Source organism: Robertmurraya dakarensis (assembly GCF_900156875.1).
GTDB classification, from domain to species: domain Bacteria; phylum Bacillota; class Bacilli; order Bacillales; family Cytobacillaceae; genus Robertmurraya; species Robertmurraya dakarensis.
In genome coordinates this window covers 1,282,139-1,339,809 of record NZ_LT707408.1, presented here as the reverse complement: position 1 = coordinate 1,339,809, position 57,671 = coordinate 1,282,139, and the positions used below count along the sequence as shown (strand labels likewise).

Annotated in this window: 63 protein-coding genes (2 of these 63 running past the window's edge); all 63 read right to left on the bottom strand. The window is 37.9% G+C overall.

All coding sequences use genetic code 11. The features are described 5' to 3' along the window. Positions 1–15: the start of a UMP kinase gene (gene pyrH / locus CZ487_RS07760; protein ID WP_077211550.1), read on the bottom strand. It extends 711 nt beyond the left edge of the window; the window shows 15 of its 726 coding nt (coding positions 1–15); it begins with the start codon at positions 13–15; the stop codon falls past the left edge of the window. Between the two features lie 171 nt (positions 16–186). Further along, positions 187–1,068, bottom strand: coding sequence for a translation elongation factor Ts (gene tsf, locus CZ487_RS07755; protein ID WP_077211549.1), 882 nt, complete (start codon positions 1,066–1,068; stop codon positions 187–189). Positions 1,069–1,335: 267 nt separating this feature from the next. Then, the gene (gene rpsB, locus CZ487_RS07750) at positions 1,336–2,037 is read right to left on the bottom strand and encodes a 30S ribosomal protein S2 (RefSeq protein WP_077211548.1); all 702 of its coding nucleotides are present in this window, start codon (positions 2,035–2,037) and stop codon (positions 1,336–1,338) included. 147 nt (positions 2,038–2,184) lie between these two features. Further along, positions 2,185–2,832 (bottom strand): hypothetical protein, encoded by a 648-nt coding sequence (locus CZ487_RS07745; protein ID WP_077211547.1) that lies wholly within the window; start codon positions 2,830–2,832, stop codon positions 2,185–2,187. A gap of 9 nt (positions 2,833–2,841) precedes the next feature. Continuing rightward, on the bottom strand, positions 2,842–3,132 hold the full coding sequence (locus CZ487_RS07740) for a hypothetical protein (protein WP_237562815.1): 291 nt from the start codon (positions 3,130–3,132) through the stop codon (positions 2,842–2,844). Positions 3,133–3,175: 43 nt separating this feature from the next. Then, a complete protein-coding gene (locus CZ487_RS07735) occupies positions 3,176–4,531 on the bottom strand; it encodes a DUF342 domain-containing protein (RefSeq protein WP_084783147.1) in 1,356 nt (451 codons plus the stop codon). Positions 4,532–4,571: 40 nt separating this feature from the next. Then, the gene (locus CZ487_RS07730) at positions 4,572–5,336 is read right to left on the bottom strand and encodes a FliA/WhiG family RNA polymerase sigma factor (RefSeq protein ID WP_077211544.1); all 765 of its coding nucleotides are present in this window, start codon (positions 5,334–5,336) and stop codon (positions 4,572–4,574) included. A 214-nt stretch (positions 5,337–5,550) separates the two neighbouring features. Then, complete coding sequence (locus CZ487_RS07725) at positions 5,551–6,048, bottom strand: chemotaxis protein CheD (protein WP_077211543.1); 498 nt, start codon at positions 6,046–6,048, stop codon at positions 5,551–5,553. Further along, positions 6,041–6,682: a chemotaxis protein CheC gene (locus tag CZ487_RS07720; protein ID WP_077211901.1), complete on the bottom strand. Its 642-nt coding sequence runs from the start codon at positions 6,680–6,682 to the stop codon at positions 6,041–6,043. The genes CZ487_RS07725 and CZ487_RS07720 overlap by 8 nt, the downstream gene beginning before the upstream one ends. Before the next feature lie 4 nt (positions 6,683–6,686). Next, complete coding sequence (locus tag CZ487_RS07715; protein WP_077211542.1) at positions 6,687–7,157, bottom strand: chemotaxis protein CheW; 471 nt, start codon at positions 7,155–7,157, stop codon at positions 6,687–6,689. Between the two features lie 54 nt (positions 7,158–7,211). Beyond that, the gene (locus tag CZ487_RS07710) at positions 7,212–9,266 is read right to left on the bottom strand and encodes a chemotaxis protein CheA (RefSeq protein WP_077211541.1); all 2,055 of its coding nucleotides are present in this window, start codon (positions 9,264–9,266) and stop codon (positions 7,212–7,214) included. Positions 9,267–9,283: 17 nt separating this feature from the next. Next, a complete protein-coding gene (locus CZ487_RS07705; RefSeq protein ID WP_077211540.1) occupies positions 9,284–10,366 on the bottom strand; it encodes a protein-glutamate methylesterase/protein-glutamine glutaminase in 1,083 nt (360 codons plus the stop codon). A gap of 8 nt (positions 10,367–10,374) precedes the next feature. After that, the gene (locus CZ487_RS07700) at positions 10,375–11,241 is read right to left on the bottom strand and encodes a MinD/ParA family protein (protein WP_077211539.1); all 867 of its coding nucleotides are present in this window, start codon (positions 11,239–11,241) and stop codon (positions 10,375–10,377) included. Next, entirely contained in the window at positions 11,238–12,401 is a 1,164-nt protein-coding gene (gene flhF, locus CZ487_RS07695; protein WP_077211538.1) for a flagellar biosynthesis GTPase FlhF, read from the bottom strand. The genes CZ487_RS07700 and flhF overlap by 4 nt, the downstream gene beginning before the upstream one ends. Beyond that, positions 12,398–14,434 (bottom strand): flagellar biosynthesis protein FlhA, encoded by a 2,037-nt coding sequence (flhA, locus tag CZ487_RS07690; RefSeq protein WP_077211537.1) that lies wholly within the window; start codon positions 14,432–14,434, stop codon positions 12,398–12,400. Before flhA ends, flhF begins: the two co-directional genes overlap by 4 nt. A 56-nt stretch (positions 14,435–14,490) precedes the next feature. Beyond that, positions 14,491–15,573, bottom strand: a complete 1,083-nt coding sequence (gene flhB, locus CZ487_RS07685) for a flagellar biosynthesis protein FlhB (RefSeq protein WP_077211536.1) — start codon at positions 15,571–15,573, stop codon at positions 14,491–14,493. Continuing rightward, a complete protein-coding gene (gene fliR / locus CZ487_RS07680; protein WP_077211535.1) occupies positions 15,574–16,350 on the bottom strand; it encodes a flagellar biosynthetic protein FliR in 777 nt (258 codons plus the stop codon). Positions 16,351–16,354: 4 nt separating this feature from the next. Continuing rightward, on the bottom strand, positions 16,355–16,624 hold the full coding sequence (fliQ, locus tag CZ487_RS07675; RefSeq protein ID WP_077211534.1) for a flagellar biosynthesis protein FliQ: 270 nt from the start codon (positions 16,622–16,624) through the stop codon (positions 16,355–16,357). Positions 16,625–16,638: 14 nt separating this feature from the next. Further along, complete coding sequence (gene fliP, locus CZ487_RS07670) at positions 16,639–17,304, bottom strand: flagellar type III secretion system pore protein FliP (protein ID WP_077211533.1); 666 nt, start codon at positions 17,302–17,304, stop codon at positions 16,639–16,641. Further along, positions 17,301–17,981: a flagellar biosynthetic protein FliO gene (locus CZ487_RS07665; RefSeq protein WP_237562814.1), complete on the bottom strand. Its 681-nt coding sequence runs from the start codon at positions 17,979–17,981 to the stop codon at positions 17,301–17,303. The genes fliP and CZ487_RS07665 overlap by 4 nt, the downstream gene beginning before the upstream one ends. Before the next feature lie 72 nt (positions 17,982–18,053). Continuing rightward, on the bottom strand, positions 18,054–18,416 hold the full coding sequence (locus CZ487_RS07660) for a response regulator (protein ID WP_077211532.1): 363 nt from the start codon (positions 18,414–18,416) through the stop codon (positions 18,054–18,056). A gap of 19 nt (positions 18,417–18,435) precedes the next feature. After that, the gene (fliY, locus tag CZ487_RS07655; protein ID WP_077211531.1) at positions 18,436–19,746 is read right to left on the bottom strand and encodes a flagellar motor switch phosphatase FliY; all 1,311 of its coding nucleotides are present in this window, start codon (positions 19,744–19,746) and stop codon (positions 18,436–18,438) included. Continuing rightward, positions 19,736–20,734: a flagellar motor switch protein FliM gene (gene fliM / locus CZ487_RS07650; protein ID WP_077211530.1), complete on the bottom strand. Its 999-nt coding sequence runs from the start codon at positions 20,732–20,734 to the stop codon at positions 19,736–19,738. The genes fliY and fliM overlap by 11 nt, the downstream gene beginning before the upstream one ends. Before the next feature lie 44 nt (positions 20,735–20,778). After that, positions 20,779–21,204 carry a flagellar basal body-associated protein FliL gene (fliL, locus tag CZ487_RS07645; protein ID WP_077211529.1) on the bottom strand — a complete coding sequence of 142 codons (426 nt, stop codon included), beginning with the start codon at positions 21,202–21,204 and terminating at the stop codon, positions 20,779–20,781. Continuing rightward, the gene (locus tag CZ487_RS07640) at positions 21,194–21,412 is read right to left on the bottom strand and encodes a flagellar FlbD family protein (RefSeq protein WP_077211528.1); all 219 of its coding nucleotides are present in this window, start codon (positions 21,410–21,412) and stop codon (positions 21,194–21,196) included. Before CZ487_RS07640 ends, fliL begins: the two co-directional genes overlap by 11 nt. A gap of 52 nt (positions 21,413–21,464) precedes the next feature. Then, positions 21,465–22,301, bottom strand: coding sequence for a flagellar basal body rod protein FlgG (gene flgG / locus CZ487_RS07635; RefSeq protein ID WP_077211527.1), 837 nt, complete (start codon positions 22,299–22,301; stop codon positions 21,465–21,467). A gap of 80 nt (positions 22,302–22,381) precedes the next feature. Further along, entirely contained in the window at positions 22,382–22,765 is a 384-nt protein-coding gene (locus CZ487_RS07630; protein WP_077211526.1) for a TIGR02530 family flagellar biosynthesis protein, read from the bottom strand. 54 nt (positions 22,766–22,819) lie between these two features. Beyond that, complete coding sequence (flgD, locus tag CZ487_RS07625) at positions 22,820–23,281, bottom strand: flagellar hook assembly protein FlgD (RefSeq protein ID WP_077211525.1); 462 nt, start codon at positions 23,279–23,281, stop codon at positions 22,820–22,822. Between the two features lie 9 nt (positions 23,282–23,290). After that, positions 23,291–24,676, bottom strand: a complete 1,386-nt coding sequence (locus tag CZ487_RS07620; RefSeq protein WP_077211524.1) for a flagellar hook-length control protein FliK — start codon at positions 24,674–24,676, stop codon at positions 23,291–23,293. 34 nt (positions 24,677–24,710) lie between these two features. Beyond that, a complete protein-coding gene (locus CZ487_RS07615) occupies positions 24,711–25,307 on the bottom strand; it encodes a MotE family protein (RefSeq protein WP_077211523.1) in 597 nt (198 codons plus the stop codon). 8 nt (positions 25,308–25,315) lie between these two features. Continuing rightward, positions 25,316–25,759 carry a flagellar export protein FliJ gene (gene fliJ, locus CZ487_RS07610; RefSeq protein WP_077211522.1) on the bottom strand — a complete coding sequence of 148 codons (444 nt, stop codon included), beginning with the start codon at positions 25,757–25,759 and terminating at the stop codon, positions 25,316–25,318. A gap of 61 nt (positions 25,760–25,820) precedes the next feature. Further along, complete coding sequence (gene fliI / locus CZ487_RS07605) at positions 25,821–27,131, bottom strand: flagellar protein export ATPase FliI (RefSeq protein WP_077211521.1); 1,311 nt, start codon at positions 27,129–27,131, stop codon at positions 25,821–25,823. Between the two features lies 1 nt (position 27,132). Continuing rightward, the gene (gene fliH, locus CZ487_RS07600) at positions 27,133–27,912 is read right to left on the bottom strand and encodes a flagellar assembly protein FliH (RefSeq protein WP_337189733.1); all 780 of its coding nucleotides are present in this window, start codon (positions 27,910–27,912) and stop codon (positions 27,133–27,135) included. Further along, positions 27,896–28,912 (bottom strand): flagellar motor switch protein FliG, encoded by a 1,017-nt coding sequence (fliG, locus tag CZ487_RS07595; RefSeq protein ID WP_077211519.1) that lies wholly within the window; start codon positions 28,910–28,912, stop codon positions 27,896–27,898. Before fliG ends, fliH begins: the two co-directional genes overlap by 17 nt. Before the next feature lie 12 nt (positions 28,913–28,924). Further along, positions 28,925–30,529, bottom strand: coding sequence for a flagellar basal-body MS-ring/collar protein FliF (gene fliF, locus CZ487_RS07590; protein ID WP_077211518.1), 1,605 nt, complete (start codon positions 30,527–30,529; stop codon positions 28,925–28,927). A gap of 50 nt (positions 30,530–30,579) precedes the next feature. After that, complete coding sequence (fliE, locus tag CZ487_RS07585) at positions 30,580–30,894, bottom strand: flagellar hook-basal body complex protein FliE (RefSeq protein ID WP_077211517.1); 315 nt, start codon at positions 30,892–30,894, stop codon at positions 30,580–30,582. Positions 30,895–30,909: 15 nt separating this feature from the next. Continuing rightward, on the bottom strand, positions 30,910–31,359 hold the full coding sequence (flgC, locus tag CZ487_RS07580) for a flagellar basal body rod protein FlgC (protein ID WP_202617794.1): 450 nt from the start codon (positions 31,357–31,359) through the stop codon (positions 30,910–30,912). Between the two features lie 2 nt (positions 31,360–31,361). Further along, complete coding sequence (gene flgB, locus CZ487_RS07575; protein ID WP_077211516.1) at positions 31,362–31,757, bottom strand: flagellar basal body rod protein FlgB; 396 nt, start codon at positions 31,755–31,757, stop codon at positions 31,362–31,364. Between the two features lie 445 nt (positions 31,758–32,202). Next, positions 32,203–32,982: a GTP-sensing pleiotropic transcriptional regulator CodY gene (codY, locus tag CZ487_RS07570; RefSeq protein WP_077211515.1), complete on the bottom strand. Its 780-nt coding sequence runs from the start codon at positions 32,980–32,982 to the stop codon at positions 32,203–32,205. A 100-nt stretch (positions 32,983–33,082) separates the two neighbouring features. Continuing rightward, positions 33,083–34,489, bottom strand: a complete 1,407-nt coding sequence (hslU, locus tag CZ487_RS07565; RefSeq protein WP_077211514.1) for an HslU--HslV peptidase ATPase subunit — start codon at positions 34,487–34,489, stop codon at positions 33,083–33,085. A gap of 12 nt (positions 34,490–34,501) precedes the next feature. Next, on the bottom strand, positions 34,502–35,044 hold the full coding sequence (gene hslV, locus CZ487_RS07560; RefSeq protein WP_077211513.1) for an ATP-dependent protease subunit HslV: 543 nt from the start codon (positions 35,042–35,044) through the stop codon (positions 34,502–34,504). 21 nt (positions 35,045–35,065) lie between these two features. Further along, positions 35,066–35,959, bottom strand: coding sequence for a tyrosine recombinase XerC (xerC, locus tag CZ487_RS07555; protein ID WP_077211898.1), 894 nt, complete (start codon positions 35,957–35,959; stop codon positions 35,066–35,068). 152 nt (positions 35,960–36,111) lie between these two features. Beyond that, on the bottom strand, positions 36,112–37,419 hold the full coding sequence (gene trmFO, locus CZ487_RS07550) for an FADH(2)-oxidizing methylenetetrahydrofolate--tRNA-(uracil(54)-C(5))-methyltransferase TrmFO (RefSeq protein WP_077211512.1): 1,308 nt from the start codon (positions 37,417–37,419) through the stop codon (positions 36,112–36,114). A gap of 176 nt (positions 37,420–37,595) precedes the next feature. After that, the gene (topA, locus tag CZ487_RS07545; protein ID WP_077211511.1) at positions 37,596–39,674 is read right to left on the bottom strand and encodes a type I DNA topoisomerase; all 2,079 of its coding nucleotides are present in this window, start codon (positions 39,672–39,674) and stop codon (positions 37,596–37,598) included. 324 nt (positions 39,675–39,998) lie between these two features. Then, positions 39,999–40,859 (bottom strand): DNA-processing protein DprA, encoded by an 861-nt coding sequence (gene dprA / locus CZ487_RS07540; RefSeq protein WP_077211510.1) that lies wholly within the window; start codon positions 40,857–40,859, stop codon positions 39,999–40,001. 143 nt (positions 40,860–41,002) lie between these two features. Beyond that, entirely contained in the window at positions 41,003–41,905 is a 903-nt protein-coding gene (gene sucD, locus CZ487_RS07535; protein WP_077211509.1) for a succinate--CoA ligase subunit alpha, read from the bottom strand. 31 nt (positions 41,906–41,936) lie between these two features. Further along, a complete protein-coding gene (sucC, locus tag CZ487_RS07530) occupies positions 41,937–43,097 on the bottom strand; it encodes an ADP-forming succinate--CoA ligase subunit beta (protein ID WP_077211508.1) in 1,161 nt (386 codons plus the stop codon). Positions 43,098–43,342: 245 nt separating this feature from the next. Next, positions 43,343–43,627 carry an EscU/YscU/HrcU family type III secretion system export apparatus switch protein gene (locus CZ487_RS07525; protein WP_077211507.1) on the bottom strand — a complete coding sequence of 95 codons (285 nt, stop codon included), beginning with the start codon at positions 43,625–43,627 and terminating at the stop codon, positions 43,343–43,345. Then, complete coding sequence (locus tag CZ487_RS07520) at positions 43,624–44,970, bottom strand: hypothetical protein (protein WP_077211506.1); 1,347 nt, start codon at positions 44,968–44,970, stop codon at positions 43,624–43,626. Before CZ487_RS07520 ends, CZ487_RS07525 begins: the two co-directional genes overlap by 4 nt. 34 nt (positions 44,971–45,004) lie before the next feature. Then, positions 45,005–45,808: a ribonuclease HII gene (locus CZ487_RS07515; protein WP_077211505.1), complete on the bottom strand. Its 804-nt coding sequence runs from the start codon at positions 45,806–45,808 to the stop codon at positions 45,005–45,007. 115 nt (positions 45,809–45,923) lie between these two features. Further along, the gene (gene ylqF / locus CZ487_RS07510; RefSeq protein WP_077211504.1) at positions 45,924–46,778 is read right to left on the bottom strand and encodes a ribosome biogenesis GTPase YlqF; all 855 of its coding nucleotides are present in this window, start codon (positions 46,776–46,778) and stop codon (positions 45,924–45,926) included. A 34-nt stretch (positions 46,779–46,812) separates the two neighbouring features. Continuing rightward, entirely contained in the window at positions 46,813–47,364 is a 552-nt protein-coding gene (lepB, locus tag CZ487_RS07505) for a signal peptidase I (protein WP_077211503.1), read from the bottom strand. A gap of 307 nt (positions 47,365–47,671) precedes the next feature. Next, positions 47,672–48,016: a 50S ribosomal protein L19 gene (rplS, locus tag CZ487_RS07500; RefSeq protein ID WP_077211502.1), complete on the bottom strand. Its 345-nt coding sequence runs from the start codon at positions 48,014–48,016 to the stop codon at positions 47,672–47,674. A gap of 146 nt (positions 48,017–48,162) precedes the next feature. Then, positions 48,163–48,903 carry a tRNA (guanosine(37)-N1)-methyltransferase TrmD gene (gene trmD / locus CZ487_RS07495; RefSeq protein WP_202617818.1) on the bottom strand — a complete coding sequence of 247 codons (741 nt, stop codon included), beginning with the start codon at positions 48,901–48,903 and terminating at the stop codon, positions 48,163–48,165. Next, entirely contained in the window at positions 48,903–49,421 is a 519-nt protein-coding gene (rimM, locus tag CZ487_RS07490; RefSeq protein WP_077211500.1) for a ribosome maturation factor RimM, read from the bottom strand. Before rimM ends, trmD begins: the two co-directional genes overlap by 1 nt. A gap of 5 nt (positions 49,422–49,426) precedes the next feature. Next, positions 49,427–49,819, bottom strand: a complete 393-nt coding sequence (locus CZ487_RS07485; protein WP_077211499.1) for a YlqD family protein — start codon at positions 49,817–49,819, stop codon at positions 49,427–49,429. Positions 49,820–49,930: 111 nt separating this feature from the next. Then, on the bottom strand, positions 49,931–50,161 hold the full coding sequence (locus CZ487_RS07480; protein ID WP_077211498.1) for a KH domain-containing protein: 231 nt from the start codon (positions 50,159–50,161) through the stop codon (positions 49,931–49,933). 18 nt (positions 50,162–50,179) lie between these two features. Then, on the bottom strand, positions 50,180–50,452 hold the full coding sequence (rpsP, locus tag CZ487_RS07475; RefSeq protein ID WP_077211497.1) for a 30S ribosomal protein S16: 273 nt from the start codon (positions 50,450–50,452) through the stop codon (positions 50,180–50,182). 104 nt (positions 50,453–50,556) lie between these two features. Further along, entirely contained in the window at positions 50,557–51,912 is a 1,356-nt protein-coding gene (gene ffh / locus CZ487_RS07470; RefSeq protein WP_077211496.1) for a signal recognition particle protein, read from the bottom strand. 14 nt (positions 51,913–51,926) lie between these two features. Beyond that, entirely contained in the window at positions 51,927–52,259 is a 333-nt protein-coding gene (locus tag CZ487_RS07465; protein ID WP_077211495.1) for a putative DNA-binding protein, read from the bottom strand. A gap of 235 nt (positions 52,260–52,494) precedes the next feature. Then, the gene (gene ftsY / locus CZ487_RS07460; protein WP_077211494.1) at positions 52,495–53,493 is read right to left on the bottom strand and encodes a signal recognition particle-docking protein FtsY; all 999 of its coding nucleotides are present in this window, start codon (positions 53,491–53,493) and stop codon (positions 52,495–52,497) included. Positions 53,494–53,569: 76 nt separating this feature from the next. Next, positions 53,570–57,139 (bottom strand): chromosome segregation protein SMC, encoded by a 3,570-nt coding sequence (smc, locus tag CZ487_RS07455; protein WP_077211493.1) that lies wholly within the window; start codon positions 57,137–57,139, stop codon positions 53,570–53,572. A 129-nt stretch (positions 57,140–57,268) separates the two neighbouring features. Continuing rightward, positions 57,269–57,671, bottom strand: partial view of a ribonuclease III gene (gene rnc, locus CZ487_RS07450; protein ID WP_077211492.1) — the 3' portion only. It continues 335 nt past the right edge of the window; only the last 403 of its 738 coding nucleotides appear in the window; its start codon lies off the right edge, out of view — the gene reads right to left on this strand; it ends in the stop codon at positions 57,269–57,271.

Below are 57,671 nucleotides of genomic sequence, written 5' to 3'. Positions count from 1 at the left end.
TTTAGGACTGCTCATCGGAACCTCCATATGTATATTTCAGATATAAGGAAAACTTCCTTTTTCTATGAGAATTTTAACATGTTCTCGTACGATTATTAAGATTATTTTTTAAAAATAGGGAACACAATGTGTTCCCTATATAATCCGCTAAACGGATATCAGTTATAGAAATCTAGATCGTCATCATTATTTTTTAACTTGACTCATAACTTCCTCAGCGAAATTATCTTCACGCTTTTCGATTCCTTCTCCTACTTCATAACGAACGAATTCACGAATTTTTCCGCCTTTAGATTGAACAAATTGTCCTACCTTTTGATCAGGGTTCTTAACGAAAGCTTGGTCATTTACACATACATCTTCAAAGTATTTGCTAAGACGGCCTTCTACCATTTTAGCAACAATATTTTCAGGCTTGCCTTCGTTTAATGCTTGTTGAGTAAGAACTTGACGTTCGCGTTCTACTTCTTCTGCAGAAACCTCGTCACGTGATACATACTTTGGATTTAAAGCAGCAATATGCATGGATACATCTTTAGCTGCATCTTCATCTGTTGTACCTTCAAGTACAGAAAGCACCCCAATACGGCCACCCATGTGCAGATATGCACCAAAAGCATCGTTATCGGATTTTGTTTTAACTTCGAAACGACGAAGTGTAAGTTTTTCACCAATTTTTGCTACGGCAGCATTAATATACGCTTCAACAGTTGCTCCGTTATCCATTGTTTGTCCATTAGCTTCTTCTACAGATGCTGGTTTTTTTGCTAGAAGGTGCTCTGCAAGCTCTTTAACAAGCGTTTGGAATCCTTCATTTTTAGCAACAAAATCAGTTTCAGAGTTCACTTCTAGAATTACTGCTTCGTTTCCTTCAACTTTAATTGCAGTTAAACCTTCAGCAGCAATACGATCGCCCTTTTTAGCAGCTTTTGCGATACCTTTTTCACGTAGGTAATCGATTGCTTTTTCCATATCACCGTCAACTTCTTGAAGTGCCTTTTTGCAGTCCATCATACCTGCGCCTGTTTTTTCACGTAGTTCTTTAACCATTTGTGCAGTAATTGCCATAATAAGAAATCCTCCTTTGATCTATGTACTATTATTTTTGGCAAGACTAGTAAAAACTAATCTATTATGGGACATTATTCTTTAAAAAAAGGTGATAAAGGGTAAAGCCCTCTAATCACCTTCATTCATTCTTTGAACAAGAGCTGTCTAGCTCCAGCGCCTAGCCCCTCGAGTCACAAGCCAATCCTCCCAAAAAGGTAAAGAACACCTTTCCGGGAGGCTCGTCTTGTGCTAGTCGGGTCTGATCAAGGCGCTTCCGCTTTTCGATTAAGCTGTTGTAACTTCTTCCCCTTGTTTTGCTTCAAGGATTGCGTCAGCCATTTTACCAGTTAATAATTTAACGGCACGAATAGCATCGTCATTTGCAGGGATTACAACGTCGATTTCATCTGGGTCACAGTTTGTATCAACAATACCTACGATCGGGATATTCAATTTATGTGCTTCAGCAACCGCAATACGTTCTTTACGAGGGTCGATGATAAACAATGCATCTGGAAGCTGCTTCATGTCCTTAATACCGCCTAAGAACTTTTCAAGACGTTCTTGCTCTTTTCTTAATTGAACAACTTCTTTTTTAGGAAGTACTTCAAAAGTACCGTCTTCAGCCATTCTTTCGATATCTTTTAAACGTGCAATACGCTTTTGGATTGTTTCAAAGTTAGTTAAAGTACCGCCTAACCAACGTTGGTTAACGTAGTACATACCTGAACGTTCAGCTTCTTCTTTAACTGAATCCTGAGCTTGTTTCTTTGTACCAACAAAAAGAACTGTACCGCCATTAGCAGCTAATTCTTTTACCCAGTTATACGCTTCTTCAACCTTCTTAACTGTTTTTTGAAGGTCAATGATATAGATACCGTTACGCTCCGTGAAGATATACTTCTTCATTTTTGGGTTCCAACGGCGAGTTTGGTGTCCAAAATGTACACCAGCTTCAAGCAATTGCTTCATAGAAATTACTGACATGTTATTTCCTCCTAATGGTTTTGTTTTCCTCCGTTCATTTCATTTTTAGACAAAAACTGTTACATTAACAGCACCATTTGTCCAAATCCACGAACGTGTGTATTAACACCATTTGTAAATATAGCATATGTATGAATTCTTATCAAGTTATTCTTGATCATTTTGTCCAAATTTGAGTAAAAGCTCGATTTCTGTCTTCCCTTTATTTAACTTTTTAGCAATATCTGACACCGCATGCCCCTGATTTCTTAATCTTAATGCCTCATTTAACGTTGTAGTGGAATTGTTGTCATTATGTCCCTCTTTATTTATAGGCTGGTGCTCTTCTAGTTCTGTTTTCAAGTCCTTTTCCGGTGTAATAGGAAGATCATCAATTTTTTCTTCATGCTGCTTATATGTATTTCTATACGCCTGAACTACTTGAAAAACATTTCCCCTTGGATAGATATGGTTATCTTCATGTCCCGCTGTATCTTCGGCTTTAGATTCAAAGCTGATATTTTCTGTTAAAGTTTCGTTCTCCTTGCTATCTTCCGATTCTTGACTAGCATCCTTTTTTGGAAGGTTATTTGCTGCACTATTCGATTGAACTTTTTTTACATTTTTAATAAACTGCTCGTTTTCTTCCTTCATTTCAATAAGATAAGCAGAAATAATTTCTTCCATCTCATTAATAAGCTGAGCTTGTTTTTTCTCTACTTCAAATAATTTGTTCTGACGTAAATAAAGAATGACAATACATAGGAATGCAATAATATTTAAAGTGAGACTTATAAATAGTAAAAAATTCGTCATACAATCCCTCTATCCACTAAAATCCATACGGGTCCCTTTGTATGGATGTGATACTTTAGTTTTTTCCTTATTTCGCTTTTTATTTTCTTGCTGATGATCATCGTTTCGTCCTTCCTTGTGGAATTGTGCACGATCTTTTTGTTCTTGCTTACTAACCGTTTTCGCCTTTTTCTCATCTTCTTTTTTACCAGTTTGTGCTGCCATATCATGATGAAGCTGACCTCGCTGCTGCAGCTGCTCTTGTAATTTTCCAGCATCCTGTGTTCGCGGAAGTGCTACTTGCATTTCTATTGATTTCAAGCTCAAAACCTCATCACTTCCTTATATAATATACAACCGCTGTCTACCCAATTGATTCAAACATAATTTCTCCGTCTTCGATATAAAACTTTACATACGTATGAACTCTTTGAATAACCCTTGACTGTTTTCCAAAATGAAGGACTGTATTAGGATGGATTTTCTCATATATAAAAAGGGATGCACTTTTACTCCGTTCTTTTTCATGCTTCACCTCTAAAAGTTGCTGCTGCAGCCGTTTTAACTGAAGGGTAAGCTGTTCTTTCGTAGCTCTTTGTTTTACGAGCACTTCTTTTTCCTGTAATGACACCTGAGCTTTTTGCTGCATGCCTTTGAGAAGTATTTGCTCTATTTGCGCTAATTTTTTGATATTTTCAGACACCTTTTCTGACTCTTGGATCAGCTCTATTTCTTGTTGTTCCATGGCTGGGTTGTATCCCATTGTTAACTCTGTTTTTGTATATAAGTGGTTCCCAATCTCCTTTACATGAATATCCTTACCGGAAAAGATTTGTCCTCCAATTATAGGTCCATTTTTACAGATTATTGCCCCCCCTGCCTCTACCTTACTATGCAATAGAGAGGAATGAATGATTATATCTTCAACAGCCTGTACGTCTGCTTGATTTAAGTAATTTGCTTGTATCGTTCCGCCTGCACTAACATGACCTCGATTGCCTCCAGTGATTCCACCAGAAACTAGTATATTTCCGTTTGCTATTAATTGGGCCCCTTCAACTAATCCATAAATCCTAATGTCGCCGCCGGCTTCGATCACATACCCTGTTGGGACATCCCCTCTAATAACGACATTCCCGATAAAATGGACATTCCCCGTTTTTAGATCTAGGTCACCCGTAACTTCGAACACTGGATTAACCGATATACTTCTTGTCGTTATGCTTACCTGCCCATCTATTGAAGCGATAAATTGATTATCCAGTTTGATCACGTTCTTTCCCGCTCTAACCTTCAATGGCTTTCCCTTTCGAGGCAGCAATGTCTGTCCAGTGACAGTTGTCCCGTTTGTACCGTATGTCTCTGGTACAATCCTGGCTATTATCTGTCCTTTCTTAACAGACGGAATATCAAGTATATGGCGGAAATTGACTTCTTTCTTTTTATTCTTTTTCTCACTTGGATACTCTGCCACTAAATAGGCATCTTCTCCTTGCTGCGGCGGTAATCCTTCTGCAACTATAATAGGATAATCCATTTTTATAGGATTAACGGAGATTTCGTGAAGCAGCTGATGGTTGATACCAAAATGGATATTTTCTTCCTTTAGAAAAGCTTCCAGTTCATTTGCCGTGATGCCCTCTTTAAATGGACCAATAATTTCTAAAGATGCAGATAACAAATCCTTTGAAACCTTCACTCTAAACGGCACTTCCATCATATTCCTCCTAACAAAGCGTGCTAATACTTCCACGAAGTGCTTATATGAGTTTATTTAATGCTTGCCTAAGCTTAAATATAGCTTTTGAATGAATTTGGGAAATTCTCGAAGTAGAAAGTTCTAATACTTGACCAATCTCAGTCAGAGTTAATTCTTCTTTATAAAATAAACTTAATACAAGCTGCTCTTTTTCATTTAGGCTATTGATCGACTCTGACATTTCTTTTATTAATTCATCCTTCAAAATTTTCTCTTCAGGCACTTCAGCTTTTGGATCTTTTATTGTAAAAGAGCTAGAATCTTTCTCATCTTGATCGTTACTATGCTCATCAATAGACAAGATACTCGCAAAAAAGTGTTCATTCATTGTTGTACATACTTCCTCTTCCGTCATTTGCACTTCGTCTGCAATGTGCTTCGCTGTAACGGTACCCATATGCTTTTGCTCCAACATTTCTGCGGCCGCTTCTATTTTCTTAGCCTTTTCCCTCGTACTGCGCGATAACCAATCTTCCTTTCGCAGCCCATCGATAATGGCCCCTCGGATCCTAAATGAGGCATATGTATCAAATTTTAACTCTCTAGAAGGATCAAATTTTTCTAATGCATCAAATAGCCCCATTAATCCTAGACTGTGAAGCTCGTCCCTTGAAACGTTTTTTGGAAGGCCGACCGATACTCTTTGAACATGATAACTAACAAGAGGCATATACTTTTTAACCAATAAGTTTCCTGCATCTCCATCACGTGAAGAAACCCATTTTGACCATATTAATTGTTCCTCATTCGTTGATGTTTGTACCATCGTAACCTCCTAAAAACATCCGCAAATTTCTTTATGTTTATTATAGCAAATATTTGCCTTGTTCATTTTATAAAGAGTGCGGGAATTATTATTAAAAACATTATTGGAATTCCACAGAAAGAATATTGTTATATTGTTAGTAAATGAGCTGAAAAAATCAGCCTTAGACAGAGGCTGATTGATTCTATTTTCCAACTATTAATTTCCATTCATTCTATAACTCCGAAATTCCTTTGTTTACCGTCCGAATTTTTAAGATGCATGTCTTTGGATTAAATTCAATGGTCCTTCCGCTGTTTCCACCAACATCCTCACCTAAAATGGGAATTTTTAGTGAGGCTAGTTCATGTTTAACCGCCTCCACATTCCTCGGACCAATCCTCATTAAATCGCTTGAGTTAGCAAATTGAAACATTTGGGCACCGCCCGCGATTTTTGCTTTTAAAGCATAAGTTCTTGAACCATTTTGAATCAATTGATTTACTAGTTCTTTAACAGCAGTATCTGCAAATTTTGCAATATTCAATAATCCGCCCTTCGCTAATGAAGAATCAGGTAACATGATATGGGCTAAACCTGCAAGTTCCTTTACTTGATCATAAATAACCACACCAACACAGGAACCTAGGCCTGAGGTTCTAATTAGATCAGGAGCCTTTACCATGTTCATATCGGCAATCCCTACTTTTATCACCTGAGCACATTCATTCATAGCTGCTTACCCCTAATGACCGAAAGATAATTTCAAATGAATCTGGATCAGGCAGCAGAAAAAAGTGTCCTTTCACGCTCTCCGTTGGATGATGATCATCCTCATTAAGTGCTGTGTCTATCACAATAGCATAATCGCTAACCTGCGAAAATTCTATTAACCCGAAACTGATTAGAGCTCCAACCATATCAATACTTAATGCTGGAACGGATGGGTACAAATCAAGTTTGGTAAAATCCGAAAGCGAAGATAAATACGACCCAGATAAAATATTACCGAGCTCCTGCAGTGCAGACAGAGCCATCTCATCATATGGAGGGTTATCCAATGATAGACTTGAATCCCCCAACATTTGTTGGATAAACCTGCTAGCTTGCTGTAAAGAAAGGATAAAGAACATACTTCCTGGTGCATCACCCTCAATACGTAAGAACACACTAGCAACAACATTATCAGGGCCCCCAGCAAGCTCCATCATTTCATTAAAGGAAACAATCCTTACATCAGGAACCTTCATATCAACCTTTTTATTTAAAAGTGATGAAAGTGCAGTCGCTGCATTACCTGCACCAATATTCCCTATTTCTTTTAATACATCAAGGTGAATCGATGTAAATTGATCAAGGAAGTTCATAGGATCATCCTTCATTTCCATAATTCACTTTTAACTCATGGGGATTCAATACTTTCTTTAAGTCAAGCAAGATAAGAAGTCTTCTATCTAATTTAACAACACCACTTATATACTCTGCTTCCTTTACACCAACTACATCTGGCTGCGGTTCGATCGAATTCACATTCACATCAATAACATCATTAGCTGTATCAACAATCAAACCTACTTCTAGATCATCGAAGCCCGCTATAATTACTCTTGTACTATCTGTATACGGCTCTTCTTCAAGGTCAAAACGCCTGCGCAAATCTATGATCGGGGTGACAACACCCCTTAAATTGATGACCCCTTTAACATATGGAGCTACACCGGGCACTCTCGTAATATGCAATACTTTTTCAATTGAGTTGACCTGATGAACTGGAATAGCGTATTCTTTTTCTTTTAACTGAAAAACAATTAACTTCATATCGTCAGTTAAAGTCTCTGTCATAATGACCACTCCTACCTAAGCTTGGAATCTATAACATTGCATTTTTCTATACTGCTACTTAATCAAAGCATTGCAATCAACAATCAGAGCGACTTGGCCATCACCAAGAATGGTAGCACCCGAAATAGCAAATACATTTGTTAAATAGTTACCAAGAGACTTCAGTACAACCTCCTGTTGACCAATAAATGAATCAACTACTAATCCAGCCATTTTATCCCCTTTTCTTACAATCACCACTGAATAGAAATGGTCCTCTGTTTCTTGGCATGGAACTTCAAAAATATCTTTTAAGAATAACAATGGTACTACTTTACCTCTAAAATCAATGACTCTTTGGTTATGTGCATTTAAGATATCTTCCTTTTTGACGATAGCTGTTTCAATAATAGATGAAAGGGGTATAGCAAATTTTTCCTTTTCTATTTCTACCAGCATGACGGAAATAATGGATAGCGTTAGTGGCAATTGAATAGAAAAAATGGAACCTTTCCCTAATTTAGAATCTATGGTCACCGAACCACCCAAAGATTCGATTGTATTTTTTACAACATCCAGACCTACACCGCGGCCGGAAATGTCAGATATTTTTTCAGCTGTGGAAAAACCAGAGGCTAAAATTAGTTCGTATACTTCCTTATCCGTAAGAGCAGCAGCTGTTTGTTCATTAACGATTCCATTCTTAAGCGCTTTCGTTAATACCTTATCTTTATTTATTCCAGCGCCGTCATCTTCGATTTCAATGAACACATGATTCCCACTGTGGTAAGCCTTTAAGACAACTGTTCCTTCTTCACTCTTGCCATTTGCCTTTCTTACTTCAGGGGTTTCTACACCATGGTCAAGAGCATTTCGGATGAGGTGTACAAGAGGATCCCCTATTTCATCTATGACGGTTCTATCCAGTTCTGTGTCAGCACCTATAATTTCTAGATTAATCTTTTTACCAAGATCGCGAGCAAGTTGTCTAACCATTCTAGGGAAACGATTAAAAACAGTTTCGACAGGAACCATTCGCATATTTAAGATAATATTTTGTAAATCTCCTGTAATCCTTGACATTTTTTCAACAGTTTCATGAAGTTCTTGATTTTTCAACTCATTGGAGATTTGCTCTAGTCTGCCACGATCAATAACGAGCTCTTCGAATAAGTTTAGTAAAATATCCAATCTTTCAATATTCACCCGAATCGTCTTATTCACTTGTTGTTTAGCTGGTGACGCTTGTTTCTTTTTCTGTGTTTGTTCAGGAAGATATGTATCCTCTTTTTGACCTTTTTTAGGTTCTTCTTCTACTAAGGTACCAGACGAAACTTGACTTTCCCGATCAATCTCTAATATAACAGGATGGATTTCAACTGAGTCCACTTCCGATACTTTCATAACCTTCAACTTAATATCATCAAGTTGATCTTTTGAAACAATGGTCACAGTAAACTCTTGATCAAACTGTTCTTCTTCAAGCTGATCAACTGGCGGATTGGACTTAATGACTTCACCAATTTTTTCAAGTACTTCAAAAACCATATATACTCGTGCAGCTTTGAGCAAGCAGTCTTCTCTTAACGAAACCGTAATTTCAAACACTTCAAACCCTTGTTCCTTTGACTGTTGTATGACGGTAGATTCAAACTCGTCATACTCAATTTTCGAGGTAATTATTGTCCCTAGATCCACTTCAGCAACAGCAGCTGCCACTTCAGCCTTTGAAGACAATTGAGCAGTGGTTTCACCTTTTTCAATTTGTTTCAGCTTCGATACAACTTCAGAAACATCTCGTTTCCCATCACCGCCATCAGCAATTGATAATACCATGGCTTCTAAATCATCTACAGCTAAGAAAACAATATCAAGTAAATCAGGTGTTACATGAAGCTTATTATTTCGAATCGCATCTAGGACATTTTCCATTTGATGAGTTAAACTTGCTAAGTCCTCATACCCCATTGTTGCTGACATCCCTTTTAAAGTATGTGCAGAACGAAAAATGTCATTTACAATACTCATATCTTCTGGATTTTTCTCGAGATCCAGCAAGCGCTCATTACAGCTTTGCAAATGTTCCTTACTTTCTTCAATAAAAACCTCTAAATATTGGTTCACATCCATGTTTCTGCCTCCTTCGGCTAAACATATTTCAAGATTGTTTCTGCAATGTTTTCGACATTTTGAACTTCATCTACCAGCTTTGTTGCAACGGCTGCTTTTGGCATCCCATAAACAATGGATGTTTCTTGCGATTCTGCAATAGCCGTTACAGGTCCGCATTTTTTTAACTCTTGAAGTCCTTTTGTACCATCCATCCCCATCCCAGTCATGATTACTGCTATCTTTTGATAATCTCTCAATCTGCTAATAGACTCAAACATGACATCCACAGAGGGTCTATGACCATTTCTAGGAGGAGTCGTAGCGTCAAGTTGAATCGTTAAGTTTGTCCCTAATTCCTTTATTTTCAAATGCATGCCCCCTGGTGCAATATAAACGGTTCCTTTATTGACCGTCTCGCCATCCACCGCTTCTTTAACATTCACGTCAGAAATAGAGTTCAATCTGTTTGCAAGACTTTTAGTAAAACCAGCTGGCATATGCTGTACGACTAGTACAGGCGCATTAAAATCTTTAGGCAGCTTTCCGATAACCTGCTGCAGAGCCCTAGGTCCTCCAGTCGAGGTTCCAATACAAACTATTTTTTTTGCAGAGGAATTCCCTGTTACATCTATCGGCCTCTCTCGTTCTATTTTACTATAATTCGCCGTTACATTAGTAGTGCTTTTTGCATAGTTATTTATCATTAACTGATGCATTTTTACCTTGCTCGCTGAAATGACTTTTTGAATAAGTTCTTCTTTTATCTTATGAAGATCCAAAGAAATAGCACCTGATGGCTTCGCTACAAAGTCCACGGCGCCGTATGAACATGCTAATATGGTATTCTCTGCACCATTTTGAGTTGTACTAGACAACATCACGATAGGTAATGGGGTGGTTCTCATGATGTATCGCAGAGCTTCTAATCCATTTAATATAGGCATTTCAATATCCATTGTAACAACATCAGGTTTTAATTCTTGGATTTTCTTGATAGCATCTTCCCCATTTCTTGCTGTACCAATGACTTCGATTGATTGATTTTCTGACAGGAAGTCGTGTAAAAGCTTTCTCATAAATGCGGAATCATCAACGATTAGTACTTTAATCCTTTCCATCTAAAGCACTACCTTTCAAACAGAAATCGCTTTAACTTTGTAACAAAATGAAAAGCGTTAGTGGCTGGCATTTCCTTTAATAGCTGGGTTTCGTACCGTTCTGTTATTCTAATTATTGCTTTTGAAGCATCTGAACGTACATCCTTCAAAATAAAAGGAGTTTGTGAGGTTACGGCTTTTAGGATTGACCGATCATCAGGGATCACTCCTAATGCGTTAAGATCTCTTCCTAGAAACCTTTTGGAAACTTCTTTTAATCGTTTATAAGTATTTATCCCATCTCGATCATCCAGGACCCGATTTACGACGATCAAAAAAGGGATATCCTGATTTTGAATATGAATATGCTTCATCATAGAATAAGCATCCGTGATAGAGGTTGGTTCTGGGGTCGTTACAACGATAATTTCATCTACAGATAAAATGAAGGAAAGTGATTCTTTCGTAACTCCCGCTCCCATATCAAATATAATATATTGGTAGTTATCCATGATGGATGAAAGCTCGTCAGAAAAGCTGCTGAACGTATCATCATCTATTGTTATCAAACGTTCCAGGCCTGATCCGCCTGCAATATAGTGGAGCTGTTCAGGCCCCTCACTAATAAGGTTACTGAGTGTTTCCTTTCCATCAAAAAAGTCAGAGATTGAACACTTCGCTTGATTTCCTAAAAGAATATCGATATTTCCCATACCGATATCCATATCAAACAGCAGCACTTTATGTCCCCGCTTAGACAAAGAAATAGCAAAATTTAAAGAAAAATTCGATTTCCCCACTCCGCCTTTACCACTCACAACTGCAATTGACTTTGAGTTTTGACGATTAGATTTTATTTGCAGCCTTTTTCTTAACGCCTCAGCTTGGTCTTTCATAGTTTTTCAACCCCGAGAACTAAATTCACAATTTTTTCAGCTGAAGCAGCAATTCTATCATCAGGGACATCTTGCCCGTTTGTAATATATGCAGCTCCTATTTGATATTTATTGATCATATTATACATAGAACCATAATTAGACGTTTCATCTATTTTTGTGAAAATAAATTGGTCTATAGCAATTTGCGAAAATTGTTGATAAATTTCTTCCATGTCTTTTTGCTTTGCTGCTAATGACAACACTAAGAAAGTCTCCATCTCTCGGTTATAATCGACCACTTTTCTTAAGTCTTCAACATACTGCCGATTTCGAAAATTTCTCCCTGCAGTATCAATCAGTACTACATCCATTGCAGAGAACTTTTCACATGCCTTTTGAAAATCTGCTAAATCATAGCAAACCTCTAATGGAATGGATAGTATTTTTGCATATGTCTTAAGCTGTTCAATTGCAGCGATTCGGTAAGTGTCAGTCGTAATAAACGCCACTTTTTTATTAAATTTTAAAATACAGTCCGCAGCAATTTTTGCTAGCGTTGTTGTTTTTCCGACACCTGTTGGACCCACAACATTGACGTATTTTTTAGAAAAAGTAATTTCTCCAAATTTTAAATTGGAGATACTTGAAACCATAAAGTCTTTGCACCACGAAAGTACTTCCTGGTCTGAAGAATTCGATCCTTCTAGGTACCATTTTTCTAATAAAGAAGCTGAAAGCTTTTCTCTTAGCTCTCCATCGATTTCTTGTTCTATTAACATGTGGTTAACCCTCTCAATCGGCTCAGGATAAGGAACTAAGCCTTGATTCGCCGAGGACAACCCTGCAATCATTCGTTTCATCTCTTGCAGTTCACTCTTAATTTCATTAGGTGATTTCTCTTTGCTATTTGTTATCTCTTGTATGCTGCTTTCTGGTACCACTTCTTTTATTGGAGGGAGGTTTTGCTTCTTCTTTGGTTCTTCTTTCATTTTAGGTTCCAATTTTGCAATTCCATCAACTGCAGCAATTACCTCGATATTTTTCTTTCGAAAAAAGCCAAGAATGCCACCTGTATAAATAATCTTTGAATTTAAAATAACTGCATCATTTCCTAATTCACCGCGGATTAACTTCATCGCTTCCGGCATAGAGGGAGCGACATATTTTTTTATCTTCAATCAATATTCACCACCCCTACACTTTGTACTTCTACATTGGCCTCTAATTCGTTATAAGAAAGGATTGGTACATGCGGAAAGTATCTTTCCGTCAATTGGCGTATATACATTCGTACAGCTGGCGAGCATAAAACAATCGGAGTTTGCTCCATCAGCGATAACTGTTCGATTTGACCCGCCATAGCTTCAAGAATCGATTGTGAGACCGAAGGATCAATCGATAAATAATTTCCATGCTCAGTTGCCTGAATTCCATCTGCGATGATTTTTTCAATCTTACCAGAAACTGTTACAACTCTTAATGTTTGTCCATTAGAACTGTATTGATTTGTAATTTGTCTAGCTAAGGCTTGCCGGACGTATTCTGCCAGTAAGTCCATATCAGAAGTAACTTTTCCATAATCAGCTAAAGTTTCAAAAATAACTGGTAGATTGCGAACGGAAACATTTTCTCTCAGCAGCTTCGCAAGTACTTTTTGAACTTCCCCTACTGCTAGCGGATTTGGTGTAACTTCCTCTACCAGTATTGGATAGCTCTCTTTAATATGATCAATTAATTGCTTCGTTTCTTGTCTCCCTATTAATTCATGTGCGTTCGCCTTAATAACCTCTGTGATATGTGTTGATACAACGGATGGTGGATCAACAACTGTATAACCAAAAATCTCCGCCTGTTCTTTCATATCTTCAGTAATCCACTTAGCCGGCAGTCCAAAAGAAGGTTCGACAGTATCGATTCCCTCGATCGATTCATCCTCAACACCAGGGCTCATCGCTAAGTAGTGGTCGAGCAGCAGTTCTCCCCGGGCCATTTCATTGCCTTTTATTTTTAATCGATATTCATTAGGTTGAAGCTGAATATTATCTCTTATTCGTACAACAGGTATCACTAATCCTAATTCAATCGCTAACTGTCTTCTAATCATCACGATGCGGTCAAGTAAATCCCCGCCTTGATTTGAATCTGCTAACGGAATAAGGCCGTACCCAAACTCAAATTCAATAGGATCAACATTCAAAAGACTGACAACACTTTCAGGACTTTTCATTTCATCTGCTTGTGCTTCTTCTTCCAAATCCTCAAGCTGTTCTTTATCCACTACCGGAGTCTTTGACATCCTAAAGCCGCCAAAAATCAGCAATCCCCCGACAGGAAGTGTTAATAAAATGCCAATTGGCGTAAATAATCCCAGTAAAATGATCGTGCCACCCGTTACGTACAGCATTTTTGGATAAGCCAATAATTGGGTGGAGATATCCTTTCCTAAGTTCCCATCAGAAGTGGCTCTTGTTACGACAATCCCTGTTGCAGTTGAAATTAATAGGGCTGGAATCTGACTGACAATTCCATCACCTACCGTTAGCAAAGAAAATTGTGTAGCCGCATCACCAATTGGCAGGCCTAACTGCATTACCCCAATAACAATACCAAAAATAAGGTTAATTAATGTGATAATAATTCCGGCTATTGCATCTCCTTTTACGAATTTACTCGCACCATCCATCGCCCCATAAAAGTCAGCTTCACGGCCAATTTTTTCCCGTCGTTCACGCGCTTCATGTTCCGAAATCATCCCAGCATTTAAGTCAGCATCGATACTCATTTGCTTCCCGGGCATGGCATCTAACGTAAACCGGGCAGCTACCTCGGAAACACGTTCTGAACCTTTTGTTATAACAATAAAATTTATAATAACCAAAATGACAAACACAACAAGTCCTACAACAACATTTCCACCAACAACAAAAGATCCAAACGTTTCTACGACTGTCCCTGCATCTCCTTTAGAAAGAATGGACCTTGTTGTCGAAACGTTCAGTCCCAATCGGAACAGAGTAACGAGCAATAATAAGGAGGGAAAGATCGAAAATTGAAGCGGTTCATTCATATTCATGGATATTAAAAGGATCAGTAATGCCAAAGTAATATTCACGATTAGGAGCAAACTGAGCAACCAAGTTGGAAAAGGTATGATCAGCATTGCCACTATTAAAATTACACTTAGCAGTACAGATAAGTCTCTAGCTCGCATCGTTTTTCCCCCAATTTATAGAAAGCTTGGAACAACTATTCCTATAAGCATTGCATTTAAATTTTTCTTTTTGTTTTATAAACATAAGCCAGGATTTCAGCTACTGCTTTAAAAAATTCTTCAGGAATCGTTTGGCCAATTTCTGTCTGGCTGTATAATGCCCTTGCTAAAGGCCGATTCTCTACCTGTATTACTTCATTTTCTTTGGCAATATACTTAATTTTTTGAGCAACGAAATCGACCCCTTTTGCCACAACAAAGGGTGCATCAGACTTTGTTTCATCATACTTAAGGGCTATTGCATAATGAGTTGGGTTAGTAATGACAACATCTGCATTGGGAACCTCTTGCATCATCCGTCTCATTGCCATTTCTCTTTGGCGTTGTTTGATTTTAGATTTAATGAGGGGGTCCCCTTCCATATTTTTGTGTTCGTCCTTTATATCTTGTTTTGACATACGGATATTTTTTTCAAAATCATACTTCTGATAGAGATAATCTAGTACAGCCAAAAAAATCAATACCGCCGAAGCAATTAAACCCATTTGTACGGTTAAGTTTGCAATTGTAGCAAGCCCAGCTCCTACGCTTTTTTGTGCCAAAATAAGGATCTCTTCTTTCCTAATCCATAAAACTGAAAACGTAACTGCACCTACAAAACTTATCTTTAATATCGATTTTAATAACTCCACGATCGCTCGAACCGAAAATATTCTTTTAGCGCCTTTAATCGGATCGATTTTCTCCAGCTTTGGCTGAATTGCTTCTGTCGAAAATAAAAAGCCAAACTGCATATAATTTGCAATAATGCCGGCGATCATAGCGACTGCCATAATTGGTGCTAGTACCAATATAAGCTCTTTTAAGACATCCAAAAAAATAACTTGCACATTACTTGCAGTTAAGTTCATAAGCATATAATCCTCAAACGCATGACGAAAAATATACAATAAAATATTATAAAAGTACTTACCTGCAAAAAGCAGAATAAAAAATACAGCTAATAACACAATCGCCGTATTGATATCTTGGCTTTTTGCAACCTGTCCTTTTTTCCTGCTATCTTGACGTTTTTTAGGTGTTGCTTTTTCTGTTTTTTCTCCAGCAAAGAACTGTAAATCTAATTGTAGAAGTTTCATTTATAAGCCTCCAATAAGATCCATAAGGCTTCTCATTGTTACAAGCATGTATTCGAATAATTGTGAGACCACTCCAAACATCACAGCCATGACAGCAATAAGGACGATAAAGCTGACACCTATTTTTAATGGCAGGCCGACTACAAAGACGTTTAATTGTGGTACTGTTCTTGCTACAATTCCCAAAGCGACATCAACAAGAAATAAACTAGCGACAACCGGTAAGGACATCTGGAGCGCAATCATAAACATTGCTGAAAATGATTTGACTATGAATAAAATTAGTGACTCGTCTCCAAAGGGTATCCAAGCCTGATCTAATGGCACAAATTGATAACTATAATAAATTCCGTCTAAAAGTAAGTGATGTCCATTTACACTAAGCAAAAAAAGTAAGCTGATCGTATAAAGGTATTGACCCGTCAACGGACTTTGTGCTCCTGTCTGTGGGTCAATAACATTCGCAATTGCAAATCCCATTTGAAAATCGATAAACCCTCCGGCAATTTGAATAGCTGATAAAATTAAATAAGCAATGAATCCAACCATTAATCCCACGAGCGCTTCTTTCATAACCAATAAAAGGTATTCCCCGTTTATTTCAAGGACCGGAGCATCAATGGTATAAAACATGATCCAAGCAAGAAATAATCCAAAACCAGCCTTATGTGTTGTCGGAATGTTACGATAAGAAAAAAGGGGCATCATGATAAAAAATGAAGTGACCCTAACAAAAACTAATAAAAAGACTGGAAATTCTGGAAGTAAATCAACCATATGATCATCCTATAAATCTAGTTAGATTAGAAAAGATATCGTTCGCATAAGAAAGCATTCTACTTAGCATCCATGGTCCGAAAAATACTATTCCCACTAGAACTGCGACAATTTTGGGGACGAATGCAAGAGTCTGCTCCTGAATTTGTGTGGTTGCTTGAAAAATACTAACGATAAGCCCTACCACTAAAGCCAAAAGCAGCAACGGACCACTTATTAAAAGCACAGCCCAAATTCCTTGTTCTGCTATCGTTATTACACTATCTGGAGTCATTATTGTTCACCTGCTTAAAAGCTATCTAATAGAGATTTGACCACTAAGTACCATCCATCAACCAATACAAATAAAAGGATTTTAAACGGCAGTGAAATCATGACAGGAGGCAGCATCATCATTCCCATTGACATCAGTACACTGGCTACAACCATATCAATCACTAGAAAAGGGATAAAAATCATAAAACCTATTTGAAATGCCGTTTTAATTTCACTTATTGCAAATGCGGGCACAAGCGTTGTCAATGGGATGTCTTCAATGGACTCAGGTCTATCCGCCTGAGAATACTGTAAAAACAAAGCTAAATCCTTTTGTCTAGTATGCGCACTCATAAATTCTTTAAAAGGAAGGGATGCCCTTTCGTACGCTTCCTCTAAATTAATCTCTTCATTAAATAAAGGTGTTAAGGCTTCGTCATTAACCTCTTGCAATGTTGGAGCCATAATAAAAAAGGATAAAAATAGAGATAAACCAATAATAACTTGATTGGGTGGCATTTGCTGTGTAGCAAGCGCCGTTCTGACAAAGGAAAGAACGATCACAATTCTAGTAAAAGAGGTCATTAATACTAGAATACTAGGAGCTAGGGTAAGAACGGTCAAAAGCAGTATTAACTTAACAGAAGTTGCCACATTCGCTGGGGAACTATTGTTAAAAAACTCCATAAATTCATTCATCGTTCGTCTGGCCCTTTCTTCTCCATTTCATCGTATAGTTTTTTTCTGTCCTGAGACATATGATCTAGCTGATTCTTTAATACAGAAGAAAAAGAGCTAGCTTCCTTTTCACGTTCTTTTTCCTGGGTTGTTAATGCTTTTCTTAAATTCAAAACCTTTGTCACAATATCGCTTGGACTGGTTAGCTGTTCTATTTTGTTATTATGTTCTACGATGATACGACGTGCTTCCTCTTCGTCTTCAATTTCTTTTAACAGCTGTATATTTTCCCCTACACCTAATACTAAAACCCGGCTTCCCACTTTAATGATCTGCACCGAGCGGTTTGCACCAAGGGAAGTACCTCCGATGTTTTCAACCACTTGTGATGATTTATAAACATGACTTTTTTTATTAATAAATTTAAGTAAGAGATAGAGAAGTGCAACCACAAAGATTGTTGCAAATATCATCTTTATGAAATCCCACGCGGTTACACCGACAGTATTCTCGTTAATATTTTCTTTATTACCATTGTCTGTATCTTCCGGGATTAGGTTTTCTTCACTGCATTTTTCAGGCTGTTCTATACAATCCTTAACACTGTTTACTTCTTGTGCTGAAACTCCCAACTGGGAGTTTGTCCAAACAAAGATTAATAGAAACAATACCTTAATCAATTGATGTTTACTTTGCAACTGGATGCACCTCTAATAAAAAATTTACATTGACTGTGATTTTGAGAACACCGTGTTTTCTCCGATAATAAGTTATCCCAATGTTTTAGAAATAGCTTCTATCACACGATCTGCCTGGAATGGCTTTACAATAAAATCCTTAGCTCCTGCCTGAATAGCATCTATGACCATTGCTTGCTGCCCCATGGCAGAACACATGATTACTTTAGCTTGTGGATTTATTTTCTTAATTTCTTTTAATGCCGTGATTCCATCCATTTCAGGCATTGTAATATCCATTGTTACTAAATCTGGCTGTGTTTCTTTGTATTTCTCTACCGCTTGTGCACCGTCCGCAGCTTCTCCGACTACTTCAAAGCCATTTTTTGTTAATATATCCTTTATCATCATTCTCATAAATGCTGCATCGTCAACAATCAAAATCCTTTGTCCCATTATCTAATACCTCCATTTTTTATCTAAGTTTTTTGATACGGTCGCTCTGACTTATGATATCAGTTACCCTAACTCCAAAGTTCTCATCGATTACTACGACTTCTCCTTTGGCTATCAACCGATTATTGATTAAGATATCAACAGGCTCCCCTGCTAATTTATCAAGTTCAATAATCGAACCAGAAGAAAGACTAAGAATATCTTTGACTGAACGCTTCGTTCTTCCTAGCTCAACTGTTACCTGAAGCGGGATATCCATTAACATATTTAAATTTTTTGTTTCAGCTTCTTGCATATGGTGCTGTTCAAAACTAGAAAAGGCTGCAGGTTGAACAACTGGTTGTTCCCCTCCTGGATAGGCTGCTCCATAATGCTGTGGACCCTGTTGAGATTGGGCGGCATGCTGTGGAACTTGGTATCCTGTCCGCGCCTGTGCAAATTGTTCACTTTGCTGATATGGATATGAATTTGGATTAGCTGCAGGTTCAGATGGTCTGGAACCAAGCGGCAAATCATTTGTGCTAGGATACATTGGCGGCTGCACCTCATGTGAATAAGGTATGTCACCTAAACTATCCTGTACTTTAGCGTCATCAACAAATTCTGTTTTTTCTAGAGTTGCCGACGCTTGCTCCATGCTTTCAGGATTTAACAATTCTTGAACCAACCCTTTAGCGAAATCAAGGGGCAGTAATTGCATGATATTTGAGTCAATTAACTCTCCCACTTTTAAACTAAAGGAGATTTTAACGAGTATATCGTCATTTGGAATTCTATCAGTGCCTTCTCCTTGATTAAGGTCCAACATATCGATAGAAGGCGGAGAGATATCAACTCTTTTACTAAAAATGGTCGACATTGATGTGGCTGAAGACCCCATCATCTGATTCATAGCTTCTTGAACAGCACTTAATTGTATCTCACCCAAAAGCTCACTTGGATTAACTCCGTCCCCACCGAGCATTAAATCTGCAATGATCGCTGCATCCTCTTGCTTAATGACAAGTAAATTTGTACCAGAAAAACCTTCTGTGTATTTCACCTGAATCGCTACATAAGGATGAGGAAACTCCTCATGCAATTTCCCTTTAGCTATTATCATCACAGTTGGTGTGGTAATCTCTACTTTTTGATTTAATAGTGTTGAAAGAGCCGTAGCCGAACTCCCAAAAGAAATGTTCCCTACTTCGCCCAGCGCATCACGTTCCATTGGTGAAAGAAAATCTTCTACAGCCATTGCATCAGAATGATCTTCTTCAATATCTAGTTCATCAGTACCTCTTAACAATGCATCTATTTCATCTTGAGAGAGCATATCATCACTCATCATCGTCGTCTCCCTCCTTTACTGTTTCTAAAACTTGAATGGCAATTTTTTTGTTCATTTTTCCTGGCTGTCCTTTAAATTTAGGAGTATCCCCAACTTTTATCATTAACGGTTCATCAATTCGCTGATTCAGTTCAATAACGTCTCCGACATCAAGCATTAAAAAATCTTCGATTGATATTTCAGAAGATCCTAATTCCACTTTAATTGGAACCTCTGCTCTCTTAATACGTTTTTCCAAAACCTCGAGTTCCTGGGGTTCACTTGCCTTTTTCTCATTTTGCATCCAGTAATGAACAGAAAGCTTTGGAATGATCGGTTCCAAGACCACATGAGGAATACAAATATTGATCATTCCCGTGGTCTCACCGATAACGGTATTTAACGATATGACCACTACCGTCTCATTTGGAGAAACCATTTGTAGAAACTGTGGGTTCACCTCAAAATCGGTTAACATCGGATCTATATCCGCTAATGTTTCCCAAGCTTCACGCAAATTTTCAAAGGACCTTTCAAAGGTATTGGACATAATCTTCGTTTCAATTTCAGTTAAGTTTTCTACTTTATTAATACTCGTCCCTTTGCCACCCATCATTCGATCCATCATCGCATATGCGATATTTGGATTTACTTCCATTAAGATCCGCCCATCTAATGGCGGGACTTCAAAAACATTTAAGATCGTCATTTTTGGAATGGAGCGGATAAATTCTTCATAGGGAATTTGATCAGCAGACGCTACTGTAATTTGTACATATGTCCTCAATTGAGCCGAGAAAAAAGTGGTGAGGAGTCTTGCAAAATTCTCATGTATCCTTGTTAAACTTCTTACTTGATCTTTTGAAAATCGAAGTGCTCTTTTAAAATCATAAACCTTTACTTTTTTCTCTGTCGTTTCTTTCTTAAGCTCATCTGCATCCATTTCCCCAGTAGACAAAGCAGAAAGCAGGGCATCTATTTCACTTTGTGATAAAACCTCTCCAGACATGAATCCTCACCTCCACCTGTCTTAAATTCAGTCTGTAATTGTCATTATTGGAGGAGAGATTCAGTAATATAGACTTTCTCCACTGTTCCTTCTTGCATGATTTCACTAATTTTCTCTTTAAGATCTTCTTCGAGCTTTGTTTGACCCTCTGCGCCTCTTAACTCGTCAGATGTTCTCTCAGAAAGTGTATGGATGATGATATTTTTCACTTGGAAATCTCTCTTTTCCAATTCTTCCTTTGCCTTCTTGTTATCGGTTTGTATCTTAAATGAAATTCTAATATAGTCATCGTTCGCTAAGTTAGTGGTCATTTGCGGAATATCCACAGATGCTTCTAAGATTTCATCAATAGTCGGTTCTTTATTCTCTTCTTCACCTGTGAATTTTAAAACTACCACGAGCGCAACAGCACCAACGAGAGTGATCGCAATTAATATAATTAACATAATCATGACTAGTTTATTTTTCATGCTCAACCCCCTCCTGATACCGCCCTATAAGAGTAACAGATTGATAGAATGTTTTTACTAATTCCACAACCTCTTCCTCTGTCTCCTTAACGACATACTTTTTTCCATTGGAAAGCGTTATGGTCGTATCTGGAAAAGCTTCAACTGTTTCAATATATATGGCATTGATAATAAAGGATTTTCCATTTAATCTAGTAACGTTTATCACAGTTTTAATCAGGACTGAAAAGCGACCTATTCAGTCCTGTCCCTCCCTTAGCCTATCGTTTTAAATTCACTAACTCTTGGAGAATTTCATCTGAAGTTGTAATGATTTTTGTATTTGCTTGGAATCCACGTTGTGCAACGATCATTTCTGTAAATTCTTCGGAAAGATCGACGTTGGACATTTCGAGTGCACCAGAGACAATTTTCCCTGCACCATCCACACCTGGTGCAAGTAATTCCACTTCATCTTCAACATCTTCGCTGGCATTAGCAGTATTTCGATATAAATTCTCGCCAGCTTTTTCGAGTCCAGCATTATTCCTGAATCTAGCGATACCGATTGGGGAAGTTTCCTCGGGAGCCCCATCTACAATGTAGGTTATAGTTCCATCTGTACCGATGCTTAAATTTGCAATTTCGTCTGTGGCTCCTCCATTTATTTGGATTGCACCGCTTTCCTCGTCAAGGATGTAATCTCCAGCAGAAGTTACTAAATACCCTTGATTATCTAGATATAAATTACCTGCTCTAGTAAATAGCATTTCTCCATCATCTGCATTCCCTCTTCGGACTGCAAAATAACCGTCACCAGAAATCGCTAAATCAAGAACACGTCCAGTTGTTTGGGTGCTTCCTTCCGTATCAATTGTATCAATAGCAGCAATTTGTGAACCTAAACCCACTTGTTTAGGATTGACACCGCCCGCTCCATCTCCTCTATCAACATTACCAGTTGCTCCTGAAATCGTCTGACTTATCATCTCTTTAAAAACAACACGACCTTTTTTAAAACCAAAAGTGTTTACATTGGCAATATTATTTCCAATCACATCTAATTTTGTTTGAAAATTTTTCATTCCGTTTATTCCTGAATACATTGAACGTAGCATAGTTAAATACTCCTTTCTGTTGAACTGCTTCTATCGGTCCACAGCCCAGGCTTCCTTATCGGTCCAGCCATTCTTATAGATTAAATTACAATTGTTCCATTTATATTTGTAAAAATTTGTGATTTAGCTTCATGGGAATCCATGGCAGTTATAACTGTGTTATTTTTAGCACTCACAATTAACGCGGCATTATCTAATAAGACAAGTGAGTCCTTAACACCTAATTTCTTTGCCTCATTCACCTTTTGTTGGATTTGATCCCAGCTGCGATCACTAATATGTATATCCCTTTGCAGCAATCGCGCCTTTGCATGTTTACTAATAATTAATGTATCGTTTGCCTCTATCGCTTGTTGAAATTGCATTGCAAACGAATTTGTTGAAAGTTCCTTCGATTTCGCTGACCGTATATTCCCAGTAGGTATCGGCTGTGATTGTATCGGTCTAAAAACAGACTTGTCCATCCAATCACTTCTCTCCTTTTAATTTCACACTTATGTTCGATTTAAATAGATTAACTACTTACGAGACTCTTTTAATTCAGAGATATTCTCTGGTTCTAATATTGTTTGATCTTCTAGTGTGAAAGTGGCAGTACCATTTTTAAATTGTACAGAAACCACTTTACCAGAACCTTCTTGAATTGTAGGTTCTTCACCATCATTTTCTGTCTCCACAATTTTATGCCAACTTACTTCCTTACCAATAAATTGACTATATGAAATAAGTTGATTTTGTTCTTGTGATTCCACAAGCCGCAATATGTTCGTATTCATATTCGTAATCTGTTCTAAAGTAGAAAATGTCGCCATTTGCGAGATAAACTCTTTATCTTCCATAGGGCTAGAAGGGTCTTGGTTTTGTAGCTGAACCATCAATATTTTTAAAAAATCATCTTTACCTAGATTATTAGAGCCTGTTTTTTTTTGTTCTTTTTGATGGTTTGATAAATATAAGGATGTATCAATCGTATTTGCCATGGTATCCACCTATATTTTCAAATTTAAAAACGCATCTTCAAACGAAGTATTAAACTCACTCTCGTCATTCAATTCATCAAGTTGACGATGTCCTGGTCTTTCTTGGTGCTGCTGTCCAGATTGCTGTTGGCCATCTTTGTTTAAAAACTTTTCCTGTTGCTGAGACATTTGTTGAGAAATTTCAATTTTGTCCACCTGAATGTTTTGTGAACTGAATGCTTGTCTTAAACCATTTATTTGTGATTCTAAAGTATCCTTTGCTGCTAGTGTTGATGTGAGAATTCTTGCAACAATACCAGTTTCTCTTTGAATTAATTCAATACGCAATGAGCCGAGATGTTCAGGGCTTAATTTAACTAACATTCTTTGTTGGCCAACACCGTTAGTAAGATGACTTTTGGTTAATATACTTTCAAATTGTTTTATTAACTCAGTAGTAGAAATCTGCTTGCCTGATTGATTTAACATTAATGTTAGTTGCTCAGGCCTACCTAGTTGTTGAAGGTTAAACCCATTTGCTATTTCCATTTTATTTGTTCTGGACTTTTGTTCAATACCATCATCTAGAATTGAATACGATAGATTTGTTACTTCTTTCAATTCATTGACAGATGATAATCCGAACTGTTTATGGTTAGTAGAATTTTGAAACAGGGAAAAGCCATTAATTATTCTAGACTTTAGAACAGTTTTCGCTTCATTTTGTTCCTTTTTTATCAAAGTTTGTCCGTTTAGTTCAGCCTGAAGTGTTCCAATAGTTTTTTGAAGATATTCCATTCGAGTAGAATGTTTGCCCTCAACTAAACCTTCACTTTTTCCCTTGGACGCTAACCATTCAATCTTCTTAGTTAACTGTTGAATAATTTCTTTCAAGGTTGTCTTTTCAACACTAGAATCTTGACTATTTACATCAAACAACTCAATACTCTTCGCGACCTTTAAAATATTTTGCAAGTTACTGTCGAGACTATTCTTAAAATCATTCATTGGTAATGAAGCGGCCTCAGTTAAGACCAAGATTAAATCTCTAATATCTAAGGCATTGATTTTGTCTATATTAGCTTTAGTAATTCCATCTTCAAGCATGGCAATTTCACTCTTTGTTGAACTGTTATTTAATTGTCCATCAAATGCTATTAAATCTGTTTTCAGATTCGAATTTACGGCTTCAATCAGCTCCAGTCCGCCCTCAATATCTAAAATATCTTCAGTTTTTAAAAATTGGAGTAACTCAACCAAATCCTCTTCAGAGATGCTGTCGTTTAACTCTTCATCACCAGGAGTTTCTGTCACTAACGAACTGAAGACCCCAGCAAAGTCTTTAGTCGACGTTGGTTGATTATTTTTATTTATATTAGATATCGTATTAACCATTCCTAATCCACCAATCTCCACTTTTTCACCTCCTTTCAAAAGAATAGAATAAGCATTAATTATTAGCTTCAGATGTTAACATTTCTGTATATTTTGCAGCGACATCAGGATTCAAATTTTCCAGGATAGCTGCCAGGGAGTCTGCGTTGATATTTGTTAAAATTTCTAAAGCCTCCTGATCTTCCATTTCTGTCAGTACAGGTGCTGCTTTTTTTGCTGACATCGACTCATATGTTTTAATAATATCTTTAAAAGCACGCTTATTTTCCTCTTGAATTGCTATTAAATCATCAATCTGCTGCTGCAGATTTTCCACCTCTAACATCGCTTCTTCAACTTCTTTGTCTTTTGTTTCCATCTCTTTTTGTAGCTGCCCGATTAGAGTTTCACGATCCTTAATTTCACCTTCAAGTTCGAGAATGCTCATTTCCCATTTTTCAACCGTTTTGGTTTCTTCTCCTTGCAATAATCCCGAAAGAAAAGGAACCTTTTGTCCGAATTCCTTTGCCTTTTCAAACACATTGATTCCAGCAAAAGAAAAAACAATTAACGCTACAACAATCGCAAACATTGCAGGGATGAGTGCTGTAAATAAAAACCACTGGAGTTTATTTGGTTTTTTCTTTTGTCCTTCTTCTACTGTCTTTACCATTTAATCACCTAGCTTCCTCGGTTCATATAATGTTGAATCGAGATATCATCCATTTGTTTGCTCTCTACTATTTTTAATTCTTGGAAGAATTGAGAACGGTCTTTTTCGTGAATTTTTTCAATCTTCCTTACCTCGATATTTTTATTCATCAGCTTTTCTTGGTATAGATTCATGCGATTTCTAGCATTAATGACCATCTTTTGATGATGATTAATTGTCTTTTCAAGGTTATCCAAAAATAATTGATGATGACGGATCTCCTGAACTGATAAACCATTTAACATTCGTGCAGATTGATGCTCTACAATATCTTCTTTTTTCTTTAAGAGTTCATAAAGTTTTTCAGCTGCTTCCTCAAACTTCTTAACCGTTTCCTGATATAGAGACATTGCTTCATCTTTTTCTCGTTCCTTTAAATGAAGCACCCTGCCGAATTTAGATTCATAAACCATAAACTATACACACCTTTACTCCTAGAGTGCATCTGGATCTTAAAAGGACCCTATCTAACTACTAATCTGCAATTAAACGATAAAGTTCATTCATACTGTCCTGTATTGAAACCGACTCGCTTGTTTCTTGTTTCATAAAGTTTATAATTTCCGGGTATAGACGAATCGCCTCGTCAATTTGTTTAGAAGAACCTCTTTTATAAGCACCTATATTAATTAAATCTTCCGAGTTCATATACGTACTCAATAGATCTCTTAGCTTCTCCGCTGATTTCCTATGTTCATCTGTGACGATTTGGTTCATGACACGACTTACACTTTTTAATACATTTAGAGCAGGGTACTGTCCCTTGTTCGCCAAGGCACGGTCCAGTACAAAATGTCCGTCAAGAATCCCCCGGACTGCATCAGCAATCGGCTCATTCATATCATCTCCATCCACTAGGACGGTATAAAAAGCCGTAATAGAACCATTCATATTTGTTCCTGTTCTTTCAAGAAGCTTCGGTAAAATTGCGAATACGGAAGGAGTATATCCTTTGGTTGTTGGCGGTTCGCCTATTGCCAATCCTACTTCTCTCTGTGCCATAGCAACACGTGTCACCGAATCCATCATTAACATGACATTTAATCCTTTGTCACGAAAATATTCCGCAATTGCGGTTGCCGTAAATGCACCTTTGATTCTCATTAGTGCTGGTTGATCGGAAGTAGCCACAACGACAATCGAACGCGATAGTCCTTCTGGTCCTAGATCCCTCTCGATAAACTCACGTACTTCACGACCACGTTCACCGATTAAGGCTATTACATTTAAATCTGCCTTAGTATTTCTCGCAACCATCCCAAGTAAGGTACTTTTTCCCACGCCGCTTCCTGCAAAAATACCAACCCTTTGACCGTTTCCAACTGTTAATAGACTATCAATCATTTTTACGCCAACCTGAATAGGCTCACTTATTGGCGGTCTAGTTAACGGGTTGGGAGGATCTTGCTCTGTAAAAACAGCGGATAGCCCCCTTGGCAATGAAGAGCCATCTAATGGATTACCTAAAGAATCAATAACATTACCTATTAATCCAGAGCCCACCTTAATTTCTAATGGTTTTGATGAACCTTCTACAAGACTGCCTGGTGAAATATCATTGACTGAAGTGTATGGCATTAAAATAATGTTTTCTTCTTTAAACCCCACTACTTCTGCCTGTATTTTCCTTTTTTGGTTATGTCCAACATGAATAAAGCAAACATCACCAATCGAACTTTCCGGGCCCTGCGATTCAATCATAAGACCCACTACTCTTTTTACTCTGCCGTACCTTTTGTAAGAGTCTATTTGTTTTATCTGTCCGATTAAATCAGCTGCCTTCACTTTATTCACTCTCCAACATTTCAAAAAGCTTTCTTTTAATTTCCTCTAACTGCTGATCAACACTTGCATCAATTCTGCCGCTAGCAGATTCGATGATACAGCTTTGCTCAGGCAGGTCTGGATCTGGGTAAATATAAAGCTCGGTTTCTTTCGGGAAAATCTTAAGTAAATCTTCTTTTTGAGAGATTAAAAAACCATAGTAGTATGGATTTACATGCAATTGGATTTCCCTGTAATCTCTTGCTTCCTTCAGAGCATTTCTTACAATCGCTAGGAAATGATCTGGATTACTAGCAAGCTGCTCACCTATAATTTTTTCAGCAACCTTCAATCCTAAATCTAAAATCGTCAGTTCAGAGGATTGTATTTTTTTTTGATAATCTAACTTTGAGTTTTCTACTATCTGTACCGCTTCACCAATTAGTTCGCGAACTTCTTCATAACCACGTTGCTGTCCTTCTTGAAAACCTTCATCAAAACCCATCTGTTTTGCTTTATTTGATAAGGCAGCCGCTTGTTTTTCCCAATTAGCTTTCTCATGGCTTATCTCGGCTTTCATAGCATCAGCCTGAGATTTCGCTTGATTTAATATCACTTCAGCCTCTTCCTTAGCCTGGTCTAGGATATGCTTCCTTTCTTCAAGGAGAAAATGTGACTGATCAGGTTCAACGGGTAATTCGTCTTCTTGGTGATTCTCTTTAAATTGTTTGATTGAAATGACTTTATTTTTTTGCTCCCCGATATTCCATCCATACTTAATGAGCCTAGACAATAATATCATCTCCTCCGCCACGAGCAATGACGATTTCACCAGCTTCTTCTAAGCGACGAATAATAGCAACAATTCGGGACTGTGCTTCTTCTACATCACGCAATCTGACAGGGCCCATAAATTCCATTTCTTCTTTGAAAGTGTCAACCATCCGCTTTGACATATTTTTAAAGACAATTTCTTTAACTTCCTCACTAGAAACCTTAAGCGACAGCATTAAATCTTCGTTTTCACAATCTCTAATCACACGCTGGATGGCTCGGCTGTCAAGAGTCACAATATCTTCAAATACAAACATTCTCTTTTTAATCTCTTCAGCTAGTTCTGGATCTTGAATTTCAAGAGCATCTAGTATCGTTTTCTCCGTTGCTCGATCAACTCCATTTAATACTTCTACAACAGCTTCAACTCCACCAGTCTGCGTATAATCCTGAGTAACTGTTGAGGATAGCTTTCTTTCGAGAATTTGTTCTACTTCATTAATAATTTCCGGAGATGTGCTATCCATCACCGCAATCCTTCTTGCCACATCAGCCTGCATTTCTTGCGGAAGCTCTGATAGGATCTGCCCTGCTTGAGTAGAATCCAAGTAAGATAGAATAAGAGCGATCGTTTGCGGATGTTCGTTTTGAATAAAATTAAGAATTTGTGCGGGGTCTGCTTTTCGTGCAAAATCAAAAGGCCGAACCTGCAAGGAAGAGGTTAACCTGTTGATTATTACGGCAGCTTGATCTGGTCCTAAAGCCTTTTCCAGAACTGTTTTCGCATACCCAATACCACCTTGAGCAATATAGTCCTGTGCTAACGCAATATTATGGAACTCTTCAACAACATCTTCTTTTGCTTGCGAATCGACCTTTTTAACACTGGAAATTTCTAATGTTAATTTTTCTATTTCCTCTTCACTTAAATGTTTATAAATTGATGCAGATACATCAGGTCCTAAAGAAATTAGAAGGATGGCGGCCTTTTGTTTTCCTGTCAATTCCTTTTGATCCTTTTTTGCCATCATTCATGCCTCCTAATCATCAGCAATCCATGTTCTAAGTAATTTAGCAAAGTCTTCTGGTTTTTCCTTCGCCATTTTTTCAAGCTGTTTTCTGCGCAAACTGCTTTCTGTGTCTTTCTGTTCTTCATTAACATCTGGAATATGAACTTGCGGTCCTTCGTTCATTCCGTTCACTTCTGCCTCAGCTTCTTCAGCTTTGCTTCTGCGCATTCTCATAAATAAGAACACAAGTAGAATAATAATTAATAGAAGAAGACCTCCTACAGCATAAACCCACCAAGGAATAATTTGTTTCGGTTCATCATTAAATTGAATCTTGCCGTTAAACGGCTGAACAGAAACAACAATTTTTTCTTGAATGGTCTCCTCTGTTAAATCTTCATCGATTGCATCCTTATTAATGGTAGTCCTTACAATCGTACCCAGCATCTTTGTAATATCATCGACCCTCTCCTGCGGAAGAGAGTTTGGATCATTAGCATCCGGCGGTTCTACCATAACTTGTATACCTAGATCTCTTACTTTATATGGACTTTCAATAATTTCCTTACGAATTTTGTTAACTTCATTATTAATTGTTTCTTCTATTCTTTCATAATCGCCGTTTCCATTAGCACCACCCTGATACGTTCCGCCTAATGTATCTGCGGGGTCCTCAGCAGCTGGTACTCCACCGACGGCTGCACCATCACCAGTAAATGTTTCAGTGATTTTTTGTGCACTAATCGCAATACCTTCCATATTCTCTTCATCAACAGGCGCTACAAGGTTCTCTTCTCGATTTTCTTGTGTAAAATCAATGTCCGCTGTAACAGATACAACTACCTTATCCTGTCCCATCAACGTGCCTAACATGCTTTGTACTTGGCGTTGTACATCTCTTTCTACCTGTTTTTTTATATCATGTTGAGCTGCAAAAACATCTCCAGAAAAATTTTCATTATTTTTTAAGTCAAAGTACTCAAAGTTTTGGTTTGTAATGACGATATTATCAGTAGGAAGATTTGGGACACTTTTAGAAACAAGATGATACAAGGCAGTAATTTGATTATCCTCGAATTTATAACCTGGTTGCGTATTTAAGACAATAGATGCAGAAGCAGTCTCTGTGGATTCATTCACAAATATCCCCTGCTGCGGCAGATTAATCATAACCTTAGCATCTTGAACTCCATCTATCCCCTTAATTAGATCGGCTAATTCAGTTTGCATGGCATCAAGTTTTAAGACATTAAACTCGTTTTCAGTCATCCCAATCCCAGCATTTTGACTAAAAAACGAATAGTCAATACTTCCTGATTTCGGAATTCCCTCCGCTGCAAGATCCACTTTCAAACTATCCACTAACTCCTCAGGGACTTTTATCGTGGTTCCACCTTCCGTTATTTCCGATTGAATTCCTCTGCTATCCAGACTTTCTTTAATCGACCCTGTTTCAGAAGGAGTAAGATTACTGTACAACGGCGCTATTGTAGTTCTTGTTGCAAAAAATGAAATTAAAGCAATTACGATTACAAATAACAGAATAGAACCGATCATGATCATTTTTTGTTTTTTGGAACGGGAATTCCAATATTCTTTTATGTTGTTCGTATACTTTTGCAGGTAGTCCGTCATTCTTATCCCCCGGCTATTCTGTTTTAGTTATCAGTAATTAAAGTTAACTATTAAACTTGCATTCTCATAACTTCCTGATATGCTTCTACCACTTTATTACGGATTTCCATTGTTGCTTGTAAGCTAATGCTTGCTTTTTGACTCGCAATCATGACGGAATGGAGGTCTACATTCTCACCTCGTGCCAGCTTTTCTGTCATTTTATCTGATTGAATTTGCGCTTCATTAACTTTTTCAATTGATTCCTTTAATACGGACGCAAATTTCTTTTGTGACTCGTATGGTGTAGTTGTATTGGTTATAGTAGGCTTTGTTTGGTGAGATTGAAATAAACCTGTTACATTGGAGAACGGCGAAATGTTCATTTATGTAATCCTCCCTTACTTCCCGATTTCAAGAGCTTTCATTAACATTCCTTTTGATGCATTTAAAACTGTAACGTTCGCTTCATATGATCTCGTTGCACTTACTAAGTCAACCATTTCTCTTAACGGGTCTACATTTGGATATTGAACATAGCCATTCTCATCCGCATCAGGATGTTCTGGATCATAAACAACTCTAAAAGGAGAATCGTCCTCAACAATTCTTGATACTTTCACACCTGACCCTGCTTCGTTTTTTTGCATTGCAGTATTTAAGAAAGAAGAAAAACTACCTTCTTTTGGCTGCAAAACAACCGACTTCCGCTGATAGGGCACCCATTCTCCATCTACTAGCTTAGCTCTCGTACTATCCACATTTGCCATATTTGATGAAATGACATCCATTCTCAGTCTTTGCGCAGTCAATGCGGATGCTGATGTATTTATGCTATGGAAAATAGACATAATTACTTCCCTCCTCTAATCACCGACTGAAGTGATTTGAATTTTCCACTGATTCTATCAATCAATGCATTATAGTAAATTTGATTTGCAGCCAAATCTGACATTTCTTTATCCAAATCGACATTATTTCCATTATTATGATAAGACGTTGTTCTATCAGTTGTAATTGCAATATTAGACATCGTTATTCCTTTAAAATTCAAGTGCTTAGAGTTTGTTTTTCTTGCCTGTAGGGTCTGATCCATAGCCGCTTCCATGGTTGATTTAAAGCGGGCATTTTTCGATTTGAAATTTGGTGTGTCAGCATTTGCTATATTCTCAGCTATCACCTTTTGTTTTGTAGAAGAATAATTTAATGAATTTTCAAGTGTAGAGATCGTATTTGAAAAAAGCTTCAAAGTTTAGCACCCCATATGTGTTTAAATTAACTAACACAATCTAAAATCTTGTATACTTTTGTGTTTTCTAGATGAAATTTGTATTTTTAAGAAGAAATTTGTCACATACCTAATTGTAATGAATATGAAATAATCTGTCTATGTAAATTAGGTTAAATTCATTGGTAGATTCGTCCTATTTTGCTTAACAAATCATATACAGAAACACTATTAAATACTAATTATTATTATTGTATTTTTCTAAAATTGTTAAAAGAAATGAAATACTAGGTAAAAAGCATCAAGACTATATTATTTTATTAAAGTGTTTATTACCATATCCCCAATGTAATTGTCGTAAATTATTCAACTTATTTGTAACAACTTTGTAACATTTATTGAATATTTCTATTCTTGTTAATCGAGACAAAAAAATAACTGTCGAGAATCCTCGACAGTCTTTTGATTAATTTGTTTTTAATTTTTCAAGTTCAACTAAAAACTTATCATTCAATACTTTAATATAAGTACCTTTCATTCCTAAAGAACGGGACTCAATAACACCAGCACTTTCCAGCTTACGAAGAGCATTTACAATTACAGAACGGGTGATACCAACACGATCTGCTATTTTTGAAGCTACCAGCAAACCTTCATTACCGTTTAGTTCCTCAAAGATATGTTCGATCGCTTCTAATTCACTATAAGATAATGAACTGATCGCCATTTGAACAACCGCTTTACTGCGAGCTTCCTCTTCAATTTCTTCAGCTTTTTCTCGAAGAATTTCCATCCCAACTACGGTTGAACCATATTCAGCTAAAATTAGGTCATCATCATGAAACTGTTCTTGCAGTCTTGCAAGAATTAGGGTACCAAGACGTTCCCCACCGCCAATAATTGGTACGATTGTCGTTAAGCCGTTTTCAAATAGATCTTTATTTTCAACAGGAAACGCTGTATATTCACTGTTCACATCAAGATTTGGTGATGTTTCGGTAATAGAGAATAAACTATTTGTATATTCTTCAGGGAACTGACGGTCTTCAAGCATTTGCTTCATACGATCGCTTTCGATTTTCTGATTAACAGCAAATCCCAACAACTTCCCGCGACGGCTAACAATAAAAATGTTAGCTTCAATAACTTCACTAAGTGTTTCAGACATTTCCTTGAAATTAACTGGTTTTCCTGCAGCTTTTTGTAGTAAAGCATTAATTTTTCTGGTTTTTGACAATAAATCCATTGTTCTTCCTCCTATTTCCTGTAACCCTTCCAAGATGAAAAAAGTTGATTGTTCATTAGTATGTTTTATTATATATGTTGTTTGAAACATCATATCCTGATTATAAAATGAATTGGCTTAAATCCTTATTTTTTGAGATGGCTCCCAATTTTTCTTCAACATATTGCGGTGTAATGGTTATCTTTTCCATCGTAATATCTGGAGCCTCAAAAGATAAATCCTCCAGCAGCTTTTCTAAGATAGTATGAAGACGTCTCGCCCCAATATTATCTGTATTTTGATTCACTTCAAATGCTACTTCAGCTATCTTACGAATAGCATCGTCAGAAAATTCAATTTGTATACCTTCTGTTTCTAATAAAGCTTGATATTGTTTAATTAACGCATTATCAGGTTCAATTAGTATTCTAAAGAAATCATCTACTGTCAGTTTTGTTAATTCCACTCTAATCGGAAATCTTCCTTGTAATTCTGGAATCAAATCAGATGGTTTCGCGGTATGGAACGCACCTGCTGCCATAAATAAAACATGATCTGTTTTTACGGAACCATATTTTGTGACAACCGTTGATCCTTCTACAACAGGCAGAATGTCTCGTTGGACCCCTTCCCTTGAAACATCCGCAGATGAACCTCCTTGATTCTTACTAGCAATTTTATCGATTTCATCAATAAAAATTATCCCTGACTGCTCAGCTCGAAATACAGCTTCCTGCGTTACTTCATCCATATCAATCAGCTTTTGAGCTTCTTCGTTTGTAAGAACCTTTCTCGCTTCACGAACAGATAGTTTACGCTTTTTCCGCTTCTTTGGCATAAGACCACTTAAAGCATCTTGCATATTCATACCCATTTGTTCCATACCTGACCCTTGAAGCATATCAAACATCGACGGTTGCTGTTCTTCTACTTCAACCGTTACAATTTCATTTTCTAACTCACCCATCGCTAATTTTTCTTTTACAATCTTCCTTTTTTCTTGGAGACTGTAATCTTCAGTAGTGTTAGCCTCTTGTTCCTGCTGATTAGCACCACCGCCAAAAAGCATCTCTAGCGGATTTTTATAGGTATTCGTCTTTTTAGCAGACGGGACAAGCAGTTCTACTAAACGTCTATTGGCGTTTTCTTCTGCCCGCTCCTTAACACTTAACATTTTCTCTTCTTTTATAAGGCGGACTGATGTTTCAACTAGATCCCTCACCATTGATTCCACATCACGTCCTACGTAACCTACTTCAGTAAACTTTGTAGCTTCGACTTTCACAAATGGCGCTTGAACCAATTTCGCCATCCTTCTTGCAATTTCTGTTTTCCCAACCCCAGTTGGTCCGATCATTAAAATGTTTTTCGGGTTAACTTCATCTCGAAGCTTCTCATCCAATAAACTGCGTCTGTATCGATTTCGCAATGCGACAGCAACTGCTTTTTTTGCGTCTTTTTGACCGACTATGTATTGATCTAAGCGTTCAACTATTTGCCTTGGAGTTAGATTTGTACCCTTTCCCATATATACCCCTCCTCAGAGCTCTTCAACAATAATATTATTATTTGTAAAGACACATATTTCTGCAGCGATTTCTAGCGATGCCTGCGCAATTTCCTTCGCAGTTAAATGTTCTCCTGCAAATCTTTTCAATGAACGTCCCGCTGATAACGCATAGTTGCCGCCAGAACCAATCGCAAGTATTCCATCATCAGGTTCTATTACTTCACCCGTTCCTGAGACTAAAAGAATGGTTTCCTTGCTCATTACGATTAACATAGCTTCTAACCTTCTAAGCACCTTGTCACTTCTCCACTGCTTTGCAAGTTCAACAGCCGCTCGTTGAAGATTCCCATTGTACTCTTCCAACTTTCCCTCAAACATCTCAAAAAGTGTGAAGGCATCAGCCACTGAACCAGCAAAACCAGCCAGTACTTTACCATTAAACAATTTTCTAACTTTTCGCGCTGTGTGTTTCATCACAACTTGATTACCTAATGTGACTTGACCATCCCCTGCCATTGCACAGTTTCCGTTATGATGTATAGCAAAGATTGTTGTTGCATGAAATTGGTTCATTCTTTAATCCTCCTCAGGACTCTAGGCTCTTGGATGATGAGCCATGTACGTTTTTTTTAAGTATTCATTGCTTACATGTGTGTAAACTTGCGTCGATGATAATGAAGCATGCCCAAGCAGCTCCTGCACCGTTCGCATATCAGCTCCGTTATTCAATAAGTGCGTTGCGAACGTATGCCTCAGCATATGAGGATGAATTTTACCTGTAAGCGCTGATTTTTCAATGACACTGCTAAGAACCGTACGTAATCCTCTAGTTGTTAAAGGTGTTCCCCTGTAATTGACAAGCAAATAATCATGCTCTCTATGATGAAGATCTAAAAGTTCCTTACGTCCATAATTTATGTATTTTTCCAGCGCATCATGTGCAAAGCTTCCAAATGGTACATATCGATCTTTTCTGCCTTTTCCATGAACTAAAATTGTGGACAAATCCATATCTATATCCCGCAGTTGAATGCTGCAGCACTCACTTACACGAATTCCAGTTGCGTAGAGGACTTCTAGAATAACTTTATTTCTTTGCCCGAGTGCAGTACTATCGTCGCAGGATTGAAAAAGGGTTGAGAGTTCTTCTTCATAAAAAAAACTAGGCAATCTCTTCTCAATCTTCGGAATAGATACTAAAGAAAACGGATTTTCACTTACCAGCTTTTCCCTTAATAAGAATTTATAGAAGCTTCGCAAACTAGAAATTTTTCTTGCAATTGTCTTCCTAGAAAGTCTTTTATCGAATAATGTCGTTAAATAGATTCGCACATCAGAATATTGAACGTCAGTTAAACTTTTAATAGATTGTTCAGAAATGAACATAATGAAGCCAATCAAATCTTTTTGATAAAACTCCACCGTATATGGTGAATAGTTTTTTTCTATCTGTATATACTCTAAAAAAAGCTTACATTCTCTGTTCATTTTATCATCAAACAAGATGTCACCCCATAACGCAGATTTCACATCTCCAAAATGTTAACCCCTTAAAAAACACCGTTTGATTATTATAAACAAGGGAATAGCATAAAGGCTACTAAATAGTAACACAACTATATATCCCCTTGCAATAAAGTTTACATTTTTTTCACAAATTTCTGAATTGTTTCCAATGCTCTGGAAGCATGTTGTTCTGCTCTTTCCTTCTTCCCCTTTACTTTAACAGGTAATTCCGGAAAAAGCCCAAAGTTTGCATTCATCGGCTGAAAGCTTTTCGCATTTGTTGATGTGATATACTTCGCCATGCTTCCCATCGCTGTTTCTGCAGGAAATTCAATCGGTTCCATTCCCTCAGCAAGTCTAGTGGCATTAATCCCTGCAATTAGGCCGCTGGCAGCCGATTCAACATAACCCTCAACACCTGTCATTTGACCAGCAAATAATAAATCAGGCTTATTTTGGAATTGGTACGTAGCTCTTAATACCTTGGGAGAGTTAATGAATGTGTTACGATGCATCACACCATATCGAACAATTTCTGCGTTTTCCAAACCGGGAATTAATTTAATCACTTCTTTTTGCGGTCCCCATTTTAAATGAGTTTGGAATCCAACAATATTATAAAGTGTCCCAGCTGCATCATCTTGTCTTAATTGTACGACTGCAAAGGGTCTTTTCCCTGTTTTAGGATCCTCTAAACCTACAGGCTTCATAGGACCAAATAACATCGTTTTTTTCCCTCTTTGAGCCATTACCTCTATAGGCATACAGCCTTCAAAAAAGATTTCTTTTTCAAATTCCTTTAATGGAACCGTTTCAGCAGAGACTAAAGCTTCGTAAAAACGTTCAAACTCTTCCTCTGTCATTGGACAATTCAAATAAGCAGCTTCTCCCTTGTCATAACGGGATTTCAAATATACCTTGTCCAAATCGATACTGTCTTTTTCAATAATTGGTGCAGCCGCATCATAAAAATAGAGATACTCCTCACCAGTTAAACTCTTAAGCTTTTCTGATAGTGCCTGGCTGGTTAACGGGCCAGTAGCAATAACCGTAATTCCTTCTGGTATTTCTGTCACTTCTTCATTTATAACCGTAACATTAGGATGGTTTTTCACCCGGTCTGTAACATGATAAGCGAATTCATGACGATCGACAGCTAAAGCTCCCCCAGCCGGTACTGCACAAGCATCAGCAGAAGCAATGATAACAGAATCTAACATTCTCATCTCTTCTTTAAGAACTCCTACAGCATTCGTAAGTGTGTTAGCTCGTAGTGAGTTGCTGCAAACCAATTCTGCAAATTTATCTGTATGGTGGGCAGGTGTCTGCTTAACAGGACGCATCTCATAAAGGCGTACCTTTATTCCCCGTTTCGCAATTTGCCAAGCTGCTTCACTGCCAGCAAGCCCTGCTCCCACGACATTTATTGTTATGTCTGACATTCCTGAACCTCCAGTTGTTCTCTTGAAAATGCAAAAGTTTATCTTAATATAATTTACCCTAAAAAGCCACCTTTTTGCATTTTACAATACGATCGAGAAATAAAAAAGTTTCATGCTTCCATTCTTTTATTTAAATCAGTATAAAAATACACACATAAAAGAGGTGAGCTCTCTGCTCACCCTTGTGGCTCTTCTTTAAAATCACAATTCACACATTGGACTTGGACACCTTTTTTAAGCTTTTTCTCAACTAGCAGACTTTCACATTTAGGACAGCTCCGGGCAATCGGCTTATCCCACGATAGAAAATCGCAGCTAGGATACTGGTCACATCCATAGAAAATTCTACGTTTCTTACTTTTTCTCTCAATAATATTGCCTTCTTTACATTTTGGACACTTTACTCCGATCTCTTTTACAATTGGCTTTGTATTACGACAATCAGGGAAATTACTGCATGCCATAAACTTACCATACCTGCCCATTTTAAAGACCATTGGATTTCCGCACTGCTCGCAATCTTCTCCAGCCGGTTCATCCTTTATTTCAACTTCGGCCATTTCTTTTTCAGCTATCTCCAATTTCTTTTCAAAGCCTCGATAAAAGTCATCGATGATTTTTACCCATTTTGTCTTGCCTTCTTCAACATAATCCAAATCCTGTTCCATTTTTGCTGTGAATTCTACATCCAAAATCTCCGGGAAAAATTCTAGCATCAGCTCATGAACAATCTCTCCAAGTTCTGTTGGAATAAAGCGTTTATTATCTAATGCAACATATCCACGCTTTTGTATAGTATCCAATGTCGGAGCAAAGGTAGAAGGTCTTCCTATTCCAAGTTCCTCCAGTGTTTTAACAAGTCTCGCTTCCGTGTACCTTGGAGGAGGCTGTGTAAAGTGCTGTTTCGGCTCAATTTCCTTCTTCAGCACCTCATCACCCTCTTTTAAATCTGGGAGCATGTTGTTCTTCTTTTCCTCTGTTTGATCATCCGTACCTTCTACATACACTTTCATAAATCCTGGGAATTTTATCTTTGATCCTGTAGCTCTAAAAATAACTTCACCATTTTTCAGGTCGACACTCATCGTATCCATAACCGCTGAAGCCATCTGACTCGCAACAAAACGTTCCCAAATTAAACGATACAATCTTAATTGATCACGTGATAAAAATTCTTTCATGCTGCTAGGGTCACGCATAACACTTGTTGGGCGAATTGCTTCATGCGCGTCTTGTGCATTCGTGCTCTTCTTATCTTTTCTTTTTTCACTAGACAAAAACTGACTGCCATAAGAAGATTCAACATACTCAGCAGCTTCACTTTGGGCTACTTCAGAGACTCTAGTCGAATCCGTTCTCATATAGGTAATTAAACCAACAGTTCCTTCTTTACCTAATTCAATCCCTTCATAAAGCTGTTGTGCTAACATCATCGTCTTTTTAGCTCGAAAGTTTAATTTCCGTGCTGCTTCTTGTTGTAAGGACGATGTGGTGAATGGAGCGGCAGGATTACGTTTTCTTTCTTTTTTCGTTACGGACGTAACGGTGAACTTATTCCCTTCCATCTGTCCTAGAACTTTTTTGACGTCATCTTCTGATGTAAGATCTAGTTTCTTATTATTTATTCCGTAGAACATAGCATCGAAGGGTTCAGTGCCCTTCAGGAATTCACCTTCAATTGACCAATATTCCTCAGGTACAAAGCTTTTAATTTCTTTTTCACGATCAATGATTAAACGCACCGCAACAGACTGAACACGTCCAGCACTTAAACCTTTTTTTACTTTCTTCCAAAGCAAAGGACTGATGTTGTAACCAACAAGCCTGTCTAATATCCTTCTAGCCTGCTGTGCATCAACCAAATCCATATTGATCGGTCGTGGATGCTTAAAGGACTCCTTTATAGCATCCTTAGTAATTTCATTAAAAACAACTCTGCAATCTGACTCAATATCCATATTCAAACTTTGAGCCAAATGCCACGCAATCGCTTCCCCTTCACGGTCGGGGTCGGCAGCTAGGTAAATCTTTTTTGCTTTTTTCGCCGCTGTTTTTAATTCTTTTAAAATCGGGCCTTTACCTCGAATGGTTATATATTTTGGTTGAAAGTTATCTTCAACATCAACACCCGTTTGACTCTTTGGTAAGTCACGGATATGTCCCATTGAAGCTTTTACTTTATATTTTTTACCTAAATAACGTTCAATCGTTTTCGCCTTCGCAGGCGACTCAACGATAACTAGAAAATCCGACATCTATTGTCCTCCTCAAGAGGGATTATGAAAATATTTGACTAAGAAATAAACATTTAAAAGATTCATTATTTCTTATTAAAGAATGTACAAAATTAATTATTTAAATATTCATTATTATTAAACAAGATAGCAATACTTGTCAATGCCCATGGAAACCGTTTTCACCTTTTATGTTCTTTCTTATATGATTACCTGTTGCAAAATGTATACCAGTTTCAATATAATTTCAACCTTTTTCATCAAAATTTGTTTCAAAACTCTAAAAAATATCATAAAAAATTCACTTTTATGAATAAAAATGGGAGAATTTGAAATATTTCTGTGCTAATAAATTAACTCATCTAGAATATCTCCAGAGCTTTTAACTAGTTTTGCACCTTGTTGAATCAATTCATTCGTTCCTTCAGAAAACGGGCTGAAAATATTTCCAGGGATCGCAAATACATCTCTCCCTTCCTGAACAGCATAATTAGCCGTGATAAGAGACCCGCTTTTCTGTTTTGCTTCAATTATTAATGTACCACTGCTCATTCCACTAATTATTCGGTTCCGAGCAGGGAAATGCCATCTACTCGGTCTAGTATTTGGAGGATACTCACTTAAGATTAATTGATTTTTCATCATCTCTAGTGCAAGATTCCTATTCTCTTGCGGATAAATATGATAAAGGCCTCCAGCAATTACTGCAATCGTATGTCCGCCTAAACGCATGGCAGTTTGATGCACACATGTATCAATCCCTGCAGCTAATCCACTGACTAGAATGATCTCCTTTTCTATAAGTTTTGGGAAAAGGGCCTTAATTGCATTCTTCCCATAAGATGTAGCTTGTCTTGAACCTACAGCAGCAAGCTTTATACCGTTATTTAATAGATTGATATTCCCTTTTGCATAAAGCACCCAAGGGGGCTGGAAAGTTTCTTTTAATAGGGAGGGATACTCTTTATCAAAATAAGTGATCATATGAATGTCATTCAAGGAGTACTCATGAAAATAATCGTGGATTGTTATGGAGTTTATGTTATCAAGAAAGTTATTTTTGGTTAAATTAGGAACATTCTGAAGCGGCGGACACCTATACAAGTTCTTTAACTCAGGATCTGCTTTTAAGAGGTGAAATATCGCCTTCCAGCCGATTCCATTGCAGTGATGCAAATGTGTAAGCCTTTTTTTAAATTCTTCCATAAAATTTGCTCCTTTAATCATTGGATTTTTACTGAGAAAGAATTGATGAATCGAGGGAGATTTATTGGGGAAATAAAAGCCATATTGAACAGCCCCTCAAAAAGAGGGACTGTTCATAAAAATATGGTAGAAAAACTACTTAATTATTGTGCTTTACACTTTTCATAAAGTCCTTTTTCTTTTAAAACTTTAATTAGTGTTTCACCCATAACTGATGGAGTATCAGCTACTTCGATTCCACACTCATTCATAACACGGATTTTCTCATCAGCTGTTCCTTTACCGCCAGAGATAATCGCGCCCGCATGTCCCATACGCTTTCCTGGAGGCGCTGTGCGTCCGCCAATGAAGCCAACTACTGGTTTAGTCATATTTGCCTTAACCCACTCAGCAGCCTCTTCTTCAGCCGTTCCACCGATCTCACCGATCATGATAACAGCATATGTTTCAGGATCTTCATTGAATGCTTTTAGAACATCGATGAAGTTTGTACCATTTACAGGGTCTCCACCAATACCTACAGCAGTTGTTTGTCCTAAACCAGCCTGTGTTAATTGATGAACTGCTTCGTATGTTAATGTACCTGATCTTGAAACTACCCCAACATGTCCTTTTGTATGAATGTAACCAGGCATGATTCCAATCTTACACTCATCAGCTGTAATAACACCAGGGCAGTTTGGTCCTACAAGACGAGTCTTCTTACCTTCCATATAGCGCTTAACTTTTACCATATCTAATACTGGAATATGCTCTGTAATACAGATAGCAAGATCAAGTTCAGCGTCTACTGCTTCTAAAATAGCATCTGCAGCAAATGGAGCTGGTACATAAATGACAGAAGCGTTCGCACCTGTAGCGTCTACAGCTTCTTTAACAGTGTTAAATACAGGAACACCCTCTACCTCAGTGCCGCCTTTACCAGGAGATGTTCCTCCTACGATCTTTGTACCATATTCTAACATTTGTTTTGTATGAAAAAGGGCTGTTGAACCAGTGATCCCTTGAACAATTACTTTTGTATCTTTATTAATAAATACACTCACGTTTATTCTACTCCTTTCCTATCCAATATCCTTATCCAACTAATGATACGATTTTTTCTGCTCCGTCTGCCATTGAATCAGCAGCAACGATGTCAACATCTGATTCAGCAAGAATCTTCTTACCTAGGTCAACGTTTGTACCTTCTAAACGTACTACTAAAGGAACGCTTAAGCCAACTTGTTTCGCGGCTTCAACAACACCTGTAGCAATTACGTCACACTTCATGATTCCGCCAAAGATATTAACGAAAATACCCTTAACATTTGGATCAGAAAGGATAATCTTAAATGCTTCTGTTACTTTCTCTGCAGTTGCACCGCCCCCTACATCAAGGAAGTTAGCCGGATCTCCGCCAAAATGTTTAACAATATCCATTGTTGCCATTGCAAGTCCCGCACCATTAACCATACAACCGATATTACCGTCTAATGCGATATAGCTTAGATCGTATTTAGATGCTTCGATTTCTTTTGGATCCTCTTCCTCAAGATCACGGTATGCAACAACATCTTTTTGACGATAAAGTGCATTAGAATCAAAGTTTAACTTAGCATCCAACGCCATAACATTTCCATCACCAGTTACAACTAGTGGATTGATTTCTGCAATAGAGCAATCTTTTTCAACATAAGCTTGGTATAAGCCCATCATGAACTTAACGGCTTTGTTAACTAATTCTTTTGGAATGTTAATATTAAAAGCAATTCTGCGAGCTTGGAATGGCTGTAAGCCAACTACCGGATCAATTTCCTCTTTGAAAATTTTCTCAGGAGTCTTTTCTGCAACCTCTTCAATTTCTGTTCCGCCTTCTTCAGAAGCCATTAATACAACACGAGAAGTAGCACGGTCAAGAACTAAACCAACGTAGTATTCTTTCTTAATATCGCAGCCTTCTTCGATTAATAGGCGTTTTACTTCTTTGCCTTCAGGGCCTGTTTGGTGTGTAACAAGCGTTTTACCTAAGATTTCATTTGCATATGTACGAACTTCATCTAAGTTTTTGGCTACTTTAACGCCGCCAGCTTTTCCGCGTCCCCCAGCATGAATTTGTGCTTTCACTACACAAACTTCAGTACCTAATTCTTTTGCAGCTTCAACAGCCTCTTCAACTGTAAATGCTACCTTTCCATTAGGAACAGATACCCCGTATGCTCTGAGGATTTCTTTACCTTGATACTCATGGATATTCATTTCCCATCCTCCTTAATCATCTTCAATCACTTGTAGAGAACAGCTTGTACATTCAGAAACATCAAATAATTCCCGAAACGAAATCATTGAAATATTTTTCTTTTAACTGTTCAAAAAAAGTCCTGCGCTTTCATTTTATAAGACTAAAATGTCCTTGTCTACAGATATAGACAAAAATATTATTTTTATTTGAAAATTTTCAATTTTAAAAACCTAAGAAAATTATTATTCAGGTATAATTTTCCTTACTTTTTCCCTGCTGACTGATCCGTTTTATAGATAAATGCAAATACTTCTGCAACGGCTTGGTATAATTCCTCTGGTATACTTTCGTTGATGTTTAACTTACTCAGTAATTCTACTAATGAAGGGTCCTCCTGAATCGGAATATTGTTTTCCAATGCTTTCTCTAGTATGTTCTCAGCAATAATTCCTTTCCCTTTCGCAAGTAATGAGGGAGCATCGTCATAATGTGAATTATAATGAAGGGCAACAGCTTCTTTTCTTTTATTCTTTTCTGTCTTTTTCATACTCTTATATCGACTCCACGAATATGATTTGCTTCATATATTTTTGGATAATTTCTTTGACTGTCTAACTTTTTTTGACTTTCCATATGGTAAAAATTCACGGATGATAATTGATAATCCAACTCTTTGAGCCTATCTTTCAAAGTAGTGATAAAAGTCCTAGCTATTTGCTTTATCCCATCATTTTCATTGAAAATGTTAACATTCAAGATTCGGTTTTGTATTTGAAGATCCACGATTACTTCATTTAAATGCTCTAATTCTAAATAAAAAAGGATCCTGCAGTAATTAGAATCTATTTGGCCATTTTCCTTCTTCCTTCCACTCCACTGCACAGTTAGATCGGTTCTTTTATTCCAAAAAGACAATGGCACTTGTACCACATACTGCTGAAGAAAACCCGTGTCTTGCGAAAGAAGCTGCAGCCCTGTCACTTTATTTAAGAGTTGTTGTGCAGATTCTTTTTGCATCTGCGGAGGATTTTCATCTAAGAACTTTATTAATAAAGACTTCAGATTCTCCTGCTCTTGAAGATCTGCCTGGTTACCATCTTTTAGTGAAAACTCTAAATGCCTTTCATAATCAAAGCCGATCATGGTTGTTAACTTTTTAATATGCTGAATTAGACTTCCTCTATCCTCCCAATTGATAGACTCTGTTTGCCCTTCTTTAACCGGATGTGGCGGCGTATTAGCTTGGTCATTGTCCAGCCTTATTAAACTCTGAATAAAGGAAAGAAGACGTTCGCCACTTGCAGAGACAGGGCTTGCAGTGAGTACCGTATGAAGCTTGTTTAACAATTGATGGAGGGGTTCTTGCTTGCTTGAAACAATCGTCGCTTCCAAGATGTCTTCAGTGATCGGCAAGCCCTTCAAAACTAGTTGTTTAACAGCCTGAAGACCCTCTTCATAGTCTTTTACACCATTAAGAGCAAGTGTGGCATTACGAATCATTTCCTTCGTCACAGGAAGCTGTTCCTTTATGAAATATTTCACCGTTTTAGTATATTCTTCTGTTTGCGGCAACTCCAGCTGTTTTAACACCGTTTGAGTCGAATTGGTTTGTTCCCTGCTCACCGGACTGGTTGATTGTTCTAACACCTTGAGATGTATTTGCCCTTTGCCAGACTGTACCTGAAACCAATATGGGACACCCGCTGTAAGCGGCGCCTCCAATTTCGCAATCATCTTTTGAGTCCCCACCTGGACCTCAGCTAGTTCATTCGGGAAAAATTTTGTCACCTTTCCTAGTATAATTTGACCTGAACGAAATGAACTAGCAGTATTTTGAGTGGTAATATCATGTTGCTTTAAAAGCAAACCAATAAGATTCTCTGTCCGCACTTATGATCCTCCTCCGCTAACTTTCGCTCTCTTCTTAAACAGCATTCATCGGGCGCTCTTTCTCTATACCCTTTATAATGGAAGAAACTGGTGCAAAGCTTTTGCGATGATATGGCGTTGCTCCGTATTTATCCAAGGCCTGCAGATGCTCCTTTGTTCCATATCCCATATTCTTTGAAAATAGGTACTCTGGATAATTTTTATCAATCTCCTGCATCATTCGATCACGTGTCACTTTGGCAACAACGGAAGCAGCTGCAATCGAAATGGATTTAGAATCCCCCTTAATAATCGCTCTCTCAGCATACGGTGTATCGAGCTTTAACGCATCGATTAATAGGCAGTCTGGCCCATGCTCTAAGTTTCGAATGGAAGACAGCATAGCTTTCTTTGTTGCTTCAAGAATATTAATTTCATCAATTTCCTTTGCTTCAATAATCCCAATGCCAACTGATATGGCGTTCTCAAGAATATAGTGATAAAAGTGTTCGCGCTTTTCAGCCGTGAGCTTTTTTGAATCATCTAACCCCAGCAAGGTAAAGGATGGGGGCAAAATGACGGCAGCAGCTACGACTGGTCCAGCTAAAGGCCCTCTGCCAACCTCATCTACTCCAGCTATTAGTTGAAATCCTTCACCTCGTGCTTCTCTTTCATAAGCTGTCATTTGATAAAACTTTTCTTCTGCTCTCTGTTTTTTTTCATAGTGGTTTTGCCACTTATTCAATAATTGTTGTACACCTTTACGGTCGTCCCCGTACAGTTCTTCCAGCAAAGGATGATCTCGTCTATCAATAAATTTCAGTTTTTCCTCAATCTCTTTAATTGTTAACTTGTTCAAAACAATCCTTGCTCCTTGCTATGTATTGAGTATATTTCTACTATCTTATCGGCTTTTTCTAAAAAAAGTAAAGACCCTCAGCTAAAGAAGGTCTTTTTCTCATTGTAAGAATTATTTAAATAAAATCCTCTGGTTTTTCGAATGATAAAGGACCTAGCTGCTCCATTCTGATATCACGAATCACAAGTTCTGCCACTTTATCATAATCAACTTCTCCGCCAGCCATTAGACTGCCGCGACGCTTTCCTATTTCATTAAAAAGTTCAACAATATCCTCAGGAATAGTTTCTAACTGATAACGTTCCTTTAAACGCTGTGGATATTCCTTTTCTAAAAAACGCAGACCGTAAATACAAATATCCTGCAGGTTTAAAATCGTATCTTTTATCGCACCTGTTAATGCTAATTTTGATCCTACCTCTTGATCCTCGAATTTTGGCCAGAGAATTCCTGGTGTATCAAGTAACTCCAGTTCTTTTCCAACCTTAATCCATTGCTGCGCTTTCGTAACCCCAGGTGTATTTCCTGTTTTAGCAATATTTTTCTTTGCAAGACGGTTAATCAAAGTTGATTTTCCAACATTCGGAATGCCAACAATCATTGCCCGAATAGCACGCGGCTTTACGCCCTTCGCTTTCATTCGATCAAATTTTTCTTTCAAGATAGCTTGAGATGCTGACACAATTTCTTTCATCCCTGTTCCAGCTTGAGAATTGATTGCCAGCGATTTAATTCCTTGTTCATCCCAATACCTGATCCAGTCCTTTGTCGTCTCCTTATCGGCCATGTCAGCTTTGTTCAAAAGCACTAATCTAGGTTTATGCTGGATGATTTCATCTATCATGGGGTTTCGGGAAGAATAGGGTATTCTTGCGTCGACCAGTTCTATGATGATATCAACGAGTTTAAGTTTTTCCGTGACCTGTCTGCGCGCTTTGGCCATATGTCCCGGAAACCATTGAATCGTCATCCTAATACCTCCCTTACTTTATATCTTTTTGAGACTAATCCACGAATCTTATATCTTCAATGGGCCAATAAATCATGCTGGTATTACCTAAAACCTTTTCCATTTCAATGGTTCCGATGTGGCGGCTATCTTTACTATACCGCCTGTTATCACCCATGACGAATAGATGTCCTTCAGGCACTGTTTCCTGCCCAGTAACTTCTAACAATGTAAATGGTTCTGTTAAGGGCCCATCAATTACTTGCTGTTTATACTCATCCAAGTATGGCTCTTCATATGCCTCTCCATTTACATAAAGAGTATCATTCTTGTATTCAATCTTATCCCCAGGCAAACCAATAACCCTTTTTATGTAATCCTTATTTTCAGGAGCATGAAAAACAATAATGTCAAATCGTTCAGGTTCACCTATTTTATAGCTTAACTTATTCACAATCATTCTATCCTGATCATGTAATGTCGGCATCATTGAAAGACCATCAACGACAATGGGCGCAAATAAAAAATATCGGATAACTGCTGCTAGGACAACTGCAATGATTAAAGCCTTTGTCCATTCCCAAAACTCACTTTTCTTTTTCTCCATGCTACCTTCCCCACCATTCTACTAACAGTTATCATCAATCACTCCAATTTTAATTGAAGGATACACCTATTTATTTTATTTTACAAAAGTTTTCCTTATGATGCACGATTTGAAAATAATTTTTAAATTTTTAATTTTAACTATGAAAAAAGAGCTTGCAGAACAAGCTCCTTCTCTAAACCTTATCCAGCTGCAGCACCTAGCCCCTCGAGTCACAAGCCAATCCTCCCGGAAAGGTAAAGAACACCTTTCCATGAGGCTCGTCTTGTGCTGGTCGGGGCTGACCAAGGTGCTTCCGCTTTTAGCATTATCGGATTTCTTTAATACGAGCTTTTTTACCACGTAGGTTACGTAGGTAGTAAAGTTTCGCACGGCGTACTTTACCGCGGCGGATTACTTCAAGCTTCGCAATTTTTGGTGTGTGTACAGGGAATGTACGCTCAACTCCAACACCGTAAGAAATCTTACGAACTGTGAAAGTTTCACTGATTCCACCACCACGACGCTTAATCACAACACCTTCAAAGATCTGAATACGTTCACGAGTTCCCTCAACAACTTTTACGTGTACACGTACAGTGTCACCAGGACGGAAAGCAGGAAGATCTGAACGAAGTTGTTCTTTTGTGATTTCTTCAATAATATTTTGCATCGTTTTCAACTCCTTCCAACAGATGCTCTTACATATTTTTGGTAAAATAAAGATTGCAGCGGAACATCGTTATAAGACTATAAACTGAATAACTCCAGCGCAAGTCACAAAAAATATAATACCATAATTAAACGAGAACATCAAGATTATTTCTCTTGTTTTTTAAATTCTATTAACCAGGCTTTTTGTTCATCTGTTAACTCCAACCCTTCTATTAGGTCAGGTCGTCGTTCGTAAGTCCTGCGCAGCGATTCTTTCGCTCGCCATTCATCTATTAAGCGGTGATTACCAGAAATAAGCACGTCTGGCACCTTCAAGCCTCTAAAATCAGCAGGTCTAGTATAATGCGGATGCTCGAGTACACCCGTGCTAAACGAGTCCCTCTGGTGAGATTCTTCATTTCCTAGTACGCCTGGAAGCAATCTCACGACACTATCAATGACCACCATTGCACCGAGTTCTCCGCCAGTTAAGACATAATCTCCTATTGAAATTTCATCTGTAATAACATGCTGTCGAATCCTTTCGTCATACCCTTCGTAATGGCCGCAAATAAAAATTAAATGTTCCTCTTTCGCTAATTCTTCAGCTAGTCTTTGATCATGCCGTTTTCCTTGTGGACATAAAAGAATCACACGGGGATTCTCCGTTTTAGCTTGTTCCTTTAGGTTAGCTACTCCGTCAAAAATTGGCTGGGGTTTTAAGACCATTCCTGCTCCACCGCCATAAGGATAGTCATCAACCGTTTTATGCTTATTGTCAGCAAATTCCCGGAAATTAACAATATTATAACGGACTGCATTAGTCTCCGCGGCCTTATTTAAAATAGAAGACCCCAGCACACCATCAAACATTTCTGGAAAAAGTGTTAACACATCAATATGCATCATGATAATAACCCTTCCATTGGATCAATCAGGATTATTTTCTCTTTCACATCAACCTTTTTTACAACTTCATCAATATAAGGGATTAAAATATCTTTTCCTCCCTTTCCTTTCACTACCCACACATCGTTTGCACCTGGAGTTAAAATTTCTTTTATTTTCCCAATTTCTTCGCCCTTTGTTGTAAAAACAAGACAACCGATGATTTCATGGAAGTAAAATTCATCTTCCTCTAACTCCGAAAGTTGATCCTCCCGAACCTTTAATAGTCCACCCTTCATCTTCTCAACATCATTTACATTTTCATACCCTTTGAATGTTAATAAATCGAATGATTTATGAGTCCGATGGGAGTTAACCGTTAACTCAATTGGATTTGTTGCACCAGGCATAAATAAGAAGAGCTGCTTACCAGGTGCATATCGTTCATCTGGAAAATCCGTTTTTGAGATCACGCGAACCTCACCTTTAATTCCATGAGTATTTACTATTTTTCCAACGTTAAACCATTTTTCCAATACTCTCACCTCTCGCGTATTTCAGCCACGACACCATCTTTAATAATGATTGTCCTTGTTTGTATAATATCTTCCCATTTATCTCCCACGTTCACTTCAACTATTCCTTGAATTTCCTTTTCCTTTAACTCACTGCCTATAGGTAGCATATGTAATTGTTCTATCTGAAACTCAAGCAACTTTAGTTTTTCCTGTCTTGTATGTATTTCTTTTTCAAAATGATTTTTAAGATTGGCAGACTGAAATTTCTTTGTTTTCTCCATCTTTTTTAATTCAAAACGCAGCTGGTCACATTCTTTCTCTAATTGCACCTTGTTCTCATGATATTTTTCAAGCAGTTGATTTTTGCTTCTTTCGGTTAGAACCTGTTTAACAATAACATTTTGAAGAACGTTCATAACTGAACCTCCTAACGGGGGGGAAGTAATGGTGTGTCTAACTTTATGTACGAATTTTTTCTGCAATATAAAAAAGGAGGGGTTCCCCCTCCTCCTGTTTGCCTGAAATGTTTATTCAACAATTTCTAAAAAAAGCTTTTTCTGCTGTGATGCTCCTGCTGCATAGACAACAGTTCGAATAGATTTAGCTACACGCCCTTGCTTGCCGATTACTTTTCCCATATCGCTTTTATTTACACTAAGCTGATAGGTAACGCGATCAGCACCTTCTTGTGTCTCCACCTGAACATCTTCAGGGAAGTCTACAAGGGGCTTAACAATCGTTTCAATAAGCTCTTTCATTCGCTATTAGCTGTAAGCTTACTTGCTAAGTTTAGCGTTATGGAATTTCTCCATAATGCCTTCTTTAGAGAAAAGATTACGAACTGTGTCAGATGGTTTAGCACCGTCTTGTAACCACTTAAGAGCTAGTTCTTCATTGATCTCAACTTTTGCCGGCTCGGCTACAGGGTTATAAGTTCCTACTGTTTCAATGAAACGTCCATCACGAGGAGAACGAGAATCAGCTACTACGATACGATAAAAAGGAGATTTTTTTGCTCCCATACGCTTTAAACGAATTTTTACTGCCATTTTATAAAGCACCTCCGAATAGTTTCACACAAGATAGTATGATATCAATTGTTAATTAGTTTGTAAAGTGTTTTTTCTTGTCAGGCAAAAATTTCAACTTTTTTCTATTGAAATGGATTAAACGGAAGCTTAAGTCCGCCCTTTTTCTTGCCTTTTTGCTGCATATTAGACATTTGTTTCATCATTTTTTTCATATCTTCGAATTGCTTTAACAAACGGTTTACTTCTGGCACAGAAGTCCCGCTTCCTTTTGCAATCCTTTTTCTGCGATTCGCCGTGATAATCTCAGGATGAGTCTTTTCTTCCTTTGTCATCGACTTGATTATCGCTTCTACATGTGAGATTTGTTTTTCATCAATTTGAAGATTATTGAGACCTTTAATTTTATTAGCACCTGGCATCATTTTCAAAAGCTCATCGAGAGGTCCCATATTACGGACCTGTCCCAGCTGTTCAAGGAAGTCATCGAACGTAAATGAGGCTGTCCGCATTTTCTTCTCAAGTTCCTTTGCTTTTTCTTCATCCACATTCGCCTGTGCTTTTTCAATTAAAGTAAGTACGTCCCCCATGCCTAGAATACGTGAAGCCATCCGTTCTGGATGGAATGACTCAATCGCATCCATTTTTTCTCCAAGACCGACGAATTTAATGGGAGTCTGGGTAACAGACCGAATAGAAAGTGCCGCACCACCACGAGTATCCCCATCTAGTTTAGTCAGGACAACTCCTGTTAAACCAAGCTGTTCATTAAAGCTTTGAGCCACATTTACAGCGTCTTGTCCGGTCATTGCATCGACAACAAGGAATATTTCATCTGGCTTTGTGAGTTCTTTAATATCTTTTAATTCCCCCATCAAAGCTTCATCTACATGCAATCGGCCTGCTGTATCAATTAACACATAATCATGATGCTCTTCTTTTGCTTTAGCTATGGCCTGCTTTGCAATCTCCACCGGACTAACCTGATCCCCCAGAGAAAATACCGGCATACTCAGCTGCTTGCCCAGCGTTTCGAGCTGCTTAATTGCTGCAGGTCGATAGATATCAGCTGCAACAAGCATCGGGTTACGATTGTATTTTTTTCGCAGAAGATTCGCGAGCTTACCAGTTGTTGTCGTCTTCCCGGCACCTTGCAGTCCAACCATCATGATAACGGTTGGAGGGCGGCTGGCAACAGCAATTTTACTTTCCTCTCCACCCATCAGCGCAGTTAATTCTTCTTTTACAACTTTGATGACCTGCTGACCAGGCGTTAAGCTTTTCATTACTTCTTGCCCTACTGCACGTTCACTTACTTTTTTGACAAATTCTTTGACGACTTTAAAGTTAACGTCTGCCTCTAAAAGAGCTAGACGAACTTCACGCATCATTTCTTTTACATCCGCTTCATTTACTTTCCCTTTACCGCGGATCTTTTGGATCGTATTTTGCAGTCGGTCGGCTAATCCTTCAAACGCCATTCACACGCCGCCTCCTAATCTAATTTCTCAAGCTCAGCAACTACCTCAGAGAGAGATTGCAAGGATGGTGAATTTTCTTTCAGCATCTCTCGCATATCAGCCAGCAGTTTACTGCGTTCTTGAAACTTTTGAAATAACAACAGCTTTTCCTCATATTCCTCGAGCATAGCTTCTGTACGTTTAATATTATCGTAAACCGCTTGCCGGCTTACGCCATATTCCTCTGCAATTTCACCAAGAGAATAGTCATCTAAGTAATACAAAGACATATAACTTTGCTGTTTCGGCGTTAACAAGGATTGATAAAAATCATACAAAAAATTCATGCGGGTAGTCTTTTCAAGCATTGATTCCCCTCCTTGTTAAGTGAAAAGCCTTTACATAGACAGTCTACACAGAATGCATGCTAATGTCAAGGTATTACCTTTACAAAATGAAAAGCGGAAGCGGCTTGTCCAGCCCCGACAAGCATAAGGAAAGCCCTGGAAGAAGGCATGCTTTTAGCCTTCTGTAAGGGATTAGCTTATGACCTCAAGGGGCTAGCCGCTGGAGCTAGACAAAACGAAATCGCAAGCAGTTTCCTTATTGCTCTTCAAGCTCTTCCTTTTCAACTAGATCGGCAAACAAACCATATACGTATTGCTCTGCATCAAACTCTTGAAGATCATCCATTTTCTCACCAAGTCCAACAAATTTCACCGGAATATGCAGCTCATTACGAATCGCAAGAACAATACCGCCCTTTGCTGTTCCATCCAATTTTGTTAACACAATCCCGCTGACATTTGTAGCTTCCTTAAAGGTCTTTGCTTGGATCATTGCATTTTGTCCAGTTGTCGCATCGAGCACTAATAATACTTCATGTGGAGCTCCCGGAATTTCCCTTTCAATGACCCGCTTCACTTTTTCAAGCTCTTTCATTAAGTTTACTTTATTTTGAAGTCGTCCAGCCGTATCACATAATAAAATATCCGTATTTCTGGATTTAGCCGCTTGAATAGCATCAAACATTACTGCCGCCGGATCCGATCCTGCATCCTGTTTTATGACATCAACCCCGACACGTTCACCCCAAACCTCAAGCTGCTCAATGGCACCCGCACGAAATGTATCACCAGCGGCAAGGACCACTTTTTTGCCTTCAGATTTAAATTTATGGGCTAGCTTTCCTATCGTTGTCGTTTTGCCGACTCCATTTACACCAACAAATAAAATAACAGTCAAACCTGTCTCCTGAATATTAAGCTCAGAGGAAGCCTCGTTTCCGCTATTATAAATCTCAACCAATTTTTCCGAAATGACTCCCTGAACTTCCGCCGGATCCTGAATATTTTTTCGTTTCACTTCCATTTTCAACTCATCTATTAACTCCATAACTGTATCAAATCCAACATCTGCTTGGATGAGAATTTCTTCAAGTTCCTCAAAGAAGTCTTCATCAACCTTACGATATCGGGCTACCAAATCATTCACTTTACTCGAAAAATTATCCCTTGTCTTTGTAAGTCCATCTTTAAATTTTTCAGTTACAGTGTCTGTTTGTTTCGTTATCTTTTCTTTTAATCTCTTAAAAAAACTCATAATGATCACTTCCTTATGTATTTTGAGGGGTGAAGCATATAAGATCACCCCAAAAGAGAGATAAAACAACTAGGTCTTATGATGATTGAATGAGCTCCTTTGAATCTTCAAGCCTCACGGATACTACTTTCGATACACCTGACTCCTGCATCGTAACACCATATAAGACGTCCGCACCCTCCATCGTTCCTTTGCGATGTGTAATAACGATAAATTGTGTTCCAGAGCTGTATCTTTTTAAGTACTGACTAAATCGATGAACATTTGCCTCATCGAGCGCCGCTTCTACTTCATCTAAAATACAAAAGGGAACGGGTCTTACTTTTAAAATAGAAAATAATAATGCAATCGCCGTTAAAGAACGTTCTCCACCGGATAAAAGCCCTAAATTTTGTAGTTTTTTTCCTGGTGGCTGTGCTACGATATCAACACCTGTATTAAGAAGATCATCTGGGTCTGTCAAGCGCAGATCTGCTCGTCCTCCGCCAAATAACGCTTGGAATACAAACTCAAAGTGGGAACGTATCCCGTTAAAGGTTTGCTGAAATCGCTTTTTCATTTCCTCATCCATCTCATCAATCACTTGGAACAACGTATCTTTTGCTTCCTGCAAGTCATTTCTTTGTTCTAGTAGAAATTCGTAACGTTCGGAAACACGATCATATTCTTCAATAGCTCCTAAATTAACAGTTCCAAGTTCCTCGATCGCTAATTTAATCAGCTTGACTTTCTTCCTTGCCTCCTCAGCAGGGATTGTTAAAGGATATTCTGCCTTCGCTCCCTCATAGGTAAGTAAATATTCCTCTCTTAGCTGTGCAAGGAGATTGTCTAGTTCTACATCCAGACGATTTAATTTAACCTCATCGTCCAATAAAATTCCACTTATTCCCTTATGCTGACGTTTTAGCTCTTTTAGTTCAAACTCCGCATCCTCAAGCTGACTTGATAAGCTCAACCGTTCTTCTCTTCTTGAAGAAATTAAGTTCAAAGTTTCATTTTTATCTTGTAACTTGCGATTCGCAGCTTCTTCTAGACTCAACTCTCCAGAGGAACTATGTGACATCTCTGAAGATAACAGTTCCAAATCTTCTTTTGCTAGTGACAATCTTTCTTGGTTTTCTGTAAGCTGTGCCTCAATCGACATCAGCTTTTCTTTTGCATGGCTAAACTGCTCTTTCTTGGCTGCAAGTTTGATTTTTAGTTCATTTATATCTTCGAGTAGAACTTCCTTCGATGTAGCTTGTGTATTTTTTTGTTGAGTTAATTCCGCTACCTCCCGATCGATCTCGGCAATCTTATGTTGATCCCTCTCTAGTAAATACGTTAATTCTTTTTTTCTCACTTTCAATTTTTCTTGCTGCGTCCCATATTCAGCCTTATCCATATCGTAAAATGAAAGTCTTTCATTAACATTTTGCTCTTCAAGCTCCACTTCCCGAAGGTCCCCTTTGACAGATTGTTCCCTAATGCGGAGGTCTTCTCCAGAAGCTCTTAATTGTTCTAACAAAGCTTTTTGAACTTGAACATCTTCCTTCAGCTGCTTAACATGTTCTTCAAGCTGAAGCGTCTTATTCTCCATCTGCGTAAGCTTAACTTTAAGCTCTTCTAACTCACCTTTTCTACTTAATAGTGAGGATGCATTCTGTTTTGTCGTACCACCTGTCATAGAACCGCCAGGATTGACAACATCTCCGTCCACTGTCACAAATCTGCAGCGATATTGGAGGATCTTAGCCATATCATTAGCACCTTTTAAATCCGTTGTCACTACAACTGTTCCCAATAAGTTAGCGACCACACTTTGATACTTCGAGTTATAGTTAATTAGTTCGGAAGCAACACCAACAAAAGATGGATGTCCTGAAATAGCTTGCAGTTGTGTATTCGAGAGACCTTTGGCTTTCATAACATTTAGCGGCAAAAAGGTCGCTCTGCCAAAAGAATGTTGTTTTAAATATTGAATCGCTTTTCTGCCGCTCTCTTCCGTACTTACAACGACATGCTGCATAGCTCCACCAAGAGCTATCTCTATAGCTGTTTCATATGCTTTTGGCACTTGAATCAGTTCTGCAATGGCTCCTTCAATTCCAGCTAATTTACCACTTCTTGCTTTAAGAATTTCCTTAACACCTTGGAAAAAGCCTGAATAATCTTCCTCCATGTCCTCAAGCATATCTTTTCTAGATTGAGTTTTTTGTAAAAATTGGTACGCTTGATAAAGGGTCTTTTCTTGCTTTTCATATTGACTTTGCAGCTGTTCAAGCTTCTTTTTTTCTTTTCTAAATATATGAACTCCATCTTCCAATTCCTTTTGCACAAGATGGAGCTGATCTATTACCTTGGCTTTTCTTTCTTCAATTACTCGCCGCTGTATTAAAAATTTCTCATTCTCAGCTTCTAGCTTTGAATGTCTAGTTTCTTGCTGGTTAAGCTGCTGTTCAATATATTTAACCTCATTCTTATGTGTAGCTTGATTGTTTAGCAACTCAATATAATCACTTTTCAAAGTTTCTATTTTACTTTCTAAATCTTCACTAAAGAGTTTTAAGTGATTTTGCTTTTCAGAAAGGGAGTTTTCATATTGAAAACATTCCTTTTCAAAAGTGGAGACAATTTTCTCCTGCCCTTCTTTTTGTCTTTTTAGTTCAGAAATTTTTGTTGTAAGTTCCCCGATACTTCTTTCAAGCTGCTCTTTATTTTGCTTGGCATTTTTCTTTCTTTCCTTTAGTACTTCTTTCCGGCCTTCAAGCTTTTCGAGCTCTTCACTTGCATGCAGCAAAACGTTCTGAAGATCATTAATTGATTCATCTAAAGCTGCAATTACATCTCTAGTTTCTTCAATTTTCGCTTCTTTCAATTGTACTTTAGTGGACAGCTTTCCTTCCGCCATTTTATTTTCTTCTAGAGTTGCAGAAAGCTGCTCCCATTTTCCGTGTAATACCTCGATTTCATGAACAGTCAGAGCAACCTCGATTTTTTCAAGTTCCTCTTTTTGCTGTAAAAAGTCTTTTGCGATCGAAGCTTGTATTTTTAATGGTTCTACCTGGCTTTCAAGTTCGTGGATGATATCATTGACACGATTAAGGTTTTCCTGTGTTTCCCCTAATTTGCCTTCCGCTTTCTTTTTTCGAGTTTTATACTTTAAAACTCCAGCTGCCTCTTCAAATATCGTCCTGCGTTCCTCAGCTTTACTGTTTAAAATCTCTTCAACCCGGCCTTGGCTGATAATCGAAAAAGCCTCCCGGCCGAGCCCGGAGTCCATAAATAAATCAATAATATCTTTAAGGCGGCAGGGTTGTTTATTTATTAAGAACTCACTGTCACCTGAACGAAATACTCTTCGCGTCACACTTACTTCATGATAATCAATTGGAAGGAAATGATCATCATTTTCGAGCGTTAGTGTCACCTCAGCAAAATTTAAAGGCTTTCGAGAATCACTTCCAGCAAAAATAATATCTTCCATTTTTGCTCCTCGGAGGGATTTGGCGGACTGTTCACCAAGAACCCAGCGGATCGCGTCGGTAATATTGCTTTTTCCACTTCCGTTCGGTCCCACAACCGCTGTTACACCTTGCACAAAGTCTACCCCTATGCGTTCGGCGAATGATTTAAATCCTACAACATCCAAACGTTTTAAATGCACGTTTGTATCCCCCTTCAATTCCATTAATCTGTCTTATCATGTTGTTTTTAAATGAAATTTTCAGTCAGATATTTTTAAAATTTAATCTCAAATCATTCTAACCTCTAACTTCCAACTTCTAACCTCTAATCAAAGATGTGCTTTCAGCTTCTCGAGCGCCATTTGTGCTGCATGCTGCTCTGCTTCCTTCTTTGACTTTCCTGTTCCAACGCCAAGGTCTTGCCCGTTAAGGGAGACTTGCGAGACAAATTCACGATTATGGGCAGGCCCTTTTTCCTGTAGTATCTTATATTCAATAGCACCAGCCCCATCGCGTTGAACAAGCTCTTGAAGCTGACTCTTGAAATCCATCACATGAGAAAAAGCACCTGCATTTATTTTAGGATAAACATACTTTTCTAAAAAGCTAACAACCGTCTCTATTCCTTTATCTAAAAATAGTGCACCGATAAATGCTTCAAATACATCGGCTAGGAGCGCAGGCCTTGTTCTGCCGCCCGTCATTTCTTCCCCTTTCCCTAATAAAACTAAA

Coding starts and splice junctions, on each gene's coding strand:
- CZ487_RS07730 (WP_077211544.1), bottom strand. CDS start 5,336: ATGGTACAAACATCAACGAATGAGGAACAATTAATATGGTCAAAATGG.
- CZ487_RS07700 (WP_077211539.1), bottom strand. CDS start 11,241: ATGAAAGACCAAGCTGAGGCGTTAAGAAAAAGGCTGCAAATAAAATCT.
- CZ487_RS07630 (WP_077211526.1), bottom strand. CDS start 22,765: ATGGACAAGTCTGTTTTTAGACCGATACAATCACAGCCGATACCTACT.
- hslU (WP_077211514.1), bottom strand. CDS start 34,489: ATGGGAAAGGGTACAAATCTAACTCCAAGGCAAATAGTTGAACGCTTA.
- codY (WP_077211515.1), bottom strand. CDS start 32,982: ATGGATTTATTGTCAAAAACCAGAAAAATTAATGCTTTACTACAAAAA.
- flgD (WP_077211525.1), bottom strand. CDS start 23,281: ATGGCAAATACGATTGATACATCCTTATATTTATCAAACCATCAAAAA.
- fliG (WP_077211519.1), bottom strand. CDS start 28,912: ATGGCAAAAAAGGATCAAAAGGAATTGACAGGAAAACAAAAGGCCGCC.
- flhB (WP_077211536.1), bottom strand. CDS start 15,573: ATGAAACTTCTACAATTAGATTTACAGTTCTTTGCTGGAGAAAAAACA.
- fliR (WP_077211535.1), bottom strand. CDS start 16,350: ATGGTTGATTTACTTCCAGAATTTCCAGTCTTTTTATTAGTTTTTGTT.
- lepB (WP_077211503.1), bottom strand. CDS start 47,364: ATGGAGAAAAAGAAAAGTGAGTTTTGGGAATGGACAAAGGCTTTAATC.
- fliQ (WP_077211534.1), bottom strand. CDS start 16,624: ATGACTCCAGATAGTGTAATAACGATAGCAGAACAAGGAATTTGGGCT.
- CZ487_RS07615 (WP_077211523.1), bottom strand. CDS start 25,307: ATGGTAAAGACAGTAGAAGAAGGACAAAAGAAAAAACCAAATAAACTC.
- CZ487_RS07705 (WP_077211540.1), bottom strand. CDS start 10,366: ATGGAAAGGATTAAAGTACTAATCGTTGATGATTCCGCATTTATGAGA.
- fliL (WP_077211529.1), bottom strand. CDS start 21,204: ATGAAAAATAAACTAGTCATGATTATGTTAATTATATTAATTGCGATC.
- fliY (WP_077211531.1), bottom strand. CDS start 19,746: ATGATGAGTGATGATATGCTCTCTCAAGATGAAATAGATGCATTGTTA.
- xerC (WP_077211898.1), bottom strand. CDS start 35,959: ATGAACAGAGAATGTAAGCTTTTTTTAGAGTATATACAGATAGAAAAA.
- CZ487_RS07480 (WP_077211498.1), bottom strand. CDS start 50,161: ATGAAAGAGCTTATTGAAACGATTGTTAAGCCCCTTGTAGACTTCCCT.
- flhA (WP_077211537.1), bottom strand. CDS start 14,434: ATGCGAGCTAGAGACTTATCTGTACTGCTAAGTGTAATTTTAATAGTG.
- CZ487_RS07745 (WP_077211547.1), bottom strand. CDS start 2,832: ATGACGAATTTTTTACTATTTATAAGTCTCACTTTAAATATTATTGCA.
- rpsP (WP_077211497.1), bottom strand. CDS start 50,452: ATGGCAGTAAAAATTCGTTTAAAGCGTATGGGAGCAAAAAAATCTCCT.
- tsf (WP_077211549.1), bottom strand. CDS start 1,068: ATGGCAATTACTGCACAAATGGTTAAAGAACTACGTGAAAAAACAGGC.
- ftsY (WP_077211494.1), bottom strand. CDS start 53,493: ATGAGTTTTTTTAAGAGATTAAAAGAAAAGATAACGAAACAAACAGAC.
- fliH (WP_337189733.1), bottom strand. CDS start 27,912: ATGATATTATTGTCTAGGCTCATTAAGTATGGATGGAATATCGGGGAG.
- dprA (WP_077211510.1), bottom strand. CDS start 40,859: ATGGAAGAATTTAAAAAAAGGCTTACACATTTGCATCACTGCAATGGA.
- CZ487_RS07525 (WP_077211507.1), bottom strand. CDS start 43,627: ATGAAAAAGACAGAAAAGAATAAAAGAAAAGAAGCTGTTGCCCTTCAT.
- CZ487_RS07710 (WP_077211541.1), bottom strand. CDS start 9,266: ATGGATGTGAACCAATATTTAGAGGTTTTTATTGAAGAAAGTAAGGAA.
- trmFO (WP_077211512.1), bottom strand. CDS start 37,419: ATGTCAGACATAACAATAAATGTCGTGGGAGCAGGGCTTGCTGGCAGT.
- flgG (WP_077211527.1), bottom strand. CDS start 22,301: ATGCTACGTTCAATGTATTCAGGAATAAACGGAATGAAAAATTTTCAA.
- rplS (WP_077211502.1), bottom strand. CDS start 48,016: ATGCAAAATATTATTGAAGAAATCACAAAAGAACAACTTCGTTCAGAT.
- CZ487_RS07725 (WP_077211543.1), bottom strand. CDS start 6,048: ATGAATGAATGTGCTCAGGTGATAAAAGTAGGGATTGCCGATATGAAC.
- rpsB (WP_077211548.1), bottom strand. CDS start 2,037: ATGTCAGTAATTTCTATGAAGCAATTGCTTGAAGCTGGTGTACATTTT.
- CZ487_RS07465 (WP_077211495.1), bottom strand. CDS start 52,259: ATGCTTGAAAAGACTACCCGCATGAATTTTTTGTATGATTTTTATCAA.
- trmD (WP_202617818.1), bottom strand. CDS start 48,903: ATGCATATTGATGTGTTAACACTTTTTCCAGAAATGTTTGATGGTGTG.
- CZ487_RS07735 (WP_084783147.1), bottom strand. CDS start 4,531: ATGATGGAAGTGCCGTTTAGAGTGAAGGTTTCAAAGGATTTGTTATCT.
- ylqF (WP_077211504.1), bottom strand. CDS start 46,778: ATGACGATTCAATGGTTTCCGGGACATATGGCCAAAGCGCGCAGACAG.
- flgC (WP_202617794.1), bottom strand. CDS start 31,359: ATGTCTATTTTCCATAGCATAAATACATCAGCATCCGCATTGACTGCG.
- hslV (WP_077211513.1), bottom strand. CDS start 35,044: ATGAACCAATTTCATGCAACAACAATCTTTGCTATACATCATAACGGA.
- ffh (WP_077211496.1), bottom strand. CDS start 51,912: ATGGCGTTTGAAGGATTAGCCGACCGACTGCAAAATACGATCCAAAAG.
- CZ487_RS07485 (WP_077211499.1), bottom strand. CDS start 49,819: ATGAACGTTCTTCAAAATGTTATTGTTAAACAGGTTCTAACCGAAAGA.
- sucC (WP_077211508.1), bottom strand. CDS start 43,097: ATGAATATCCATGAGTATCAAGGTAAAGAAATCCTCAGAGCATACGGG.
- CZ487_RS07720 (WP_077211901.1), bottom strand. CDS start 6,682: ATGAACTTCCTTGATCAATTTACATCGATTCACCTTGATGTATTAAAA.
- CZ487_RS07715 (WP_077211542.1), bottom strand. CDS start 7,157: ATGACAGAGACTTTAACTGACGATATGAAGTTAATTGTTTTTCAGTTA.
- topA (WP_077211511.1), bottom strand. CDS start 39,674: ATGTCGGATTTTCTAGTTATCGTTGAGTCGCCTGCGAAGGCGAAAACG.
- fliP (WP_077211533.1), bottom strand. CDS start 17,304: ATGAATGAATTTATGGAGTTTTTTAACAATAGTTCCCCAGCGAATGTG.
- fliF (WP_077211518.1), bottom strand. CDS start 30,529: ATGACGGACTACCTGCAAAAGTATACGAACAACATAAAAGAATATTGG.
- fliM (WP_077211530.1), bottom strand. CDS start 20,734: ATGTCTGGAGAGGTTTTATCACAAAGTGAAATAGATGCCCTGCTTTCT.
- fliE (WP_077211517.1), bottom strand. CDS start 30,894: ATGAACATTTCGCCGTTCTCCAATGTAACAGGTTTATTTCAATCTCAC.
- fliJ (WP_077211522.1), bottom strand. CDS start 25,759: ATGGTTTATGAATCTAAATTCGGCAGGGTGCTTCATTTAAAGGAACGA.
- CZ487_RS07660 (WP_077211532.1), bottom strand. CDS start 18,416: ATGGGACAAAGGATTTTGATTGTTGACGATGCAGCATTTATGAGAATG.